Source organism: Nitrococcus mobilis Nb-231, assembly GCF_000153205.1.
GTDB classification, from domain to species: Bacteria; Pseudomonadota; Gammaproteobacteria; order Nitrococcales; family Nitrococcaceae; genus Nitrococcus; species Nitrococcus mobilis.
On the sequence record NZ_CH672427.1, the window covers coordinates 1,537,057 to 1,594,727 of the forward strand.

44 protein-coding genes and 2 pseudogenes (1 of these 46 running past the window's edge) are annotated in these 57,671 nt (G+C 61.5%); 22 read left to right on the top strand and 24 right to left on the bottom strand.

The annotated features are described in order from the left end of the window. The coding region (locus NB231_RS18465; RefSeq protein WP_005001031.1) for a patatin-like phospholipase family protein at positions 1 to 465 on the bottom strand (465 nt) is incomplete at its 3' end. Between the two features lie 589 nt (positions 466 to 1,054). Between NB231_RS18465 and NB231_RS07125 the strand changes: the two genes are divergently transcribed. Beyond that, positions 1,055 to 1,915, top strand: a complete 861-nt coding sequence (locus tag NB231_RS07125; RefSeq protein ID WP_005001033.1) for an invasion associated locus B family protein — start codon at positions 1,055 to 1,057, stop codon at positions 1,913 to 1,915. 89 nt (positions 1,916 to 2,004) lie between these two features. Here the strand turns inward: NB231_RS07125 and NB231_RS07130 are convergent, their stop codons facing one another. Further along, a complete protein-coding gene (locus NB231_RS07130) occupies positions 2,005 to 3,816 on the bottom strand; it encodes an ABC transporter transmembrane domain-containing protein (protein ID WP_005001039.1) in 1,812 nt (603 codons plus the stop codon). Between the two features lie 942 nt (positions 3,817 to 4,758). On the opposite strand from NB231_RS07130, the gene NB231_RS07135 reads away from it, so the two are divergent. Both NB231_RS07135 and NB231_RS07140 read left to right on the top strand, forming a co-directional pair. Further along, positions 4,759 to 5,697: a 2-dehydropantoate 2-reductase gene (locus NB231_RS07135; protein WP_050756067.1), complete on the top strand. Its 939-nt coding sequence runs from the start codon at positions 4,759 to 4,761 to the stop codon at positions 5,695 to 5,697. Further along, positions 5,633 to 7,903 (top strand): tRNA(Met) cytidine acetyltransferase TmcA, encoded by a 2,271-nt coding sequence (locus NB231_RS07140; RefSeq protein ID WP_084766262.1) that lies wholly within the window; start codon positions 5,633 to 5,635, stop codon positions 7,901 to 7,903. The genes NB231_RS07135 and NB231_RS07140 overlap by 65 nt, the downstream gene beginning before the upstream one ends. A 28-nt stretch (positions 7,904 to 7,931) precedes the next feature. Here the strand turns inward: NB231_RS07140 and orn are convergent, their stop codons facing one another. The 3 genes from orn to egtD form a co-directional block, all read right to left on the bottom strand. Beyond that, the gene (gene orn / locus NB231_RS07145; RefSeq protein ID WP_005001049.1) at positions 7,932 to 8,489 is read right to left on the bottom strand and encodes an oligoribonuclease; all 558 of its coding nucleotides are present in this window, start codon (positions 8,487 to 8,489) and stop codon (positions 7,932 to 7,934) included. Positions 8,490 to 8,716: 227 nt separating this feature from the next. Continuing rightward, on the bottom strand, positions 8,717 to 9,031 hold the full coding sequence (locus NB231_RS07150) for an EAL domain-containing protein (protein ID WP_040662023.1): 315 nt from the start codon (positions 9,029 to 9,031) through the stop codon (positions 8,717 to 8,719). A gap of 83 nt (positions 9,032 to 9,114) precedes the next feature. After that, on the bottom strand, positions 9,115 to 10,128 hold the full coding sequence (egtD, locus tag NB231_RS07155) for an L-histidine N(alpha)-methyltransferase (RefSeq protein WP_198007255.1): 1,014 nt from the start codon (positions 10,126 to 10,128) through the stop codon (positions 9,115 to 9,117). 84 nt (positions 10,129 to 10,212) lie between these two features. Between egtD and egtC the strand changes: the two genes are divergently transcribed. Both egtC and NB231_RS07165 read left to right on the top strand, forming a co-directional pair. Further along, complete coding sequence (gene egtC / locus NB231_RS07160) at positions 10,213 to 10,989, top strand: ergothioneine biosynthesis protein EgtC (protein ID WP_040662025.1); 777 nt, start codon at positions 10,213 to 10,215, stop codon at positions 10,987 to 10,989. Between the two features lie 4 nt (positions 10,990 to 10,993). Continuing rightward, positions 10,994 to 12,160, top strand: coding sequence for an SUMF1/EgtB/PvdO family nonheme iron enzyme (locus NB231_RS07165; RefSeq protein WP_005001056.1), 1,167 nt, complete (start codon positions 10,994 to 10,996; stop codon positions 12,158 to 12,160). A 91-nt stretch (positions 12,161 to 12,251) separates the two neighbouring features. Here the strand turns inward: NB231_RS07165 and NB231_RS07170 are convergent, their stop codons facing one another. After that, positions 12,252 to 14,498, bottom strand: coding sequence for a DUF1631 domain-containing protein (locus tag NB231_RS07170; protein WP_005001057.1), 2,247 nt, complete (start codon positions 14,496 to 14,498; stop codon positions 12,252 to 12,254). A 216-nt stretch (positions 14,499 to 14,714) separates the two neighbouring features. On the opposite strand from NB231_RS07170, the gene NB231_RS07175 reads away from it, so the two are divergent. The 3 genes from NB231_RS07175 to nadC all read left to right on the top strand — a co-directional run bounded on the left by NB231_RS07175 (position 14,715) and on the right by nadC (position 18,584). Continuing rightward, a complete protein-coding gene (locus NB231_RS07175) occupies positions 14,715 to 15,767 on the top strand; it encodes a class I fructose-bisphosphate aldolase (RefSeq protein ID WP_005001058.1) in 1,053 nt (350 codons plus the stop codon). Between the two features lie 364 nt (positions 15,768 to 16,131). After that, a complete protein-coding gene (nhaB, locus tag NB231_RS07180) occupies positions 16,132 to 17,658 on the top strand; it encodes a sodium/proton antiporter NhaB (protein ID WP_232210412.1) in 1,527 nt (508 codons plus the stop codon). A gap of 89 nt (positions 17,659 to 17,747) precedes the next feature. After that, positions 17,748 to 18,584, top strand: coding sequence for a carboxylating nicotinate-nucleotide diphosphorylase (gene nadC / locus NB231_RS07185; RefSeq protein ID WP_005001064.1), 837 nt, complete (start codon positions 17,748 to 17,750; stop codon positions 18,582 to 18,584). 30 nt (positions 18,585 to 18,614) lie between these two features. On the opposite strand, the gene NB231_RS07190 is transcribed toward nadC, so the two are convergent. The 3 genes from NB231_RS07190 to hutU all read right to left on the bottom strand — a co-directional run bounded on the left by NB231_RS07190 (position 18,615) and on the right by hutU (position 22,058). Further along, complete coding sequence (locus tag NB231_RS07190; RefSeq protein ID WP_005001066.1) at positions 18,615 to 18,995, bottom strand: VOC family protein; 381 nt, start codon at positions 18,993 to 18,995, stop codon at positions 18,615 to 18,617. An 87-nt stretch (positions 18,996 to 19,082) separates the two neighbouring features. Then, positions 19,083 to 20,333 (bottom strand): imidazolonepropionase, encoded by a 1,251-nt coding sequence (gene hutI, locus NB231_RS07195; protein ID WP_005001068.1) that lies wholly within the window; start codon positions 20,331 to 20,333, stop codon positions 19,083 to 19,085. A gap of 15 nt (positions 20,334 to 20,348) precedes the next feature. Further along, a complete protein-coding gene (hutU, locus tag NB231_RS07200; RefSeq protein WP_005001069.1) occupies positions 20,349 to 22,058 on the bottom strand; it encodes a urocanate hydratase in 1,710 nt (569 codons plus the stop codon). Between the two features lie 176 nt (positions 22,059 to 22,234). Here hutU and NB231_RS07205 point away from each other — a divergent pair, with 176 nt between their 5' ends. Beyond that, positions 22,235 to 23,599 carry a formimidoylglutamate deiminase gene (locus NB231_RS07205; RefSeq protein ID WP_005001070.1) on the top strand — a complete coding sequence of 455 codons (1,365 nt, stop codon included), beginning with the start codon at positions 22,235 to 22,237 and terminating at the stop codon, positions 23,597 to 23,599. Positions 23,600 to 23,878: 279 nt separating this feature from the next. On the opposite strand, the pseudogene NB231_RS20425 reads toward NB231_RS07205, so the two are convergent. After that, positions 23,879 to 25,715: pseudogene (locus NB231_RS20425) on the bottom strand (IS1634 family transposase). A gap of 446 nt (positions 25,716 to 26,161) precedes the next feature. Here NB231_RS20425 and NB231_RS07215 point away from each other — a divergent pair. Together NB231_RS07215 and NB231_RS07225 are read left to right on the top strand one after the other, a co-directional pair. Continuing rightward, positions 26,162 to 26,404: a helix-turn-helix domain-containing protein gene (locus NB231_RS07215; RefSeq protein ID WP_232210413.1), complete on the top strand. Its 243-nt coding sequence runs from the start codon at positions 26,162 to 26,164 to the stop codon at positions 26,402 to 26,404. A gap of 295 nt (positions 26,405 to 26,699) precedes the next feature. Continuing rightward, complete coding sequence (locus tag NB231_RS07225; protein WP_005001078.1) at positions 26,700 to 27,305, top strand: CDP-alcohol phosphatidyltransferase family protein; 606 nt, start codon at positions 26,700 to 26,702, stop codon at positions 27,303 to 27,305. A 105-nt stretch (positions 27,306 to 27,410) separates the two neighbouring features. Here NB231_RS07225 and NB231_RS07230 read toward each other — a convergent pair whose 3' ends face one another. After that, the gene (locus tag NB231_RS07230; RefSeq protein WP_005001080.1) at positions 27,411 to 28,415 is read right to left on the bottom strand and encodes a flippase-like domain-containing protein; all 1,005 of its coding nucleotides are present in this window, start codon (positions 28,413 to 28,415) and stop codon (positions 27,411 to 27,413) included. Between the two features lie 50 nt (positions 28,416 to 28,465). On the opposite strand from NB231_RS07230, the gene NB231_RS07235 reads away from it, so the two are divergent. Genes NB231_RS07235 through NB231_RS07255 form a run of 5 tightly spaced genes read left to right on the top strand, consistent with a single transcriptional unit; the run spans position 28,466 to position 33,807 of the window. After that, a complete protein-coding gene (locus tag NB231_RS07235; protein WP_005001082.1) occupies positions 28,466 to 29,206 on the top strand; it encodes a 2OG-Fe(II) oxygenase family protein in 741 nt (246 codons plus the stop codon). A 1-nt stretch (position 29,207) separates the two neighbouring features. After that, positions 29,208 to 29,954, top strand: a complete 747-nt coding sequence (locus NB231_RS07240; RefSeq protein WP_005001088.1) for a phosphocholine cytidylyltransferase family protein — start codon at positions 29,208 to 29,210, stop codon at positions 29,952 to 29,954. Between the two features lie 46 nt (positions 29,955 to 30,000). Next, positions 30,001 to 31,596, top strand: a complete 1,596-nt coding sequence (gene aepX, locus NB231_RS07245) for a phosphoenolpyruvate mutase (protein ID WP_408634400.1) — start codon at positions 30,001 to 30,003, stop codon at positions 31,594 to 31,596. 11 nt (positions 31,597 to 31,607) lie between these two features. Then, entirely contained in the window at positions 31,608 to 32,756 is a 1,149-nt protein-coding gene (aepY, locus tag NB231_RS07250; RefSeq protein ID WP_005001092.1) for a phosphonopyruvate decarboxylase, read from the top strand. Between the two features lie 13 nt (positions 32,757 to 32,769). Continuing rightward, the gene (locus tag NB231_RS07255; protein ID WP_005001093.1) at positions 32,770 to 33,807 is read left to right on the top strand and encodes a 2-aminoethylphosphonate aminotransferase; all 1,038 of its coding nucleotides are present in this window, start codon (positions 32,770 to 32,772) and stop codon (positions 33,805 to 33,807) included. A gap of 145 nt (positions 33,808 to 33,952) precedes the next feature. Here the strand turns inward: NB231_RS07255 and NB231_RS07260 are convergent, their stop codons facing one another. Beyond that, positions 33,953 to 34,429 carry a transporter gene (locus NB231_RS07260; protein WP_005001095.1) on the bottom strand — a complete coding sequence of 159 codons (477 nt, stop codon included), beginning with the start codon at positions 34,427 to 34,429 and terminating at the stop codon, positions 33,953 to 33,955. 176 nt (positions 34,430 to 34,605) lie between these two features. Here NB231_RS07260 and hpnR point away from each other — a divergent pair, with 176 nt between their 5' ends. Continuing rightward, positions 34,606 to 36,126 (top strand): hopanoid C-3 methylase HpnR, encoded by a 1,521-nt coding sequence (gene hpnR / locus NB231_RS07265; RefSeq protein ID WP_005001096.1) that lies wholly within the window; start codon positions 34,606 to 34,608, stop codon positions 36,124 to 36,126. Positions 36,127 to 36,238: 112 nt separating this feature from the next. Here hpnR and NB231_RS07270 read toward each other — a convergent pair whose 3' ends face one another. From NB231_RS07270 to pdhA, 5 genes are all read right to left on the bottom strand, one after another. Then, positions 36,239 to 36,871, bottom strand: coding sequence for a hypothetical protein (locus NB231_RS07270; RefSeq protein ID WP_005001097.1), 633 nt, complete (start codon positions 36,869 to 36,871; stop codon positions 36,239 to 36,241). Positions 36,872 to 36,917: 46 nt separating this feature from the next. Continuing rightward, the gene (locus NB231_RS07275) at positions 36,918 to 38,315 is read right to left on the bottom strand and encodes a selenium-binding family protein (RefSeq protein ID WP_040662027.1); all 1,398 of its coding nucleotides are present in this window, start codon (positions 38,313 to 38,315) and stop codon (positions 36,918 to 36,920) included. A 197-nt stretch (positions 38,316 to 38,512) separates the two neighbouring features. Then, on the bottom strand, positions 38,513 to 39,661 hold the full coding sequence (locus NB231_RS07280) for a dihydrolipoamide acetyltransferase family protein (RefSeq protein WP_005001099.1): 1,149 nt from the start codon (positions 39,659 to 39,661) through the stop codon (positions 38,513 to 38,515). After that, complete coding sequence (locus NB231_RS07285) at positions 39,658 to 40,638, bottom strand: alpha-ketoacid dehydrogenase subunit beta (RefSeq protein WP_005001101.1); 981 nt, start codon at positions 40,636 to 40,638, stop codon at positions 39,658 to 39,660. The genes NB231_RS07280 and NB231_RS07285 overlap by 4 nt, the downstream gene beginning before the upstream one ends. Positions 40,639 to 40,730: 92 nt before the next feature. Further along, positions 40,731 to 41,801, bottom strand: coding sequence for a pyruvate dehydrogenase (acetyl-transferring) E1 component subunit alpha (pdhA, locus tag NB231_RS07290; RefSeq protein WP_040663502.1), 1,071 nt, complete (start codon positions 41,799 to 41,801; stop codon positions 40,731 to 40,733). 288 nt (positions 41,802 to 42,089) lie between these two features. Here pdhA and htpX point away from each other — a divergent pair, with 288 nt between their 5' ends. The 3 genes from htpX (at position 42,090) to NB231_RS07305 (ending at position 44,946) form a co-directional block, all read left to right on the top strand. After that, positions 42,090 to 42,950, top strand: coding sequence for a zinc metalloprotease HtpX (gene htpX / locus NB231_RS07295; protein WP_005001104.1), 861 nt, complete (start codon positions 42,090 to 42,092; stop codon positions 42,948 to 42,950). Between the two features lie 44 nt (positions 42,951 to 42,994). Then, complete coding sequence (locus NB231_RS07300; RefSeq protein ID WP_005001106.1) at positions 42,995 to 43,348, top strand: hypothetical protein; 354 nt, start codon at positions 42,995 to 42,997, stop codon at positions 43,346 to 43,348. 257 nt (positions 43,349 to 43,605) lie between these two features. Beyond that, complete coding sequence (locus NB231_RS07305) at positions 43,606 to 44,946, top strand: ArgE/DapE family deacylase (RefSeq protein ID WP_005001108.1); 1,341 nt, start codon at positions 43,606 to 43,608, stop codon at positions 44,944 to 44,946. Positions 44,947 to 44,961: 15 nt separating this feature from the next. On the opposite strand, the gene NB231_RS07310 is transcribed toward NB231_RS07305, so the two are convergent. The 6 genes and pseudogenes from NB231_RS07310 to NB231_RS07330 form a co-directional block, all read right to left on the bottom strand. Next, complete coding sequence (locus NB231_RS07310; RefSeq protein WP_005001111.1) at positions 44,962 to 46,989, bottom strand: CocE/NonD family hydrolase; 2,028 nt, start codon at positions 46,987 to 46,989, stop codon at positions 44,962 to 44,964. A 338-nt stretch (positions 46,990 to 47,327) separates the two neighbouring features. Beyond that, complete coding sequence (locus NB231_RS07315) at positions 47,328 to 47,654, bottom strand: DUF883 family protein (protein WP_005001113.1); 327 nt, start codon at positions 47,652 to 47,654, stop codon at positions 47,328 to 47,330. A 187-nt stretch (positions 47,655 to 47,841) separates the two neighbouring features. Then, a pseudogene (locus tag NB231_RS19530) lies at positions 47,842 to 48,459 on the bottom strand (SDR family oxidoreductase). 177 nt (positions 48,460 to 48,636) lie between these two features. Then, on the bottom strand, positions 48,637 to 48,810 hold the full coding sequence (locus tag NB231_RS18470; protein WP_005001119.1) for a hypothetical protein: 174 nt from the start codon (positions 48,808 to 48,810) through the stop codon (positions 48,637 to 48,639). 37 nt (positions 48,811 to 48,847) lie between these two features. Further along, positions 48,848 to 50,611, bottom strand: a complete 1,764-nt coding sequence (locus NB231_RS07325; RefSeq protein WP_005001120.1) for a recombinase family protein — start codon at positions 50,609 to 50,611, stop codon at positions 48,848 to 48,850. Between the two features lie 146 nt (positions 50,612 to 50,757). Then, positions 50,758 to 51,087: a ribbon-helix-helix protein, CopG family gene (locus NB231_RS07330; RefSeq protein ID WP_005001121.1), complete on the bottom strand. Its 330-nt coding sequence runs from the start codon at positions 51,085 to 51,087 to the stop codon at positions 50,758 to 50,760. A 483-nt stretch (positions 51,088 to 51,570) separates the two neighbouring features. Here NB231_RS07330 and NB231_RS16755 point away from each other — a divergent pair, with 483 nt between their 5' ends. Continuing rightward, positions 51,571 to 56,541 carry a PAS domain S-box protein gene (locus tag NB231_RS16755; RefSeq protein WP_005001124.1) on the top strand — a complete coding sequence of 1,657 codons (4,971 nt, stop codon included), beginning with the start codon at positions 51,571 to 51,573 and terminating at the stop codon, positions 56,539 to 56,541. 34 nt (positions 56,542 to 56,575) lie between these two features. Further along, positions 56,576 to 56,815: a hypothetical protein gene (locus NB231_RS07340; RefSeq protein WP_005001127.1), complete on the top strand. Its 240-nt coding sequence runs from the start codon at positions 56,576 to 56,578 to the stop codon at positions 56,813 to 56,815. Positions 56,816 to 56,838: 23 nt separating this feature from the next. Here NB231_RS07340 and NB231_RS07345 read toward each other — a convergent pair whose 3' ends face one another. Beyond that, on the bottom strand, positions 56,839 to 57,671 hold the 3' portion of the coding sequence (locus NB231_RS07345; protein ID WP_005001130.1) for a hypothetical protein. 4 nt of this gene lie beyond the right edge of the window; only the last 833 of its 837 coding nucleotides appear in the window; its start codon lies off the right edge, out of view — the gene reads right to left on this strand; the stop codon is at positions 56,839 to 56,841.

Below are 57,671 nucleotides of genomic sequence, written 5' to 3' on the forward strand. Positions count from 1 at the left end.
CTGCTGCGCGAGAAAATCCTTGAGAGGGTTCAGATTCGAGGGATTGAGCTCATAAGGCGAAGCTAGACGGCTTAGCAAATCGAGCAGCATGTACCCTGGTGAGCGATTAAGGCTCCAATTTCCCATGGCCCGATCCCAAAGGGTTCGCTGAATCGGGCTCAAACGCCCGGTGCGGCTAACCGCTTTCCAAAACCCGTGCAAAGCCTCCAGGGCACCTGCCCGGCCGCCTTTCTCAAAGCCGTCGGCAAGCACCACGGCGTTCATTGCCCCCGCGCTGGTGCCGCTGATCGCCTCGATCGCGATCCGTTCGTCCTCCAACAACCTGTCCAATACACCCCAGGTGAATGCGCCGTGGGCGCCACCGCCCTGCAGCGCCAGGTTGATTGGTCTGGCCTGGTGCCGAACCCTGCCTTTGCCTTTTCGTCGTTGGCCTGGAGTCGCGCACTCCCGCGAGTTATCGCTCATTGCATCGCCCCCACCAACGGCGGCCCCTGATCATGGCGCTGCTCGCACCGGAAAGCCGAGGCATCGCAGTGTCCGCCCCATCGAGCGCACCGATTGTCACCGCCGTATTGGCTTTTAGCATAAAGCCTCCCTTGCACTGGCCGCCGTCCAGCCCGACCGGTCTCTTTGCGCCGATGGTAGATCAGATTACGTGGCGGGCTTCCGGACAAATAAACACGCCTTACACCGTTGGATCGGGCTCCCGGGGTGGCCCCACAGGTCATCTTCTATGAAGACACGCCCTTCTTAAAAGGTTTGGCTGCTCTTTTTGCAAATCCGTTGGCCAGTACCATCCTCATCGGCCGCGCGTAGACCCCGCCGGACAGAGCACTCGATCACATATCAATCCGCCTTGGCCGGTTATTTTGCAAGGCAAATTCAGCCGTAACCGACCGTGCGCGGCCAAGGCGCGCCACCGCAGTCGCCACGCCGATAGCAAAGTGCTTAGTAGAAAAGCAATATGCGGTAGGCTTAGGGGCAAATTGAACAACGCCGAACATGGAATTTTCGGAAAGCAAAGGGGAACAGCGTGGTACATTCTCGGATAATCATGACAACAGCGCTGGCTGCCGTCGTTGCATTGGGCGTGACTGATGCGCCCGCCGAGAACGGGACCAGCCAAGCGCAAAACCGTACCCTCAGCCAGCACCAGGCGTTCGTAGTAGTCAAGCAGCCTGGCAAAGGTATTTGCCGCATCGAACAGGCGCACAGTAATAGCCCAAGCAACCTGGCGCTCCGCTTCGACGGTACAACCCTAATCATTGTTGCGCCATATGAGCGCGGCCTAGAGGGGTCTATCCGATATTGGATCGATAACACCCCCAAGCATGTAATACCAAAAGCAAACATCCGCGCAGGCAACACGTTCGCGCTAGCAAGTGATGTGATCGATCTGATGAAGACCGGGCGCACCCTTTATGTCCAGACCACACCGCGCGGGAAACCGCCTAGAACAGAGAAATTTAGCCTCATGGGGTTCACGGCCGCCACCCGTGCGCTCGCCAGCTCTAAGTGCCACGACGGCAAGACCACACCGGCCCCAACCAACCTCGAAGTCAAACTGACGCGCAATTCGAGCGGCGCTGCCGTCGTATCCGGGCGTACCGTTCTACCCGACGGGATGACCCTCCGAATCTCACTGCACACTGAAATCAACGGCTACTACGCGCAAGATACCGTTCGCGTGCATTCCGGCTTCTACGAATCCGCGGCATTCACTGACCGGGGCCGCACGCTTCCCTCAGGGCGCTACACAGTGTCGATTTCATCGCCGCTGATGTATCTCCAACCGCTGCGCGTGCAACGCGCGCTCGGCGGATCGGGTAATGCAATACCCGATGGTATTCGCCAGCGCTCGTCCTATGACGAGAGCTATACCGTAAGCCATTCTGTTTCCCGGCAATTAAACTAACTATCGGAGCTTGATCATTGGGCAACGGACAACACCCGAGGCATCTCCAGGCAGATAAAGTTCATCATTGCATCCACAGCGGCGAGGAGCTACTCGTTCGCCGCCTGGATCCGTGTCTCGGGCGCATCCCGAAACTGCAGTGCCGCGAGCCGCGCATAGAGTCCGTGCTCGTTGATCAGCTTGTCGTGACGGCCACGGGCGACGATGTACCCACGATCCATAACCAGGATTTCATCCACCTTACGCACGGTGGCGAGACGGTGCGCGATGATGAGCGTCGAGCGCCCGCGCATCAGCTGCTCCAACCCGTCCTGAACGAATCGCTCGCTCTCGGCATCCAAGGAGCTGGTCGCCTCATCGAGCAACAACAATGCCGGATCGCGCAGGATGGCGCGGGCGATGGCGATACGCTGGCGTTGTCCACCCGAGAGGCGGATCCCACGCTCGCCGAGAAAGGTATCAAAGCCCTGGGGCAATTGGTCGAGGAATTCGGCCGCGTGCGCCGCCTCCGCAGCTCGCCGGATTTGCGCAGCGGAAACATTGGCGTGTCCGTAGCGGATGTTCTCCCAAGCATCCGCCCCGAATATAACCGGATCCTGCGGCACCAAGGCCACGCGCTTGCGCAATTGCTGCGGATCGGCGGCACGCAGGTCGACACCATCGAAGCGAATGACGCCTTCATCGGGATCGTAGAAACGCAGCAGCAGCTGCAATACGGTCGACTTACCGGCACCGGACGGCCCCACCAACGCAACTTTTCTCCCCGGTCTTAAGTTAAGCGAGAGTTTGCGCAGCGCGGCAGTCTCGGGACGAGAAGGATAATGAAAGGTCACATTGCGCAACTCCACCTCGCCACGGGCCGGCTCAGGCAACGCGACCGGATGCACGGGCAAGGCTATTTTCGGTTTGGTATCGAGCAGCTCCAACAACCGCTCGGTGGCGCCTGCGGCCCGCAGCAAGTTGCCGGCCACCTCGCTCAGCGCACCAATCGAGCCCGCGACCAGCACCGCGTAGAAAACAAAGGCCGAGAGCTGTCCTCCGGTAATCCGCCCAACCAGCACGTCATGACCACCCACCCAAAGCACTAGGCTAATGGCGGTGAAGGTGAGTAACATGACCAGGCCGGTGAGTAGAGCGCTCACCCGAGTACGCTGGATGGCGGTATGGAAAGCCGCTTCTACCTGATTACCGTAGCGCGCCTCATCGATGCGTTCATGGCAAAAGGCCTGAACGGTGCGAATACCGTATAAAACCTCGCCTACGTAGGCGCCGACATCAGCAATTCGGTCCTGGCTTTGGCGCGACAAGCCCCGCACTCGATGTCCGAGCAGCCAAAGCGGTACGATGACCAGCGGGACACCGAGCAGCACCAGCAGAGCAAGCTTAGCGCTGGTGATTGCGAGCATCACCAAGCCGCCCGCGATCAACAACACATTGCGCACGGCGATCGCCAGTGTCGAACCGACCACCACCTGCAGCAGCGAGGTATCCGTGGTAAGACGCGAGATGACCTCCCCGGTTCGGGTTACTTCGAAGAAGGCGGGCTCCAGTTTCAGCACCTGGGCAAAAACAGCCCTGCGAATGTCGGCTACCACCCGCTCACCGAGCCAGGTCACCAGGTAAAGGCGGGCGGCAACCGAAACAGCCATAATGATGACGACGAGCAAAAAGAGTAGCAAAGCCTGATTCAACGCCATGACTGAACCATTACTCAGGCCATAATCCACCATGTGCCGCAGGACTACGCCGAAACCGAGCACCGCGCCGGCGGCGATCAGCAACGCAATTACTGCGCAAAACAGTGCACCCCGGTAAGGACGCACGAATACGAGCAGTTGCGTGAGAACTCGCAGATTGCTGCTGGTAGGACGCTGCTCTGTAACCGGTTGGCTTCTGGGCATAGCCGGATTCAACTCCTCAAGTTATACTTCGCGGCGCTAATTAGTAGAATGCCCCAGCCGAAGCGCGGCGGGTATTCGAGTTTGGCGTGTAGTGTGTACGGGCGGATTCTACCTGAGTGGGGAACGGTTATCTCGCTGTGTTCCACGCGCCTTAATCCTGACCTTATTGCATTACAATCCGGAAGGGCCACACCGGCTTTAATAAGAATGCGGAAAATGCCGTTTCATGCGGAAATGCCTCGGTGAGATATTAAGTGTTCGCGCCAACTGCCCGCTGCACATAAAACCAGCCCTTATGAGCACGGAGCGACAGATTTCCGACAAACAGTGCTTGAAAATAGCATGCCGCGGCCCCATTGGAATGCATCGGTGACAATCACCGCAACTCCGCATATTGGCGTTCTCATGCACGCAATCCCCAACAAACGTTTGGACTTACCGCCCAGGGGCGTGTTTTGGTCATGTCGGACCCGTCCCAGCCTATCGTATATTTTTGCTTGCCTAACAAGGAGTTAAAAATGGATACCTGTAAAGGAAACACGCAGAGAATTACGAACGTCGCACGGGCTGCCGCCGATTCGATCGACCCCGGGCAACACGGTGAAGAGAACGGGTCGAACGCTCGACTACGCCACCTTTATCTCAAGCGGGTATCGGGTAGAGCCGGGAGGCGGTTGCGCGCACTGATGACGCGACGCCTGAGCCCGACCGGCTAACCCGACCCTAGGTCATCCACTCGGTTATGTATCCGCACGGCAAGCCCTCGGGGTGGTAGGTGGTGCGAGCGCAAGCCACCACCTCCACCCTGCTCAAAACCCAAACTGAACATCTTCGCATCGATCCGGCTTGTTACGCCCGCACGCGGACCATCGCACGGGCCTGGCTTTCCCATAGCATAATCCCACCGCTTAACAGCGTTAATTTTAGACTCGGGAGGTGAACGTGCGCATAGCGATCTTCGGTGCGGGCGGAGTCGGAGGGTATTTTGGGGGTCGCCTTGCCCAGGCCGGTCAAGACGTCATATTTATTGCCCGGGGTGCCCACCTGCAAGCAATACGGCGCAACGGACTGCGGGTGGAGAGCATTAAGGGCGACTTCTGCGTCGAACAGGTTCAGGCGACCGACGACCCGCGCGAAGTCGGCACTGTGGATGCCATCTTGGTCTGCGTCAAATCCTGGCAAGTTGTGGAGGCCGCCCGAGCAATGCACCCTATACTGGGTCCTGCGACTTTTGTCGTACCCATGCAGAATGGAATCGAGGCGCCCAACCAGCTCGCCACTGAGCTCGGCCACACACGCGTGCTGGGCGGACTCTGCGGAATCATCGCCTATCGTAGCGAGCCCGGCCACATTCGGCATATCGGGGTCGATCCGTTCGTCAGCTTCAACGAGCTCGACAACTCTCCGAGCGAACGCACCGAGCGGCTGCGCCAGGCCTTCGAACGCAGCCGGGGCTTGAGCGTTACGGTGCCGTTGAACATCGAAGCCGCGATGTGGGAGAAATTCTTGTTCATCACCGCCATCAGCGGCCTCGGGGCAGTCACGCGCATGCCCGTAGGCGTTGTACGCAGACAACCGGGCACGCGCCGTCTGCTGGAGTGCGCCATGGAGGAAATCCATACGGTAGCCCGGGCACATCGGATAAGCTTGCCAAGCGATATAGTCACCACCACCATGGGCTTCATCGATGCGCTCCCAGAAGATGCTACAGCGTCTATGCAGCGCGACGTGCTGGAGAGGCGTGCTTCCGAACTGGAAGCGCAGAACGGTGCCGTCGTCCGCCTCGGCGCGCAAGCCGGTATAGCGACCCCTGTCAATGGCTTCATTTACCATTGCCTGCTCGCCCTGGAGCGCCGGGCTCGAGGCGAGGAAACCGGCTAGTGCAGTGCAAGCGCTCAGGGAATTTGCAACCGCTTTGATCGGCGTCGGTCGTGCTGCGCACCACCGCCAGATAGTCGTTATAGCAGGCAAGCACGACTGGTGCCTGGAACAAGCCGACCTATTGCTGGAACAATCACAGCTCGCGACGATTGCCTGGCTCGGTGATCGACCACCGACAGCCGCGATTACACCACTCAATATAGGCCGCACCCAACTGGTGCTCGGTAAGGAGATCGATGCCCTGGTTGTCGATGCCTGGGACGGCTTCGACCCGGATGCCTTTGGTGCGACCATCGGAGCCGTTCATGGTGGCGGCCTCGTGTTGCTGCTCGCCCCACCGCTTGCCAAATGGCCGGATTACGCCGATCCCGCAACGGATCGAATTGCGACCTATCCGTATACCCGTAGACAGCTTACCGGACGTTATCTAAAGCGTTTGGTTCGGGTTATCCGCTCGTCTACGCACGCCCTAGTGCTCGAACCGAACCAACCCTTACCCAGAGTAGCTGCACCAACGCTCGCTCAAAGTGGTACGGTAGTAGCGAGCTCTCGCACCCTGCCCACGCCCGATCAGCAACGCGCCATAGCGGCAATCGAGCGCTGCGCGCGCGGCCATCGCCACCGCCCGGTAGTACTCACTTCGGACCGCGGTCGCGGCAAGTCGGCAGCGCTGGGGATCGCTGCGGCCCGGCTGCTTCGCGCGGGTTACACACAGATTATCGTCACGGCACCAAGCCTGGCATCGGCGGCGACGGTGTTCACGCATGCTCGGTGCCTAATGCCGGATGCGCACGCCGCCCGCGGATACCTCTCGGATGGTCGCGGAAGATTGGAGTTCATGGCACCGGACGCGTTGCTGCGCCGTCCGCAGGCGGCCGAGTTGCTGCTCGTCGACGAGGCGGCCGCCATTTCGACGGCCATATTGAGCGCTCTGCTCGGGCGCTATGCCCGGATCGTATTCGCCAGTACGGTGCATGGTTATGAAGGAACTGGACGCGGTTTTGCTCTGCGCTTCCGTCAAGTGCTCGACCGGCATACACCGGATTGGCGAGAATACTGGCTCGAGACCCCGATCCGCTGGGCCGCCGATGACCCGGCCGAGCGATTTGCATTTCAAGCGCTGCTGCTGAACGCGCTTCCTGCACCGCAGGCAGCGCTGGTCGATGCAACCGCCGGGCGCTGCCAGTTAGAGAGGCTGGACCGCGATGTCTTGGTCGACGACGAGCCTACCTTAAGCGAGCTATTTGGGCTGCTGGTGCTGGCCCATTACCGCACCACGCCAGGGGATCTGCGCCAACTCCTCGATGCCCCAGGCTTATCGGTGTGGGTGCTTCGCGATCAGCGCCATATCGCTGCAGCCGCTCTGGTCATCGATGAAGGCGGCTTCCCACCGGCGCTCGCCCGGGCGATCTGGCTCGGGCTACGGCGGCCACAGGGGCATCTCGTGGCCCAGTCACTCGCGGCGCACGCCGGCTTGGCACAGGCGCCCACACTACACGGCCGGCGGGTGTTGCGCATCGCGGTCCACCCCGCTTGTCGGCGGCGCGGTCTGGGAACGCGACTGCTGGGCGGGATCTTCGGCGACGCCCGCGGCCACGGGATCGATTATCTGGCCGCCGCCTTCGGCGTCACGAACGAATTGCTCGGCTTCTGGACTCGCTTCGGTATGCAGATCGTACGCCTGGGCAATCACCGCGAAGCCTCCAGTGGCAACTGCTCAGCCATCGTACTCCGAGCCTTGAGCCAAACGGGCGAACAGTTTATAAAAGCCGCTGCGGCACGCTTCGCCGATCGGCTCCCGGCTCTGCTCAACGAGCCTCTACGCGATCTGGATCCCGCACTCGCACTCACGCTGCTCCAGCAATTCGAAAGGCCGGGCGCCCCCGCACCCGAAGAATGGGATGATCTGCTCGCCTTTGGCTTCGGACGGCGGCAATACATGGATACGCTGCCGGCTTTGCAGCGGCTTACCCACTACGCTTTGACTGACCCGCGGCTCACCGCCGCACTCAGCCGTTCCGAACAACTTACCTTGCTCGCCCGAACCTTGCAGCGCCGCGAGTGGAGTGAGCTTGCCGGCTACCTCGCTGTTCCTGGTCGCCGGCAGGTCGTGGCGGCGTTGCGGACCAGCGTTCGCCGTCTGGCGCTAATCAGCACCGAACCGCAGGTGCGCCACCGCGCGCGTGAGTTACTGCAGGCGCGCTGAACCTGCGCCGCACCTTACAGAGCCGCGCTCAAGTGCAATCCGGCGCCTTGAGAAAGTGCCGACGATAGTATCTTAGCTCCGCAATCGATTCGCGCACATCGTCCATGGCCAAGTGCGCGCCCCGCTTTGAGAAGTTCTGCAAAATTTCGGGCACCCAGCGTCGAGCCAATTCCTTGAGCGTGCTTACGTCCAAATTGCGATAGTGGAAATACTGCTCAAGCTTCGGCATACACCGGTGCAGAAAGCGCCGGTCCTGGCAAATGCTGTTTCCGCACATGGGCGATGCATTGGGGGGCACCCACTGCTGCAGGAATTGCAAGGTGCGTTGCTCCGCCTGCGCCTCATCAATCCGGCTTTGCCGCACCCGCTCCACCAAACCCGAACTGCCGTGCTGCTCGGTATTCCACTTATCCATTGCCGCAAGCACGGTCTCGCTCTGGTGAATCGCAACCGTCGGACCTTCTGCCAGAATATTAAGTTCTTTGTCGGTAACAGCGGTCGCAATCTCGATGATGCAGTCGCGATCCGTGTCCAACCCCGTCATCTCCAAGTCAATCCAGATGAGATTCCCTGTCGACTGCGGCATGGTTTCGACTCGTTAGTGTGGGCTATTCCAGGCAATTCTAGCAAAACTAGACTGTAGCTGTTGGTGCGACAACGCTCGGCATGCGAAGCGGCGCCACCCAAAAACGGTTCATCAGCCGTCAAAGTGACCGAAGTGTGCCTAACGGATCGCTCAACGCGGGTGGCAATCCATCCATCCGTGTTACGTCAGCAGGCCCCGCAACGTGTCGGCCGGCATTGGCCGGCCACCTAATAGAACCCCTGCACGTAATCACAGCCGAGGCGCTTGAGAGAAATCGCCTGTGCGGGCATCTCAACACCCTCGGCAATGACCTTCAGGCCCACCAGCCCGTGCGAGAGCGAGAGAATCCCCTCGACGAGACGTGCATCTTCGGCATGGATCTCAGCGATAAAGGATCGATCGATTTTGATCAAATCGATGGGGAAACGCTTCAGATATGTCAACGACGCATAGCCGGTCCCAAAATCATCCAGCACCAGGCGTAAACCGAGATTCTTTAGCGACCTAAGCTTGACCACGCCGTGACTGATCTGCGTCATCATCACCTGTTCCATCGCGCTCGGCGATGAGCGGAGGCACTACCCATTGCGCTTACCGACGGCTTTGCGCTGCTAAAATTGGGCGCTCAGCTCGGTTGGGCCAGCACCAAAGAGAAGTATTGATCCTCTGTTTGATAATGACGGATGGGATTCAGCCGAGCCGCGCGCAGTTCGGCGGTGAGCGACTCCGCGGTGAACTTGCGGCTGATCTCGGTGAGAATGCGCTCCCCATGGAGAAAACCGTAACGGCGTTCGAGCGCCATAAGATGCACCTCCTGGTCGTGCCGGGCGACAAGATACATCTCTATCCGCTGCAAAGCCTCGTTGTAGAGGGCCAGGTGGTCAAAAGCATGCGGATTGAAATCCCCCCTAAGGGCTCGGTTGATGACGTTGAGCACATTGCGGTTGAACTCAGCAGTGAGCCCACTTGCGTCATCGTAGGCCGCCTGCAAAAGCCGGGGGGCTTTAGTACGATCCGCACCCAACAAAAAAGCATCGCCCTCGCGCATCAGGCCGCGCAACTCACTGAGAAAGGCAATCGATTCCTCCGGCGTCAGATTGCCGATCGTGCCGCCTAGAAAGACGAACAGCCGCCGACCGGCGGGCTGTGGAAGATGCGCCAGGCCCGCCGAGTAGTCGCCGATCAGCGCCTGCACGCTAAGCCATGGATGCGCCTCGAGGAGCGCCTCGGCGGCGGCGTGCAAAACCTCCTCACAGACATCAAAGGGCCAATAGCTCGGTTCCAACCCGTTCGCCTCGCAAGCCTCGAACAGATGGGCCGTTTTGCGAGAGGTGCCGCTGCCGAGCTCGATGATATGCTCCGGCTTCACCTGGCAGATGATGCTGTGCGCCGATTGATCAAGCAGCCGTGCCTCGGTCCGGGTCGGATAGTATTCGGGCGTATCGCAGATCTGGTCGAATAGTTCGGAACCCAAGGCATCATAGAAATACTTCGGCGGTAGGACGCGTGGCCGTCTGGCGAATCCCTGCAAAACATCTTCGGCAAGAGTGGGCACGACCCGCGCCGCCGGCACCGCCTGGCATTTGAAGCGTTCGAGCTTACGGCTGCGAACGGATGCACCTTCCAAAGGAATGTTCATAAAAAAGCGCTCTTTTAGTAAGGTCTTTTCCTCATACGCTACCATCCTACTGTGAGGAACGCACAACCCTTACGGAGAATAGACGTGTGCCGACTAGCCGCTTACTTGGGCAAACCCGTCTACCTGGAACGCTTCCTGCTCGCTCCGGAGCATAACCTGATTCACCAGGCCTGGTCGCCTCGGGAGATGCGCTCGGCCGCCCTGAACGCCGATGGTTTCGGGTTCGGTTGGTATGACGATACCGGCTGCCCGGTCGCTTATCGGAATATTCAGCCCGCCTGGGCAGACCCTAACCTGGCGGCATTAGGCCACACACTGAGGCGCGAATTATGGCTTGCCAACGTGCGCAGCGCCACCGAAGGGTTCGCCAGTGGCTACGCCAATACCCAGCCGTTTACGGACGGTCGCCTGCTCTTTCTGCACAATGGTTTCGTCAACGAATTCGCCGAAGATCTGCGACCTCGGCTGCGAGGCTGGCTACAATCGGATATCGAAGCCACCATTCATGGCAATACCGATTCCGAATATCTGTTCGCGGTGATCCGCCAACTCGCCGCCGAAGGCCCACAGTCGCCCAGCTTGCTGTTGCGTCGCTTGATGGACACCCTCGGCAGTTGGGTTTCCGCGGGGCGAGCACTACTCAACATCGCCCTCACTGACGGCACCGAGATCGCAGCTACTCGACACGCCATCGGCGCTGAGTGCCCGACCCTGTATGCAACCGACTCCGAACCGCTTTACTCGCAGGGCGCAGTGATCGCATCGGAGCCGCTCACCGCCGGCGCGCACTGGGAGGCAGTCCCTGCTCACCATCTCGTGACACTGAACGGCGCTCGCCCGCCGCGCATAACCGCTCTATGACGCCATGAAAGAACACGAGCTAGGGAAGGCGCGGCGAATCGCCGAACTGGCAGCAATGCATCGCCGGGGCCAGGACATCATCGGTCGGCTTCCGGTTGAGGACATCCGTATCCAATACCATGAGGACCTCAGTCCACTCGGTTGGCATCTGGGCCACTGTGCCTTCATCGAGACCTACTGGCTGCGCGAAATCGTCCTCGGCGACAATGCGACCACCGCAACCCTGCATGGAGTCTATTTCCCCGATTTATGTGAGAAAGCGGCACGCCCCGAGTTCGTTCTCGGGCGGGACCAGCTGCTCGAATGGACGGGCGCGGTGCATAGCGAGAATTTAGCGTTGCTCGCCGACCCGCCGGCACACATGCGTCAGCATCGACTGATGCGCGCAGACTACCTGCTCGATTTCCTGGTTCAGCACTACGCCCAGCATCTTGAGATCATGCATTACGTACTGGCGCAGCGCGAGCTGCGCATCAGCGGCCCATGGACACCCGGCCGAACGCTCACCCCGGCAAACCCACTCGGAGAAGCGCTTCGACTGCCGAGACAACCGGTCATGATTGGTTGCGACGCGCCTTGCGCCTACGACAACGAACAGCCCCGCCACGCGTTTCGGCGCCGCGGCAAATACATCGCCCAGTACCCGGTAACCAATGCCGAATACCTCGCCTTCATGGAAAACGATGGTTATCGGCACCGCGAATTATGGAGCAGGGTCGGTTGGGCGTGGCTGGATAATACGCGGGTCGATTGCCCGGCTCTATGGCGTCGCGCGGAGCACAGCTGGTACGAGCTGAGCGCCGCCGGTCCCCGTGATTTGAAACCGGATGCTGCGGTACGCGGAGTATGCTTCTACGAGGCCGAGGCCTTCAGCCGCTGGGCGGGCGCCAGACTACCACACGAATTCGAATGGGAGGCCGCCGCCCGAGCGGGTCTACTGCAAGGCCTCGGGCAGGTGTGGGAATGGTGCGCCAATCGCTTTCACCCCTATCCCGGCTTTCGGCCGTTTCCATACGAAGGCTATTCTACCCCTTGGTTCGACGACCGACATGGCGTCCTGCGCGGCGGCAGCGAGCACACGCTACCGCCCGTTCGACGCACAAGCTTCCGCAATTTTTACACGCTGGACAAACGCCATATTTGCGCCGGGCTTCGGCTCGCCTGGGATTGAAAGTCTATCGCATAGAGCCTGTTTCGCTCGGACATATCGGACGACCCCACCGAACTCATGAAACCCGAGGGCCATCCAAAGCCAGAAGGATTCACAACGCCTGTTCGACGCGCAGATCGCGCAAATTGGTAATCACCTGCTCGAGCGCTTTGTCGAAGAGCATATTATGGTCGAGGATAAAGGCTTTTCCGCTGCTCAAATCCGCGGCCACCTCCTCTGTTTTTTTGTCTGCCAGCTTGAAGCCGGCGCGATTGACAAAAATCAGGCGGCGGCCGCCGTTCAGTCGGGCCGAGAGTTTGGCACGTAGCTGGCGCCCGGCATCGGTGGAAAACTCAAACCACGTTCCGAGGTCCACCCTGACTAAGCGCTGCAAACACTCCTCCCGCAGACACTGCTCTTCAGTAAGCTGGGGGGGCTCAGCCGCGACCGAAGGCTCATCGCAATCATACGAACTCCCTTCCTGCGCAAATGCTGACTCGTCTTCACTACCCTGCTCGACGTTGACGGTGTTGTCACTTAGATCAGCCGGAGGTGCCGAGAGACAGCGAATGTGTTCGGCCTCCAATTCCTCGAATAAGCGCGTCATCTCGAAGGGATTGTAAAGAATCGCATTCAGCCCTTCACGCAGATCGTTCAACAACGCGGGTATGCGCGCCAACACGTCTTGACGCCGCTCGGGATCCGCGTTCGGTTGAACGCTCCAGATCAAGCGGTCCATCAGTTCGAGCTGCGATTCCCAAACCGCCCCCTGCGGCCCATCCTTGACGCAGGTAATAAAAAGCACCTTGAACCAAGGGCCTTCCAGGATCTGGTGTACGACGCTCGGCACCGATCCACCCCGCAAGCGCCGCTCGATTTCGGCTTGTACCCGCTCTCGGGCGTCCTCGACCTTAGCCTTACCTTCGGCCGCTTGACAGGTACGCGCCTCGACCGTCTGCGCTCGCTCCCGCTCCTGCTCGAGAAACAGCCTGAAATCCTGCAGCACCTGCTCGAACAAGACGATGTCTTCCTCAAACCCCTCTAGAATTCGATTCATGACCTCATTCATCTTGCGATAAAGTGGGTCGGCACTCGGATTCTCCGGCTCGACCCATCCCATGGCGGCATGGGCCAACTCGTTGATCAATGCCCGCGCGGGATGCTGGCGGCTGTTGAAAAAGCTGCGATCGAGCATCGCCACCTTGAGCACCGGTATCTGCAACCGAGCGATAACAGCCTTTATCGAGGGGGCGAGCCGGGAATCATCCAAGATGATATCGAAGAGCATACTGACGATATCGATGGTATCGTCCGCAGCCCGCTCGATGGGCTGCGGTAAACCACCGGGGGCAACGAATAGCGCGCTCCCCAAAAGGGCTTTTAGCTCCTCGGCAGCGAATGGCTGTGCGCCGCCTGTTTCATTATTTGCAAATCTGGGCTGCTGTTGCAGCGCGGAGAGCGCCTGGACCAGGTCCGAATGGCTCGCCCCGCCCGCGCAACGTGCAGTCGACGGGACCGGCTGGTTGCCACCACGGGCCTGAGCGAGCAACCCCTGCAGCAGCTCGAGCGTTGCACTGCCGTTCCCGGTAAGGGTATCAGCTTCCGAATCCACACTGGTCTGATGCCCGCTCTCCGGAGCTTGAACTCGATCCTCATTGGCTACCAACGGTTCGCCCGTAGCGCGCAACTTCGGCATGATCCCAGCATCGATGAGTAACCGGTTGGCTGCCTCATAGAGCGCGGGCAATTGCCGCAACGCCTGCTTCTCAAAGAGTTTGAATATGATCAGCTTAGGCTGGATTTCGATATTGAGCCGCTCCATCGCGACGGCAAAGGCATCGACGACCTGACGAGGATCCAATGGGTTATTGCGCTCGTCGACTTTGCGCTCGACGACGAGGTAGTCCAACCGCGACTGGAGTTGGGCCAGGGGAAAGACGCTGCGGGTGCGCAGCTTGCCGACGACTGTCTCGGCGGCTACACGCTCCTCCACCACGGTCTCATCCATCAATTCCAGCGAATAGTCCTCCCGCGCCGTCGCCGCGGGTTCCTGGGTTTGCGAGGAATGTGGCTGCGTCAATCGGCTGAAGGCGCTCTCCATCTCCTGGGTGAACGTCTGCACCACCATCCGGCGGCTCATCCGAACCTGCCGCATGGTCGCGAAAAACAGCGCTTGGTCGGCATTGTTGGCGGCCCGTTCCGCCCGATCGAATAGCGCGTCGTCGACCTGATCAAGGGCTTGCCGCAGCATGGTTTCAAGACCCGGCTCAGCCAAGCGACAAAGTTCGTTTAAAGTCTCGACGCCTGCGCTCGACGTACTATGGGTGTTTAAATAAACGACCTTGCTTTGCCCAACCATGAGTCACACTCGATAAGTTTTAAGGAAAACGCATTGCGCCTTATGGCACCCTTTTGTAGAGGAAGGCTTGATTTTTTAATGTGACACAATTCACATTGTTTGTCTTGTTAACTGGATAGCAACATCCTTGCAGCAAGGGTCGCCCGCATGGGTCGCGACTGAGTATAATCCCACCCGGGATAGCTACTGATCACACATCCGCACGGAGAGACCATGATGATCGATGTATGCGCGCTGCTTGCCGATGAGGCGGAGAACCTCCTCTCCTACCGTTGCCGCGGTATTCCAACGCAGATGCTGCACCTTCCGGGACCCGATTACGTCGACCGAGTGGTTGTTCAGAAAAATCGCAAAGCGAGTGTTTTGCGCAATCTACAAGCCATCTTCAATCAAGGTCGACTGGCCGGCACCGGCTATCTATCCATACTGCCCGTCGATCAGGGTGTGGAGCACTCCGCCGGAGCCTCCTTCGCGCCTAACCCAGAGTATTTCGACCCGGAGAACATCGCCCGCCTCGCCATCGAGGGCGGCTGTAACGCACTCGCCTCCACCCTGGGCGTTCTCGCGGCGGTCTCGCGGCGGTACGCCCATCGCATTCCATTCATCGTCAAGCTCAATCACAATGAACTGCTCACTTATCCGGAACAGCATGATCAGACGCTGTTTGCCTCGGTGGAGCAAGCTTTCGACCTCGGCGCCGTGGCGGTTGGCGCGACCGTCTACTTCGGCTCGCCGGAATCCCGGCGCCAGATCCAGGAAATCAGTGAGGCCTTTGCGCACGCCCACGATTTGGGGCTGGTCACTATTCTCTGGGCTTATCTGCGCAACCCCGCATTCAAAAAAGACGGCGTCGACTACCATGCCGCCGCCGACCTGACTGGGCAAGCCAATCACTTGGCGGCAACCATCGATGCGGATATCGTCAAGCAGAAGCAGCCCGAGAACAACGGCGGTTTCAACACCCTCCAATTCGGCAAAACCCACCGTAAAGTCTACGAGGAACTCACTAGCGATCACCCCATCGATCTCACCCGCTACCAGCTCGCCAACTGCTACATGGGGCGCGCTGGACTGATCAACTCGGGGGGCGCATCGGGCGGGCACGACCTGCAGCAAGCGGTGCGTACGGCCGTCATCAACAAGCGTGCGGGGGGTATGGGTCTGATCAGCGGCCGCAAGGCTTTCCAGCGTCCGATGCCGGAGGGCGTCGAACTGCTGCATGCCATTCAGGATGTCTACCTAGACAATGAACAGGTCACGGTGGCCTGAAGGCATGGATGCAGCTCAGGCGACCGACCCAGATTCCGGTTAAACTCGCCGCCGCACCTCAAGCTGTCGGCGGCAAAAACGTAGCGCAACCGGCAAGACCAGCGCTGGATACTTCCGCTTTCCTAGCGACGACATCGACTCGCAGCCGGTATGCCTCAGTAATAACTGCGCCGCTCCAATTCGAGAACCATTACCTACCGCATTCTCCTCAGAGCGGTAAAATCGCATCCGCCAAAGCACGAGCCGGTGAAGTGTGTAGCATCTCGCCGAACCCGCGTTTGCAGCCAAAGGCTTTTTCATGCGCGGCTTGCGCGCCCACAGAGGCAACGATCACGCCGCCATTTCGGCGGATTGGGGAACAGCAATGTCACAAGCGCTGGCACAGGCTTTGCCAATGACGCTGGCACAAGCTTTCGTGCGCAACTTTCTCGGCCAAGCGCCGAACTGGTACAAACTCACCATCATCGGCTTTCTGATCACAAACCCCGTTTTGCTAAGCGCAACGGGTCCCTACGTGACCGGTTGGGCGTTGGTGCTGGAGTTCATCTTCACGCTGGCGATGGCCCTGAAGTGCTACCCACTGCAGCCGGGCGGGCTGTTACTGCTGGAGGCCACCGGCATTGGCCTGACGAGTCCGGAGCAGATTTACCATGAGGCGCTGCAGAACTTTCCGGTGATCCTGTTGTTGATGTTCATGGTGGCCGGCATCTATTTTCTGCGTGACCTATTGCTGATCACCTTTACTCGCATCCTGCTCGGCGTGCGTTCGAAATCCCAGCTCGCGTTATTATTTTGCGGCGTATCGGCGATCCTCTCGGCATTTTTGGATGCACTGACGGTAACCGCCGTAATCATCACGGTGGCCGGCGGATTCTACGCCGTCTATCACCGCGCCGTCTCCGGCCAGCGCTACGCCCACGAGCATGATCGCGCCGATGATACAGCGGTCGACGGCGAGCATAGAATCGATCTCGAGCGGTTTCGGGCGTTTCTGCGCAGCCTTATGATGCACGGAGCCATCGGCACGGCGTTAGGCGGCGTCATGACCTTGGTGGGCGAGCCTCAAAACCTGCTCATCGGCCATATCATGGGCTGGCAGTTCATCGATTTCTTCTTACGGATGGCGCCGGTGGCCATCCCGGTGTTCATCAGTGGGCTGATCATGTGCATCGCCCTGGAGCGGTGCGGTTGGTTCGGCTATGGTGCGACGCTGCCACCCGCGGTGCGGCGGATTCTCGAGGAGTTCGAGGCCACCGAGCACGCGCGGCGCGGCCACCTGGAGCTCGCCATGCTGATCGTCCAGGCCCTGGCCGCGTTACTGCTGGTGCTGGCACTGAGCCTGCAGCTCGCCGAGGTCGGTCTGATCGGACTGGCGGTGATCATCTTGGCCACCGCCTTCAACGGCATCACCGAAGAACACCGACTCGGTCATGCCTTCGAGGAAGCGCTGCCCTTCACCGCGCTGCTGGTGGTTTTCTTCGGCGTGGTCGCGGTTATCCATCAGCAGCATCTGTTTACCCCGATTCTGCACTGGGCGCTCGCCTTCCAAGGAAACCTCCAACAGGTGGTCTTGTTTCTCGCGAGTGGCCTGCTCTCGATGATCAGCGATAATGTTTTCGTCGCCACCATCTACATCGACGAGATCAAAGCCGCGTTCGATGCGGGCCAGCTGAGCGTCGAGCAGTTCAACCACCTGGCGGTGGCGATCAATACCGGCACCAACATTCCCAGCATAGCGACGCCCAACGGCCAAGCCGCTTTCCTATTCCTGCTCACCTCTACGCTGGCACCGTTGATTCGGCTCTCTTATGGGCGGATGTTATGGATGGCGCTACCCTATACAATTGTTCTGGGCACGACTGCATTAGCCTGTGCTGGGGTTTTCATCTAGCTGAGAGCCGACAGCACTTCGCATCAGGCACGCCATGAGCGCCCCCTGGAGCGCGACGGGCCCCGCGGATCCTAACCGAGGAGTCGACTATGTGCTCCGCCGATCAGATTGCTGCCGATGTCGCACGGGCGTTGGCTGAAGACCTCGGCAGCGGCGATCTCACCGCCGCACTGATACCCGAAGCCGCCGCCGGCACGGCTACGGTCATTTGTAGGGAGGCGGCTGTAATCTGCGGCACCGCCTGGTTCAACACTGTATTCGCACAACTCGATCCGACGGTGCAAATCGAGTGGACCGTGCAAGACGGTGCGCGCGTGCCTGCAAAGCACATCCTTTGCCGCCTCACTGGCTCCGCCCGAGCCCTGCTGAGCGGAGAGCGTACCGCGCTCAACTTCCTGCAACTGCTCTGCGGCACGGCAAGCATCGCCCGCGCTTACGCCGATGCGCTCGCCGGCACGAATACCCGCATTCTGGATACGCGCAAAACATTGCCGGGGCTACGCGCCGCCCAAAAGTTCGCGACCCGCTGCGGCGGTTGCGTCAATCACCGCATGGGACTCTACGATGCCATTCTGATCAAGGAAAACCATATCACGGCGGCCGGTTCGCTCACCGCTGCGGTACACGCAAGCCGACAACACCACCCGGACACCGCGATCGAAGTCGAGGTGGAGAACCTTGCGCAGCTCGAAGAAGCACTCGATGTGGGCGTAGACCATTTGCTTTTGGACAACTTCCCCCTGCCCGAACTGGCAACAGCCGTCCTTCGCACCGCAGGCCGGGCCCAACTGGAAGCATCCGGCAACGTGGCAATCGCGGACCTGCCGGCCATCGCAGCCACTGGGGTGGACTTCATCTCCGTCGGCGCGCTGACCAAACATGTACAAGCCATCGACCTGTCGATGCGCTTCGAGCCTCTGAGCTAACCTCTACCGGATTACGGTTACGTTTTGGAATCACGGATAGCGTAGATAGGGACCACTCTCGGCTTGCGCCAATACCCAACCGTTGCCGTCGGGATCACTGAAGCTGGCAAATTGGCCCCACGGAAATGTATAGATCTCGGACATATCCAACCCCCGCGAGCGCAGGATGTCATAATCCGTTTCGATATCCTCCGTACCGAGGACCAAACCCTGCTGGCAGCCCGGCCGCAGCTGCTCGTGCCACGTCACAAGGCTGATGCAAGTGAACGATCCCGGCGGGGCCAGCTGAAGCCAGCGTGCGCCCGAGCGCAGCGGGCAATCTCGAACGACGCGAAAACCCAGCACCTCTTCGTAGAACATTTTTGCTCGGAACTGATCCGCAACAGGGATGGACACCGTATCGATATGCATAAGCGCTTGTCTCGATCCCACTCGATACTTCTACTTCTGCCTAAGCAGTCTAGTACATTTCGTATAACTCGGCAGACACTGAGATCTCTAATTTCGCGCCTCACCGGAGGCCGCCGACCGAGGATCGCCCAACAGCTTGCCGTGCCGAACCCGGCCCATGACCGCAGCACCACCGATCCAATAGGCGAGCTCGGCCGGATCATCGATGTCCCAGCTCACCAGATCGGCGAATTTGCCACACTCCAAGGTACCGTAATTCTGCTGTAGCCCCAGTGCTCGAGCCGCTACCCGAGTCGCACCGGCGAGCGCCTCTTCGGGCGTGAGCCGAAACAGCGTGCAAGCCATATTCAGCGTGAGCCGCAGCGATCGTACCGGCGAGGTACCCGGGTTGAGATCACTGGCAATCGCAATCGGTACCCGGTACTTTCGAAACAACGCGACCGGCGGCGGCTGCGTCTCGCGCAGGCTGTAGAAGGCACCGGGCAACAGCACCGCCACACAGCCGGCGCCCGCCATGGCGCACACATCCGCCTCCGAAACATGCTCCAGGTGATCGACGGAAAGCGCGCCATAGCGCGCGGCGAGCCCTGCTCCACCCAAATCGGAGAGCTGCCCGGCATGCAGCTTCACCGCCAGGCCGTAATCACGGGCTGCCCGCAGGATCCGTTCCGCTTGAACCGGAGTAAAAGCAATACCCTCGCAAAAGACATCCACCGCATCCACCAATCCCGAGTCGATCGCCCGCGGCAAAATCGTATCCAGGATTAAATCGATGTAATCGTCCGCAGCCTGGCTATATTCCAACGGCAATGTATGAGCCGCCAGACAGGTCGTACGCACTGTCATCGGCAGTCGCTCACCAAGGTCGCGGGCCAGGCGCAGCATGCGCAGTTCGGTCTCCACATCGAGCCCATAGCCCGATTTGATCTCCAGCACAGTGACCCCCTCCGCGAGTCGCTCCCGCGCGCGTGCTTCGGCCGCGCGCAGCAGCGCGTCCGCACTCGCCGCACGGGTGGCTTCGACGGTGCTCAGAATACCGCCTCCGGCACGGGCGATCGTCTCGTAGCGGGCGCCCTCGAGGCGTAGCGTGAACTCCTGAGCCCGGTGGCCACCGAAGATCAGGTGCGTGTGGCAGTCGATCAGCCCTGGAGTCACCCAACATCCAGCGAGGTCAACGATCTCGGCGGCGCAGTGCTCCGGCGGCAGATCATGCCGCCGTCCGACCCACGCGATACGGCCGTCACGCGCGGCGATGGCGGCGTCACGGATCGCCCCGTAGGGCGATCCGGGTACCATGGTAGCGGCTTGGCAATTCAACCACAGGGTATCCCAATCCATGGCGTACTCCGTTGCTCATCCAGCCGGACCAGCGCTGTCCTGCGCGTCCAGCATGGGTAGATCGAGTCCTTGCTCTCGGGCACAGGCGATAGCCTGCACATAGCCTGCGTCGGCATGGCGCATGACGCCACTGCCCGGATCGTTGGTAAGCACCCGTTCGATTCGGCGCGCGGCGGCCCGCGTTCCATCGCAGACAATCACCTGACCGGCATGCTGGGCGAAGCCCATACCGACACCACCGCCGTGGTGAAAGCTCACCCAGGTCGCGCCGCTCGCCGTATTGAGCAGCGCATTCAAGATCGGCCAGTCGGAGACGGCATCGGAGCCATCTCGCATCGCTTCGGTCTCGCGGTTGGGGCTCGCCACCGAACCGCTGTCCAAGTGATCGCGGCCGATCACCACGGGCGCCTGCAGTTCGCCGCGGGCCACCATGTCATTGAATGCCAAACCCAGACGCGCGCGCTCCCCGAGCCCAACCCAACAAATCCGTGCCGGCAGCCCCTGAAAGCGAATCCGCTGCCGCGCCATGTCGAGCCAGCGATGCAGCGGCGGCTGTTCGGGCAGCAGCATTTTGACCTTCTCGTCGGTCCGATGGATGTCTTGGGCCTCGCCGGAGAGCGCAACCCAACGAAACGGCCCGATACCGCGACAAAACCGCGGGCGCAAATAAGCCGTAACGAAACCGGGGAAATTGAAGGCCTCCCCGACCCCCGCCTCTTGGGCCATCTGGCGGATATTGTTGCCGTAGTCAAAGGTCGGAACGCCCCCGTGGTAGAGATCGAGCATGGCACGCACTTGCACCGCAATGGAGGCCTTGGCCTCACGCACCACCCGCTGCGGGTCGCTGCGGCGGCTTCGCTCCGCCTGCTGCCAGCTCCATCCGATCGGCAGATAGCCGTGCAAGGGATCGTGAGCGCTGGTCTGGTCGGTGACCAAATCAGGCCTAACGCCGCGGCGCACCAGCTCCGGAAACACCTCGGCGGCATTGCCGTGCAGCCCGACCGAAATGGCCTTGCCTTGCCGCCGCGCCCGATCGATTATTTCCAGCGCCACCTCCAAGCAATCGCTGCGCTCATCGAGAAAACCGGTCTCCAGACGCCGCTCGATGCGGCTGGACTGGCACTCCACGGCAAGCAGACAGGCCCCGGCCATGGTGGCGGCAAGCGGCTGGGCACCGCCCATGCCGCCGAGCCCAGCGGTGAGAATCCAGCGACCTTCAAGGGTGCCGCCATAGTGTTGGCGACCCGCCTCGGTGAAGGTTTCATAGGTACCCTGCACGATGCCCTGGCTGCCGATATAGATCCACGAACCCGCCGTCATCTGGCCGAACATCATCAGCCCCTTGCGGTCGAGCTCATGGAAGTGCTCCCAGTTTGCCCAGCGTGGCACCAGGTTGGAGTTGGCGATCAGCACCCGCGGTGCATCCGGGTGGGTCTTGAATACGCCCACGGGCTTGCCGGACTGGACCAGTAACGTCTCGTCCCCCTCGAGCCGGCGCAGGGTCTCGACGATCCGGTCGTAACACTCCCAGTTACGCGCCGCCTTGCCGATACCACCATAGACGACCAGCTCGGCCGGATTCTCGGCATTGTCCGGATCCAGATTGTTCATCAGCATGCGCAGCGGCGCTTCGGTCAGCCACGACTTGGCCGTGCGGATTGTGCCGCGCGGTGCGCGAATACGGCGTGAATCATCCCGGCGGGTGCCGGGGGTAACGTTCATCATGTAGCTCCTGGAGCCGGCTGGCTCTATCGCACTCTCCTCGCTGTCTTTATAGTCATGGAATGCTCGATTCGCCTCAGTCGGAGCTGATAAACGGAGTGTGTACCAGCCGCTGTCCAAGGGGCGAATGCCGTTGCATATTGCACTTCTGTCGGACGGAATAGCGCACCGAGGTGCCGATGCAGCCGCTTTACGCAGAACAGGCCCTGTTGCCGGACGGTTGGGCGCGGCGCGTGCGTCTGACCTTGGATTGCAGCGGCATCATTCGGCAGATCGAGCGCAACGCAGCACCGCACGGCGCCCGGCGGCTGCCGGGTCCGGCGATTCCAGGCATGGCAAACGCTCACTCCCATGCCTTCCAGCGCCTGCTCGCCGGGCTGACCGAGGTGGCCGACTGCCCCGATGACAATTTCTGGACTTGGCGTGAGGCCCTGTACCGAGTGGCCAACCGCCTGTCCCCCGAGCAACTCGAAACCGTCACCCGCTACGCCTATTTGGAAATGCTACGCGGTGGCTATACTAGCGTGGCCGAGTTCCACTACCTGCACCATCAACCGGACGGACACGCCTACGCCAATCGGGAGGAGCTCGGTGAATGCATCCTGGCCGCCGCGGATGTCGGCATTAGGCTGACACTATTGCCGGTGCTCTACACTTACTCCGACTTCGGCGGCCAAGCGCCAGCGCCGGCTCAGCGGCGTTTCATAAACGATGTGGCGGGCTACCTGAGCCTTTACGATGCGCTGAACCGGGCCATCGGGGAGCACTCACTCGTGGTCCTTGGACCCGCCTTTCACTCGCTGCGTGCCGTCACGCAAATCCAGGTCCGCAGCGTTTTGGAAGCGCTGCCACAGACCGAGATCATTCATATGCACATCGCCGAGCAACGCCGGGAGGTCGAAGCCTGCCGTGCCTGGTCGGGTCAGCGACCGGTGGAATGGCTGCTCGAGCGCTTTGCGCTCGACGAGCGCTGGTGCCTCATCCATGCCACCCATGTGAACGCCGCCGAGTGCACGCGGCTTGCGTGGCAGGGAACGATCGTCGGCCTGTGTCCGACCACAGAGGCCAATCTCGGCGACGGCGTGTTTCCAGCCGAAGCCTTCCTGCAGGCCGGCGGACGCTTCGGCATCGGCTCCGACAGCCAGGTTTCGATCAGCGTCACCGAAGAGCTACGCTGGCTGGAATACGGCCAGCGCCTGCGTGCGGAACGGCGCAACCGGCTATGGAGTCCTGCTCAACGCTCGGTGGGTGAGAACCTCTACGCGCGTGCGGCCGACGGCGGCAGCCGCGCCATCGGCCAACCCGTGGGCACCATCGCCTTGGGGCGAGGAGCGGATCTAATTGTCCTGGATGCCGATCACCCCATGCTGGCCGGCTGTCCACCTGAACATCTGCTCAACCGCTGGCTGTTCGCTGGCGACAAGCAACTGATCCGCGAGGTTTGGGTAGCTGGAACACGCGCGCTGAGCGACGGTCATCACCCCCGCGAGCGCGAGATCACGGCGGCGTTCCGGCGCGTGGCCCGCCAGCTCCTGAACGGTTGAGCCGATTGACATGGCCCAGGTGAGTTGCCCCACCCAGGCGCCTGGGATAGCAGGCAGACGATTATAAAAGTTAACGTGAGCAACCGGAAAGGTTCGGACTGTCCGTCCTCCTCGGGCGATCAAGGGGCATTTGGAACGGACATTCCGTGGACTCATCGCGCGTTCTACACTTAGCCCAAGTTTAACGTCCCCAAAAATAACTTCCCGATACTCAGAGAGTTAAGATCGGCCGCGGCGGCGAGTGGCACTACATTACGTTCATTTTATAAATCAGCGGGCTCACACGATTGTTTTCTGCACGCCGCCCGGGGCGGGATCGGCCCCGAGGGCCTGATAGATTCGCGCCTGATCGGGCTCGGCGCGGGTGGCCTTGCGCACGTGCAGGGTGCGGCCATCGCCGCGGTTGAACGTGGCGGTGACCCGGCACTGGCCGGCGAGGGTATCGCGTAGCGTGCTCCAACGCTCGCAGATGCCGTGGGCGGCGAGGCGGTGGCGGATGAGCTGGACGAACTGATAGGCGAGCACGGTGATGAACAGGTGCCCCTCGGCGCGCTCTTCCTTGTGATGGAAGATCGGGCGCAGGCCGAGCTCCGATTTCAGGCTTCGGAAGACCGCCTCAAGGTCGGTGAGCATGATGTAGGTGCGCCACATTGTCTTCTCGTCCCAGCCGGTCTCGTTGCTGCGCAGGCAATAGACGCCCGGCTCGGTGACCAGAGAGCCTTTCACGGGCAGGCGCTGCCAGTGGATCGCACGGGCGCGCTCGCCGCTGTCACCGGCGATCACTTCAATGTGGTAGTGCTGGCCGAGGCCGCGGCTTTTCTCCTTGAGCCGCCCGATGCGCTCCCAGAGCTTGTCGATGCGCTTGGTGGTGCCCCGCCGGCTGAGTCCGGTCGCAAGCTTGTCGAGCCCAGCCTCGAAGCGGTCCATCAGGCGTCCGGCGATCGCTTGCTCCTTGCGCACGCGGCCCTCGGAGCGACAATACAGGCGCACCTCCTGGCCATCGGCCGAGGGCACTTTGAGTAGCTCCACGGCCTGCCCGCCGGCGTTGTCGAGGGTGATGGCCTCTTTAAAATCGACCGCGCGGCGGCGCTCGCGGCTGACCACCAGATAGCGGTAGCCCTGCTCGGCCAGCCAGGCGAGGTTGGCCTCGGTGGCCACCCCGCGGTCCATGACCACAAGCGCGCCGGCGGGCGCCGCGAGGCCGGTGAGCATCCCCTGGAGGGTCTGCCCTCGGCCGCATTGCCAGCGAAGACCCGCGAGCGGCGCACAAAGCCGCAGCATCGAGCACCAGCGCCAGGGTGAGCAGCGGGCAGTCGCTGCGCCGCTCCTTGGAGTGGCCGTGGCGCGCGGCCGGATTGACCGGTGCCTCGCCCTCGAAGTAAGTGTTGGTCAGATCGTAGAGCGTGATTGTCGGGGCGAGCGCGAACAGATCGCTCACCCGGGCGAACAGATGCCCTTCGAGGGCCGCGCGGTGGCGCAGCAGGATATCGGAGGTACGGTAGAGCTGCATCGGGCTCATCGCCTCGAAGTCCACCTCCAGCAGCTCGCCGAGGCCGCTGCGCCGGGCGAGCCACTGATACGTCGCCCGCTCCGAGCCCGGGGCGGCCATGCGGGCAACGATCAGCCCCAGCGCCGCCGCACGTTGCGGGCCGGTCAGCCCCAGCGCTTGGAGCTGCTCCTCCAAGCCCGCCTGGCGCAGCGCCCACAGGGCGAGCTGCTCGACGCCCACCGAGCGCGGGCGCACCAGTGAGAGCGAGTCCACGTCCACCGACTGCACGTCACCCCCACCGCCGGGTACACCGCCAGCATCGGCCGGTGCCGGCGTACCGCCCTGCTCGGCGAGCAGCCGCGCCGCAATACGCTCGGCCTGGCGCTCGACGGCGAGCGGGAGGCCCTTCCCCTCCTCGTCGAACAGCGCCGCCTGGCCGCTGAGCCGTTGCTCGATGCGCGCACACAACGCCGACCAGTGTGCCTGCGCCACTGGGAAGTGCCGCCCCAGGTTCAACAGGGTGCGCTGGCGGACCTTACCGGCGCGCTGCTCGGAGCGCACCAGACGATACGTGACATACGACTCGCCGGTGGCCGTGCTGCGGGTCTGGGTGCGGCGGATGAACATGCCCGCGAGGCTAGCGTGGGCGGGCGCTCCGCACAAGGGATAACAACAAATATTATGGCACTACATCCAGCGCGCCACCCTCGCCACTATACGAATCAATAACTTCTCTTCGCATACACGCCCAAATCAGCCCGAAATCAGGCAGAGAGCGTTAAAGATGGGTTAGGTCCGGCGGGGAGCTCGATGGCCACACGGCGGCAGGCGCGTATGGCTGGACGTCGCTGATCATCCCTTCTGACTGGATCGAATCGATTGCCCGAACGACGCGGCGCGCCGAGGGACTACAGATGCGCAGCGCCCTCGGCGCGATGCTGACGGCTGGTGACGGGCAGCAGCCCAAGGTGCTCACGCGCAACCTGTGCTGTTTAGGTGTTGCCCGGCGCGCCGAGCACTATATGCGTGAATGAATCGCGGCGCCCTTCTGTGTCGATGACGTAAGCACTGCGGTGCACGTGAGCCGTCGTTATCTGAATTACATCTTTGCCGACGCTTTCAATACCAACCCACCGCGCTACCTGCGCCTGTTGCGGCTCCACGAAGTGCGTCGTCCGGCGAAAGTCCGGGCGAAACTCTCGCCAAAGCAGCGCATCGTTCGGAACGTTGCGGCGCCCCTGACAGGAGACAACGACACTTGGAGGGTTCAGTATCGCGTGCTCCCGATGGTCGTGCAGAGTGTCGATAGCCGGTAAACCGGGGTCGACTCATAATTTGCAGTCCTTTGATAACGCTCTGTCACGGTGGGTTCCGCGGACCAGGATGACGGCGCGCGACCTGCCGCCGCGGTACAGAGGCGAGTGCGCGCACCATACAAAATAGCTGAGAACACTCGTGAGGCGCTACGGAACCAACCAAAAAACCGGCGCAAAGTGGAAGAAGCGGAAAGCGTCATGCTAACGATTGCTCTGGTAAGGGTGTTGTTGTATGCCCCGCTCGTGCAGCCGGTATTCCCAAAATTGTCTCTCTTGTATCCGCGCCAGATCACCGATGCCCGCTGATCGACGCCCCTGGGATGCGCGGGTGGCGGCCTGGCTGGTCACACCTCTGCGTGGGACCGCGCTGACGCCGAACCATCTGACGACGATCCGTCTCATCGTCGGACTGTTCGGCGCCATCGTCTTCGCCTTGGGCCGGCAGCCGCTGTTGGCGGCCCTACTTGTCGTGTTGTCGAACTTTCTCGATCACACGGACGGTGAGTTTGCGCGCATGACCGACCAGTACTCGACCTTCGGTCATTATTACGATCTGGCAGCGGACGCGATCGTGACGGTCGGCCTGTTCATCGGCATCGGCATTGGCTTGCGTGGCGGGGAGTTGGGCGTGCTGGCAATTCTCTATGGGCTCATCGCCGGTGCGGCAGTGGCGACCATCTTTCAAATTCGCAACGTGCTGGAGAACCGCCTGGGCAAGGTCGCAACACGCCAGGTAAGCGCAGCTGGCTTCGAGGCCGAGGACGTGTTGTACCTGCTGCCGTTGGTAATCGTGTTCGACGTGCTCGATGGCTTCCTGGTTGCCGCTGCCATCGGTGCGCCGCTCGCGCTCGCACTCGTCGCTTTCGATTTCCAGCGCCGGATGCGAACCCCGGTCCCATGACGATACTGATTTCCGGCGTAAGTGGATCCATCGACCGACACTCTCATCCACCTCGGCTGACTCATACCAAGCTAGGGCCGCCACATAGGCGAGTATGGGGTCGCGTCAGTCGGATACCTCGGCGTGGCGCACTTCCGACAACGACACATGATAACGCGAAGCCAGCAGTAAGCCGCCGATAATCCAGACGAGCTCCCGGCTGCGGCGTACCAACGCGAAGGCGAGACCGACGGTAGCATCACCGGTCAGTGTCTGACACACCAGCAGCAACATGCCTTCTTGGGTACCCAGACCGGCCGGAATGAAAAAGGTACCCGTGCGCACGGTCTGCACCAACGCCTCCACGATCCAGGCCTCGGACCAACTGATCGGGTATCCAAGGAGTCCCATCACAAAGTAGATCTCGACCACGCCCAGCAACCAACTGGCGAGTGCAAAGCCAATCGAGATGGCGATCCGCAACCGGTGTTTGGTGTAAAACCGCGCGAACAGCGCGTCCATATTTTCGGCGAAGGCGATCAGCCCGGTCAGCCGCTGACCGATGCGTGTATCACCCAACAATCGGGCCGCGCGCGTCGACAAGCGTAGCCATTGCATCAGGAAGAATATAGTCGCGAACAGCACCATCATGCCGGCGCCGAAGCCGGCCGCAAGCCGATACTCCGGTCCAAACTTGCCATTGCCCACGAGCGCGAAGAAGCCAATCGTAACGAAGATCGCCAAGCTCATGAGGAGCGTCTGCTTGGCAAGGACCAGCGTTGCGCTGACCTCGCTGAAGCGCAGACCGTAATTCACCTTCAACAGCCAAGCCTTGACCGGCTCGCCGCCGACCGAGCCCAGCGGGGTGATGTTATTGTAGGCCTCACCCACCATCCGAATGGCGTACAGCCGGCGCGCCCAGCGCCAGTCGATCGGCACCGCATCGAGAATGACGTGCCAACTCGTGGCGTCGGTCCAGAACGATATGGCGAACAACACCAACACGAAGGCTACGCCTTGCATCCCAATGCGGTTCGCTTCAAACCAGATCTCGGCCAGATCGGCCTGCGCGAGCAGGATGACCAGCAGCACCAGCCCTGACAGCAGGAACGCCAACCGGGCAAACTTCACTATAGATCAGCCCATTACAATGAATATATGAATCATATTATAATGTTGAAATGGAGGCATTCGTAACCGACACTCTAACCGACGCCCTCGCCGCGCTCGACGTGCCGGCACTGACACAGCTTTTTCGCAATCAGGACGAATTCATCGTCGTCGAAGGCTTTCTGCCACAACCGCTGCTCGACGCCTGCCTCAACGCCCTCGATACGGTGGCACCGGCGATCAACCGCAACTACATTCCCTGGCACAAAAAAGGCGGCAGTGTCAGCCGCTTCGATCTCGACCGGCTGGCGCCGGTATTCGGGAAACTTTACCGCAATACGGCGCTTGTCGAGCTGCTGCGGACACTGACCGGGCAGGATCTCGAGTACTGTCCGCCGAACGATCCGCACACCTATGCGCTCTACTGCTACACAGAGCCTGGCGATCACATCGGTTTTCACTACGATACGTCCTACTATCGCGGCACGCGCTACACCGTCCTGCTCGGGCTGGTTGACGAGTCGAGTTGCCGGCTCGAATGCGAGCTGTACCGCACCCGCAGCGACCGCGCAACCGAATCGCTCTCACTGCGTCTCGCCCCCGGCACGCTCGTCGCCTTTAACGGTGATAAACTCCGGCACCGCATTACCCCGGCCGGAGCCAACGAGCGACGTATCGCCCTTACCCTGGAATATGTTACGGATGTCGCCATGCACCCGCTGCTACGATTCGTATCCAACATGAAAGATTCCATCGCCTACTTCGGTTTCCGGCAGGTCTTCGCCCGCAGCGGTAAGCGGGCCGCCGACTGAGATGCGTGCACTCATCCTTGCCGCCGGTGTGGGCCGGCGACTCGCCGCTGCCAGCCACGACGGCCCGAAATGCCTGCTTGAGTTCGGCGGTGAAACGCTGCTCGCACGACACCTGCGTACGCTCGATACGCTGGGCGTGGCGGACATCCGGCTTTGCACCGGCTTTGCGGCGGACCGCATCGAGGCCGCGCTGGCTGAATCGATCTACTCCGAGCACGTTACAACGACCTTCAATCCCGACTATCGGGCCGGCAGCATCGTAAGTCTCTGGTGTCTGCGGAAGGCTCTGCGTGATAGCGAAAACGTCCTGCTGATGGATGCCGATGTGCTCTACGCGCCAGCCATGCTGGAGCGACTCGCGAGCAGCGAGCGGCGCAACTGCCTGCTGCTCGATCGTGACTTCGAGTCCGGTGAAGAGCCGGTCAAGATCTGCCTCGCCGGCGCTACCATCGTCGAATTCGGCAAACGTCTACCGCCGGCATTGGAGTATACTAACTGCGGAGAATCGATTGGGTTTTTCCACTTCACTCCGGCAATGGCGGCGGCGTTGGCGGATCGTGCCGAGCAATACATCGACGCTGGAAACCGCGCTGCACCGTATGAGGACGCACTGCGCGAGCTCATACTCGAGCGCCCCTCTGAGTTCGGTGTAGAGGATGTTACCGGCATTCCCTGGATTGAAATCGATTTCCCCGCAGATATTGAACGCGCCAGAGACGAGGTACTGCCCCGAATTCATGGTTGCTAAAATCCATTTCGATGGCCGCTCCAGCAAAGCTGCGCAATTGCGGCAGATGATCACCTCACCAGAGCTCGAATTCCTGCTCGAAGCGCACAACGGCATCAGTGCGCGGATCGCCGAAGAGGCCGGGTTCAAGGGGATCTGGGCCAGCGGCCTCGCCCTATCCGCCCAGTTCGGGGTCCGCGACAACAACGAGGCAAGCTGGACTCAGGTCGTGGATATGCTGGAGTTCATGGCCGACATCACGCATATTCCAATACTGCTCGACGGTGATACCGGCTACGGCAATTTCAACAACATGCGGCGGCTGGTTCACAAGCTCGAACAGCGCGGCATCGCCGGGGTCTGTATCGAAGACAAGCTGTTCCCGAAAACCAACAGTTTCATCGGCGGCGAACGCCAGCCACTGGCCGAGATCGACGAGTTCTGCGGCAAGATCAAAGCGGGTAAAGATTGCCAGCGTGATGAGGATTTCTGCATCATCGCGCGCGTCGAGGCGCTGATCGCCGGCTGGGAAGTCGACGAAGCGGTGCGTCGCGCGGGCGCCTATCATGAGGCGGGCGCCGATGCCATTTTGATTCATTCCAAACGCTCGCAACCGGACGAAATCCTGGCGTTCATCGATCGCTGGGAAAACCGCGCGCCGGTCGTGATTGCTCCAACCAAATATTACAGTACGCCGACCGATGTCTTCCGCAGAGCGGGGGTCAGCATGGTGATTTGGGCTAACCACCAGATCCGCAGTGCGGTGCAGGCTATGCAGGCGAGCGCGCGACGGATTTATCGCGACCAGTCGCTACTCGAAGTCGAGGACACCATTGCACCGATGGATGAGATCTTCCGACTGCAGGGTGCGGAGGAGCTGCGTGCAGCTGAGCGCCGCTACTCCAAAAGCCCACGCGCCGAAACCGCGGCGATCGTGCTCGGTGCAACCCGCGGCAAGGGTCTTGGCGATCTGACCGCGGACCGGCCGAAGATGATGGTCAATGTCGCCGGCCGGCCGTTGTTGCGGCGGCTGGTCGATGAATTCAGGCGCCAACGGATCCGCCGCATCGTCGCGGTCGTCGGCTACCATTCCGAAACCGTCGACGTCCCCGGTATCAATCGGATCGAAAACCCGGCCTTCGAGACCAGTGGCGAACTGGCTTCGCTGGCCTGCGCGCTGCCAGCGTTCACCGACAAACTGGTGATTTGCTACGGCGACCTGCTGTTCCGGCGCTATATCCTGCAGGATCTGCTGGACAGTGACGGCGAATTATCCATCGTGGTCGACGCGGCTTACGAGCATTTGCCGATCAGCGGCACCCCGGATTACGTCGTTTGTTCCCGGCCGGACGATCTCGAAATCTGGCGCAAGGACGTTTCCCTGCGCCGGATGTCAAACGATGCCATGATCGCTGGTGAGCGTGCGCATGGCCGCTGGATCGGCCTGCTGCATGCGCGCGGTCGCGGTGTCGAACTGCTCCGGCAGGCGATTGAAGAACTGCGCTCGCACGCGCGGTTCAAAGACTACACACTGCCGAATATGCTGAATCACCTGATAGACCGAGGACACAAGATTCAGGTCAATTACTGTCACGGCCATTGGCTCGACGTAAATTCATTACATGATCTCGAGCACGCCGATCGTTTCGCCACTTCAGATTAGCCAATATTCGCATGATTAACGCCGAATCCTTTGTCGAGGCGGGCCGGCGCCGCGGTTTCAATCGGTACATCGGGGTGCCCTGCTCCTTTATTACGCCGTTCATCAACTATGTCATCGGTGCTGAGGGCCTACAGTATATTTCGCACGCCAACGAGGGCGATGCGGTTGCCACCGCCGCCGGGCTGGAAATCGCCGGACAGCGTACGGTTGTGATGATGCAGAATTCCGGCCTCGGTAACGCGGTCAGTCCGCTGACCTCCCTGAGCAACATCTTCCGCCTGCCCGTGCTGCTGATCTGCACCCATCGCGGCGCCGCCGGCGTCGAGGACGAACCGCAGCACAGCAAGATGGGCGCGATCACCGGCGCGCTGTTCGAGACCATGGGCATCCCGTGGCGGGCGTTTCCGGCCGAGCTGGACCGGATCGAGGCGGCGCTGGATGAGGCCGACAACTACTTGCAGCGCGAGCAGCAACCGTTTGCGCTGGTGATGCAAAAAGACACGGTCGCGAAGTTCGCACTCAGCAGTGCGAGCGTACCCATCGTCGCGCACGCCGCCGTACCGGTCCAGCACGGTTTTGATCGCCGGGTCACCGAGCGGGCCTCGCGCAGCGAGGTGCTGGCTCATGTCATTGCCCGCACGCCAATCGAGCGCTCGGTCGTCATCGCAACCACGGGCTATACCGGCCGCGAACTCTACGCCCAACAAGACCGGGACAACCAAGCCTACATCGTCGGTTCAATGGGCTGCGCGTCATCGTTCGCACTGGGCATCGCGCTCGCGAAGCCGGACCGCGAGGTTGTGATCATTGATGGGGATGGCGCCGCCCTGATGCGGATGGGCAATTTCGCGATCATCGGTACTTACGGCGGCGAGAATTTCACACACTTGCTACTTGACAACGAGGTGCACGATTCTACCGGTGCGCAGGCGACCGTCAGCGGTAACGTGTGCTTCGGTGAGATCGCCGCCGCCTGCGGCTACCGGACAGTGATGAGCGGTGACGACGTTACTCTGATCGACGAGACGGTCGGGAATCCCGATCTTCCCGGTCCGCGCCTGCTGCATCTGAAGATCCGGCCGGGAACGATCGACAAGCTGCCGCGGCCGAAGGTCTCGCCGGCGGCGGTAACAGCGCGCCTACGCAAGTTGTTACGCTGATCCCGTGGCGCCGATGAAGCTGCTCAACCCGGGTCCGGTGACGCTCAGCGAGCGCGTTCGGCAGGCTTTACTGCGTGAGGACCTTTGCCATCGCGAACCGGAGTTCGCCAGGTTGCAGCAACGGATCCGCGCCGCGCTGCTCGGCGTTTACGATCTCGACCCGGCCGAATGGGCCGCCATCCTGCTCACCGGCTCGGGGACCGCGGCCGTCGAGGCCATGCTAAGCTCGCTGGTGCCGGCAAACGGCCGTCTCGCAGTCGTTGCAAACGGCGTCTACGGTGAACGCATGGCGCGCATCGCCGAGACTTATGGCATCGACACCGCTCGTGCGGCACATGCTTGGGTCGAGGCGATCGACGTCTCGCGCCTAGACGCCAATGCGAGACAGATCGCGGTAGTCCACCATGAAACAACAACCGGCCGTTTGAACGATCTCAGCGCCGTTGCGGCCACCCACGACGCGCGGCTGCTGGTCGATGCGGTCAGCAGCTTTGGTGCGGAAGCCATTGACTTCGAGGGCTGGCGTATCGATGCGCTGGCAGGCACGGCGAACAAGTGTCTGCACGGCGTGCCGGGTACGTCCTTCGTGATCGCCCGCCGCCCCGTCATCGAACGCGCCACAGCGCGCACCGTTTACCTGAACCTGGCGACCTACCTGGCCGCTCAAGATACCGGTAGTACGCCGTTCACCCAGTCGGTGCAAACTTTCTACGCGCTCGACGAAGCCCTGGCCGAACTGGCCGGGGCCGGTGGATGGCAGCGACGCCGGGAGCGTTACCGTAGCCTGATGCACCGCGTGCGCGCCGGCCTTCTCGGCTTGGGTATCGAGCCGTTGCTGCTCGACGGCGAATCCTCCTGCGTACTGAACGCCTTCCGCTTACCCAAGGGTCTCGACTATGCGACCCTGCACGATCATCTCAAGCGTGCCGGCTACGTGATTTACGCCGGCCAGGGCGAGTTCGCGCAATCGATCTTCCGCATCGCCGTCATGGGCGCGCTCGCCGATGACGATATCGAGCACCTGTTACGGGCGATACGCTCGATCGTATAACGACGGTGTTGTATCCGTTGTGTGAGGCCGCGCTGATACAGGCCCCGCACTGGCACGTCGTGGATCAACTGCTCGTAACCATAGCTGGAGGAAAATCGAATAGATTGCGACCAGCACCAGCCCGGCAATGCGCCACCGCCATGCGTCACAGCCCGCCGCCCCACCGATACTGCAGGCGACGCCCAGCAAATCGTAGCCATTGCCGGTGCGGGACGACACGCCGCTGCTGCCGAAGATCTTGACCGAATTGTGTCGGTCTATGGGAAACGCTAGCGGGCCGCCCACACGCCGGTTCTGCTGAAGGTCGGCCTTCTCCACGCCGCCGACGGTCGTGCGGCCACCGGTTGGTGCTGATGTTGACGGCGCGGCTGGGGTCGTACTGCCCCCACGGCGCGTTCACCCGCAGGCTCACGCCGACGATCAGGTTCTGCTGGTAGTCCTTGAATTCCTTCAGCGTCAGCGCCGGCACCCCATAGAGATTGACCGGCATCCGGAACGTGGGGTTGCCGAAGCCGCTTACCTCACGCTCGACCGTATCACCCATCAGTTCCGCAGATCCGGAAAGCCAAGTGTAGGGCAAAATCGCCATGATGATGCCCGACTTGCCCCAGAAATCTACCACTCGTGAGAGCGCGAGCAGGTGGTTCCGGCTTACGAAAAGAGGGTTAATTATTGCCTATACTCATACTCGGATCGACACAGTTCGTCCCCGAGTGCGTGCTCAGCTCCGATGGCTACGTATAATCCCCTCGCCTCTCGGGTTCGCCGGACATCGGAATCGACGGTCAGGAGTGGGCTATGAAGGTTTTGCTCGTGCATCCAAGTGCTTTGATGTACTCGGAGATCTATCTGCGCCTCGAACCGCTCGGGCTGGAGCGCGTGGGAGGGGCGATCCGCCGGGCGGGCCATGAGGTGCGGCTCGTCGACCTGCAGATTTTCAAGCACCGTGACTACTTCAAGGAGCTTGAATCCTTTCAGCCCGACTTCGTCGGCATCTCGCTCAACTATCTGGCCAATATCCCCGAGGCGCTGGATTTGGCGAAGGAGACGAAGCGAGACCGGCCCGGCGTATTCATCTTCGCCGGCGGGCACAGCGTGAGCTTCGTCGCCGAGGAGGTACTCGAACACGCCGACGGGGCGATTGACTGCATTATCCGCGGCGAAGGCGAGGAATCGGCGGCGCTGTTGATCGAAGCGGCCAGAGACGGTGGGGCTCTGAGCGTTCCGGGCGTCGTGACGCGTGAGGCGGCGGGTCCGGCGCCCCGATTGCTCGAGAATCTTTCGCTCCATCCGCCGGCGCGCGATCTGTGTCGAAAACGTCGGAAGTACTTCATCGGCCATCTCGATCCGTGCGCCTCGATCGAGTTCACGCGCGGCTGCCCGTGGGATTGCTCCTTTTGCAGCGCATGGACATTCTATGGGCGGAGCTATCGCCGGCTCGAGCCCGAGGCCGCGGCGGAGGATCTGGCCTCGATCAAGGAGCCGAGCGCTTTCATCGTCGACGATGTCGCCTTCATCAAGGCGGACTACGGGATGGATCTCGCCGATGCGGTCGAGCGGCGCGGTGTCAGAAAGCAATACTATCTCGAGACACGCCCGAACGTGCTCTTGCGCAATCGGGAGGTTTTCGAACGCTGGACACGGCTCGGGCTCCAGTACATGTTCCTCGGCCTCGAGGCGCTCGACGAAGAAGGTCTGCGGGCGTTTCGCAAGCGCGCGACACCCGATCAGAACTTCGAGGCGCTCGAGGTGGCGCGCCAACTCGGCATTCGAGTGGCGATCAACATCATCGCCGATCCGGCCTGGGACGTGAAGCGATTCGAGCAGCTGCGCGAGTGGGCTTTGAGTGTTCCCGAGATCGTCCATGTCACCGTGCAGACGCCCTACCCCGGCACAGAAATTTGGCATACCGAGTCGAGGAAGCTAACGACGCTCGACTACCGTCTCTTCGACGTGCAGCACGCTGTGCTGCCGACCACCCTGCCGCTCGAGCGATTCTATGAGGAGCTGGTGAAGACGCAAGCCGTGCTCAATCGCAGGCACCTCGGATGGAGCGCGTTGCAAACGATGGCAGGAGTTGCGGCGAATCGCCTCGCGCATGGCCAGACGAACTTCGTCAAGATGTTATGGAAGTTCTCAAGTGTGTACAACTCGAAACGTCAACTAACCGACCACCAACGCCCAGTTCGATATCAGATGCGCCCGCCGGCCGAGCGCTCTACGCCGCAGCAAAAAGTGCTCTTCGTCCACCCTCCGACGGTCCGCCGCCCGCCGGCCCGGGCCTTCACGGCTGCGGAGTCTTTGCCAATTCAGAGATGAGAACGCGCTCCATTTGCCCAATAGCGAGGCCTTGATCGCGGATGAAGGTAAATTACGTTCGGCTTACCTCCATCCGTAAAACACGCCCAGCGAGGCAACCGACGGGTGACACTCAAAATATGACGAGCAGGATTACTCCCACCCCCACCAATGCGGCCGACCACAGCCAATCCAAATTGACCCAGCCATGTCGCAATACCGCGAGCCCGACCCACTCGTAGGCCGCAACCGCACTCATCCCGGCGACGGTGAACATAGCCAGCGTGTGCACGGCAACGCCAGCCACCGCCAAAAGGAGCGCTGGGGGGCTCGCCGCGCTCAAATGGCCATGTTGGCTATCCAACCAAGCGAAAAAAACGGGCAGGAGCATCAAACCGGCACCATGCGCCGTGGCCATGACGAACGACCAAAGCAGCAAACCCACCATGCCGGTCTGCATGCCCACCCGCAGGCGATAACGATGCCCGCGCACCGCGTGATACAGTCCCCAGCCGATCAGCAATGCGCCCGCGCCGCCCCCCAAGATTCCGGGATCCAGCATCCGGCCCACTAGCGCCACCAAGACAAGGGTGACCCCAATCGCCAAGGCATGCCCCAGGGCCAGCGGAATCAGGGACAACAACACGACTTGGCGCTGGCCGCGGTGCAGCCCCAGGGCTACCGCGAACAGCCAACCCATCGCCGGGTTGATGCCGTGGAAAGCGCCCAGGCCGAGCATTGCGATCCACGGCCACAGCTCATCCATGGCCGCGATCCAGCGCGCTCATGAACTCAGAACCGCATGCGTCGTGCTAGGGATAGCAGAAGGAATCCGACGAGGCGTCTCCTCCTTCAAGGCGAACCTGGTGCGGTCGCAACGAAGGGTCGAAGGACAAAAAGAAGTTCGGATCCGGCTGCATGCCCCCCGCCGGTGCCACATCCAGCTTGACCATCCAACCCGCGATCCCCTCCGGATAAAATTGCTCGTCCCAGGCCCGGTACAGGGAGTTGGTGAGATAAACCCGGCGCCCATCACGACTGAGCTCGACCATCTGTGGACCACCGTTGAGCGGGCCCGAGGCGGGATGCGCCGCGCGCGCGACAATGCCGCCGAGACGGCAGGAGCCGGTTTGCACGGGCTGAAAAGGATCGGAGACATCGTATTGCCGCAACTCGCCCGTTCCCCAGCACGAAACATACAAAAATCGATCGTCGAGCGAGAGATCGATGTCGGTCACCAGTGGTGGTACAGCCTTGAACGCCTTGAGCAGCGGCGGCAGCGATTCTTCTGCGGCCGGCTCGGCTGGGATCTCGATGACCTTGCGTGCCTTCCAATCTTCGCTGTCGCCCGATTTGTGCCAAAGCCACACTGAGGCCGAGAGATCCTCCAGACTGAGCACAACCCCAGCGAACCCATAAGCCTTGGTAGGATCGTGCGCCGGGCGCAGTTCCAATACCATCTGCTGTTGCGCGCCCAAATCCACGGCCTGGCGGTGACGGCGCCGTTGCAGATCCCAAAAATGGAGGTGGTGACCGTACTTGCCCTCCAGCAACAGCTCCGGCACCAACCCCTCCTCGATCATCTCCGGCGTGCCCCATTCGCTGCTCACCAGAGTGTCATAACCCAGATGCCACCACGCATCGTAGGCAAACTGCTGTGGCCCCCGATCCACCTCCCAACGACCGCGAACCTCGAAGGTTTCATGGTCCATCAGAAAAATCCCGCCCGGCCCCTTACCTTCAGCATTGCCAAGCGCCGTAGCGTAGATGCCTTCCGGACCGCAGTGGATGGTGTGCGGGCGGGAATAGCCGGTGCGTGCCGCCAGCACATCAGGCTCGATGACCTTCACGAGACGCGGCTGGCGAGGATCCGGTTTGACGTCGAATACATGGATCCGCGAAGAACGCAGGCCCGGTACGACCAGATAGCGCCGCTCCATATGGGGGTGGGGCGCATAGGGGCACAGGCAGGAGCTGCAGGCATTCCAACCGAAGTGGTGCAACTCGTCTCCTACATTCGGCAGATCCACCTGGCCGATCAACTGGCCATAGCTCGTGGAGCCCGGCTCCACGTCCACCACGCCCAGGGCATCGGGGCGTTTCGCGCCCACGGCGTCCAGCAGCGCCACGTAGGCCAAGGTCTCAGCGGGAGCCTGCATCGCCAAACGCGGCGAGGGATAAAAAGTCGGATCAGGAGTCCACGTGGTCATCTCTGATCTCCTAAGCTACGTGGACGCAAGCCACCTCTTTGCCGGACCATCCGGCAGCGCACTCAACAATAAGTATGGCAGCCCGGTCGAAGATTGCAGTTACTCTCCCTCGTCGCGTGGTCTGCGCGAGTAAAATTGTGTTCACTACCCACTGCCGTTTCGGGGCATGAGTTGCGGCCAATCGGCTTGCCCCCGCTTCAGCTTGGCTCAGCCAAATCAGCCATCATCGCCGCTAAGAAACGTGCGGCCTCCCCCCCCGTGACGGCGCGATGATCGAAGGAGAGCGACAGCGGCAGAATCCGATGGACACTTGGTTTACCATCCACCGCGACCACTTGCGGGCGAATCTTACCGGCGCCAACGATCGCCACCGTCGGAGGAACGACCACGGGATCTGAATACCGCCCGGCGATGGTGCCGAAATTGGACAGCGTGATGGTGTAGCCGCGCATCTCCTCGCCCGGAATGCTGCGCGCCTTGACATCGGCCACTAGAGCGTCCAACCCGCGGCGCAGATCCTGCGCGTCACGATTACCCACGTCGCGCAAGACCGGGACGAACAGCCCGTCCTCGCTGTCAACGGCGATTCCCAAGTCGACCTTCTCCAGCAATCGACGGCCCATCGCGTGGCCGTCGTACCAGGCATTGAGGCTCGGCTCGGCTCGACAGCCGGCCACAATGCTGCGGATAAGGCGCAGCGTGATATCAGTGCCCGGCGCCCAACACTCCACGTCCACATCGTCGGAGACTGTGACCGGCACGACCTCCGAGTGGGCCCGCGTCATGGTCCGGGCCATGGCTCGCCGGACGCCGCGCAGCGGCTCTAGCGGACCGGCATCGGCCAGTGTCTGGGCCGCGCGCTGTACATCGTTCCGGGAAATGGAATCGCCCGGGCCGGTGGGGGTGACAGCCGCCAGATCGACATCCAACCGCCGCGCCAGCGCACGCACCGCCGGAGTCGCCCGAACCCCTCGACTCACCTCAGCCGCCTTCTCGGTGATGACCTCCTCACCGGCACGCACTTCACCGACGACGGTGGTGCTCTCCCGCGAGGATTCGTCGCGCTGTTTCGGCGTGGCCGCGGACGTTCGCTGTTCCTGGCCCCGTGCTTCATCCCCGCCAAACACCACCAATGGATCGCCGACATGCATCACGTCGCCAGCATCGCCCAACAGCTCCTCGATGCGCCCGGTTTGTGGACTCGGAATCTCCACGATCGCCTTGTCCGTCTCCACAGAGACCAGCGGCTGATCACGCTCGATCTGCTCGCCCACCCGGACGAACCACTCCACGATCTCCGCCTCGACAAGCCCCTCACCCAGATCCGGCAGCTTGAATGTGCTCATGCAAACTCCATCGTCTTGTGTACCGTGTCCATAATCCGCTCGACCGAGGGCAAAAAGTGCTGCTCCAGCTTGAGCAACGGCATAATGGTGTCATAGCCCGTAACCCGGGCTACCGGTGCCAACAGATTGAGCAGACCGTGCTCGGCGACGACGGCGGCGATTTCGGCACCAAAACCACCACTGCGGGGCGCTTCATGGATAATGACGCAACGCCCCGTTTTGGCCACCGACTCCAGGATCGTTTCGGTATCGAGGGGCCGCAACGTGGCGACATCGATCACCTCGGCGCTGATCCCCTCCTTAGCGAGCTGTTCGGCCGCCTGCAGCGTCTCGTGGATCATTGCCCCCCAAGTAACCAGTGTGATGTCGGTGCCGTCACGAACTACGAAGCACACATCCAACGGCATGGCCTCACCGTCATCCGCCACCTCTTGTTTGGTCAGCCGATAGATCCGCTTGGGCTCCAGAAAAACCACCGGATCGGGATCACGGATGGCGGCAAGCAACAGTCCATAGGCTCGAGCAGGCGAGGATGGAATCACCACCCGCAGCCCCGGAATGTGTGCATACAGCGCCTCAGTGCTCTCCGAATGGTGTTCAGGGGCGTGAATGCCACCCCCGAAAGGGGCCCGCAGCACCATCGGACAGGACAACCGACCGCGGGTGCGATTACGCAGCCGGCTGGCGTGGCTGATTAGCTGATCGAGCGTGGGGTAACTAAAACCCATGAACTGAATCTCGGCAACCGGGCGCAGTCCTTGCGCGGCAAGCCCCACGGCCATGCCGGCAATGAGCCCCTCCGCCAGCGGCGTATCGATCACCCGTTCGGGCCCGAAACGCTGCTGCAACCCCTCGGTGGCGCGAAAAACACCACCATTGACCCCGATGTCCTCGCCGAAGACCAGCACCCGGTCATCGGCGGCCATCTCGTAGGCCAGTGCGGCATTAACGCCGCCAACCAAGGTCATCTCAGGCATGTTTGCCATCTCCCCGCAACGACCGTTTTGCGCCTTATCCCGGCGCCGGCCGGGATCACGATATGGGATGAGGTGCTCGCGCTCGCCTCCTATCAAACATCATTCGGATCCGCCAAGGCCTTACGTTGCTCGGCATACGCGCGCGGCAGCCTCTCGTAGAGGTAGTCGAACATGCTCGCCGGTGGCTGCAGCGGCCGCTCCAGGTAAAGCTGCGCCGCCTGATCCGCCGCCTCCTGACATTCAACCTGCAGCGCCTCCTCGTCCGCCTCCGACCAAGCCCCGCTCTGCAGCAAATAGCCGCGCAAACGATCCAACGGATCACGGCGTTGCCACGCCTCGACCTCTTCGGCATCGCGATAGCGTCGCGAGTCATCCGCCGTCGTATGATCGCCCATCCGATAGGTAAGCGCCTCGATCAGACAGGGACCCTGGCCGCTGCGGGCACGTTGCAGGGCTTGATCCAGGCGATCACGCACCGCGATGTAGTCGTTACCGTCCACCTGCTCACCCTCGAAACCGGCCGCGATGGCTTTCTGTGCCAGAGTCTGCGCCCGGCTCTGAAGCGTGCGCGGCACAGAGATGGCCCACAGATTATTGGCTACCACGAAAACCACCGGCAGTTCCCAGACGCCCGCCGCATTAATGGCCTCGTAGAAATCCCCCTTGGACGTGGCGCCGTCGCCGAGCAGGCAGACCGCGACCCGCGGTTCTTTGCGATATTTGAACGCGTAACCGACGCCCACCGCATGTGGGGCCTGGGTCGCTATGGGCACGGCGACCGCGAAGTCCTCGCGCACGCTTTGGAAATCCATGCCGCGCTCGTCACCGCCCCAGTAAGCCAACAGCTCTGCCATACGCACGCCCCGGCTGAGATAAGCACCGTGGTGACGGTACATGGGCAACAAAACGTCTTCCGGGCGCATCGCCAAACCGACGGCAACGGCAATCGCCTCCTCGCCGAGGCAGGAGGCAAATGTTCCGAGTTGGCCAGTGCGTTGTAGGTTGATCGCTTTGCGGTCGAACGCACGCGCACTCGCCATGGCTCGATAGGCCGCAATCAACTGAACCGGCTCGCGGGCGAACTCGGGCAGAGGACCGGTTACCCGGAGCTCGTGGTCCAGATAGCCAGTGTAGCCAACCTCAAACTGAGCGACGCATCGCATGTTGCCCTCCTCCTCGCCGAGCATAGACATAATTTGAGTGTGACACGCTTCTTTAGACAAGCTTAGATGACGCAAGCTCCCTTGCCGATAATGATTCAAGAGAAAGCTCACGGCCAAAGTCTCCCCTCACCTGTCCCCGGCTTTGTTGATCGGGCCGCCGCATGCAGCGGGCCCTCCGCCTGGTAAACCGGGGGCTTGAGAACCGCAAGCACCGGCTCTATATAGAAATCGACATGAACAGGGTGGATCATAATAGTGCGAAGCCTAAGGTTCTCAGCAGGAGGATCAATGAACACACTGCGCACCACCGTTTTGCTTGCAAGTCTCACCGCGCTGCTGCTGATAGCCGGTAAGGCGCTGGGCGGCAACGGCGGTATGGTCGTGGCGCTGGTATTGGCCATGGTGATGAACTTCGGCAGCTACTGGTTCTCAGACAAGCTGGTGCTGCGCATGTACCGTGCCCAACCGGTGGGCCCGGGTACGGCCCCCGAGCTGTATTCGATAGTGGAGGATCTGGCCCGGCGGGCTCAAATGCCCATGCCAGCGGTTTACATCGTCGAGTCCGATACTCCCAATGCCTTCGCCACCGGGCGCAACCCGGAGCACGCCGCGGTGGCAGCGACAACAGGGCTGTTACGTATCATGAACCGTGAGGAGCTCATCGGGGTATTGGCGCATGAGCTCAGCCATGTCCGGCATCGCGATACGCTGGTGAGCGCTATTGCCGCAACGCTCGCCGGCGCCATCACCATGCTTGCGAACATGGCGCAGTGGATGCTGTTATTCGGTGGGCTGAGAGGTAACGACAACGAACAGGGCGGTGGCGGCGTGTTCGGGGCGCTGGTGATGATGATCCTGGCACCACTCGCCGCCATGCTGATCCAAATGGCGGTCTCGCGCTCCCGTGAATTCGGCGCGGATCAAGGCGGCGCGGAGCTCACCGGCAATCCGCTGTGGCTGGCGAGCGCACTGCGCAAGCTGGAGCAGGCCAACCAGCGCGCACCGATGCAGACGGCGGCCAATCACCCGGCCACGGCACATCTTTTTATCGTCAATCCGCTCAGCGGGCTGCGCCTTGCCCGGCTGTTCACCACCCACCCTTCCACCGAGGAGCGAATCCGCCGGCTGGAGGCCATGGCGCGAGGCTGATTGATAGCACTCCAGCAAAGCTGCCGTGTATAAATAGAATACGTATGGCGCTACCCAATACCGAGATCGCCAGCTTCTTCGAGAAGCTGGCGAGTCTGTTGGGGCTCCAAACGCAAACCCGCTCCGGATTCGTCCCTATAGCAACGCAGCCCGAGTCATTGCCGGCTACTCTCACACCATCGCCCATCAGCGGCGGCCGGCCTCAAGTTCAACGCCTCAAGCTCGACGAGTACGACATATTCCATGTTGGCCGAGGCGGCTGGTGGCAGCGAGGAGAAGGTCTTCGTGGCCATAGATCTGCCTTGGCGGATCTCGCCAAGATCTGCTTTGGCGTCGGTCAAATCAGGCCCGGCGCGGTTGGATCGAACCGCAAAATGTACTCAATACTCACCCGCTGAACGAATTCCTCAAGACCCTACAAAGCTAGCAAAGCCTAAAGGCGGCCAAGGCCGGCTTGATGATCGAGCCGCCCCATGCCACGCCGGACACTCGCTGATCGGAACTGACCCAGCAGGCGCGCGCTACAGCTACGTGCTCATACAGATCTATCCAGGCGCACCGGGCCTGCAGGCCTAACGCGACTGTAAGCGGAGGTTGCGCTTGGCAACGTCATACGCGAGGCTGACACTCTCCCGGCGAGAACAGGGAATCCATTATGAAGGACCGCTCAAAGCTCATCGACGCGCAGCGTATTGAAGATCGCTTGGTGGATCTCATCCGTCTGCCCTCCGTTACCGGCGACGAGGAACCCGCTGTACGACGGATCGCCGACTGGCTCAGCGCCGGGGGTGCCGAACTGGACTATTGGTATGACAGCATCGCCAAGCTGGTCAGCGACCCAGCCTACCCCGGGCACGAGGTCGAACGGGCGTGGGTGCCGGTGGTCGCGGGAATCATCCGCGGTGCCCGCCCCGGGCCCACGGTCTTGTTAACCGGCCACATTGATGTGGTCCCGGCCGGGGACTACAGCCAGTGGCGCCTGGAGCCTTTCTCCGGAGCCCGTGAGGGCGACCGCATCTACGGCCGCGGGGCCTCCGATATGAAGGCCGGAGTCATTGCGGCCTTGGAGGCGTTCGAAGCGTTCGCCAGTGGCCCACGCGATTTCCCCGGCCGGGTCGCCTTCGTCGCCGTACCGGCCGAGGAGGACAGCGGCCTGGGCACTTTGGCGGCCATCCGGCGCGGCTTGCAGGCCGATGCTGCCATCATCCCCGAGCCGACCTGCCGCGGTGGCCTACCGGAACTGGTAGTGGCTCATGCCGGAGCGATGTCCTGTGTCATCGAGATCCCAGGGCTGTCCGCTCACGCCAGCGACCGGCTGTCGGGAGAGAATGCGCTGGATCACTATCTCACCATCCATGAGCTGCTGCGCCGCGCTGAAAACGAGCTCAACGAGACCGAACAACACCCCTTGATGCGTAATCTCGCGCTACCTTATGCAACCAATATCGGCGTCATCCAAGGCGGCAATTGGTCATCGAGCGTTATGGATCGCCTTGAGGTTCAGCTACGCGTCGGGGTCGCACTGGGTGAGACCATCCCCGAAGCTCAGGCCCGCTTCGAGCGCACATTGCACGAGGGTGTCCAGGGAAACGAATGGCTACGCGCGCATCCGCCCATTCTCCACTGGAAGGCACTCGGCTTCGGCTCAGCCCAAACTCCTATCGAGCATCCGCTCGTCGACTGCCTAGCCGATGCCGGGGAGATAGCCTTCAACGAACGCCCCAAGATTGTCGCCGCACCTTACGGCTGCGATATGTCGGCCTGGATCCGGCTCGCCGAGACGCCGACGGTTTTGTATGGACCCGGCGATCTGGAACAAGCGCATGCGGCCAACGAGTGGGTGTCGCTCGACGCCACCGAACGGGTGGCCCGCGCTCTGGTCCGCGCCACCAGCGCATTGCTCGAAGCGGATCCGGAAACTCTGCGTCTGCAAGTGACTCGAGGGGTACCTGACGGGCCGAAATCGTCGCCGCGCCCAAACCCCGGCGACGATTGACCCTAACATGGCTGTCTATACAAGATTACGTGGAATGGTGTAATTCCAGGACCGGCTGTAGATTCGCCGTTCTCCTTCGAAGGCATCTAAATAGGCATGGAGGTGGAAGGCATCGGCCGTGGACGTAAGCAAAGTGTAGGTGACAGTGTGCACGGTCCAGTCTCGCCGGCGCAAACCGCGCTCCCAACGCGTCTCGCCCCGAATCGAGTCGAAATCATCTGCGCGCGAGGAATAGCGCTCTACTGCCTTGACTAGAACATCGAGCGCCAAGCTCTTGAGGCGGACGACTCCCTCGTCGTTGACTACCTCCAGCGTCGACACATCCTTGGCGAGGTCGCGGTGCACGTACCAGTTATGCAGCGGCGGCTCGACCATTGCACAAGCGATGGGCGGCGCCCCCTCAGCCTGGCCGAACGCCCGGAGCCGCTCGTCCTCTGGGCGGCGCGGCCGCACCGGTAGAATGAAGCGACTCGAACGATCGTAGAGTGTGAGCCGGACACGTTCCGGCGGCGGCCAAGCGAGTGGCCAATAGGAGGTGGAGATCGACAATCGCAACCGATGCCCGGCCGGAAAAACCTGCGCGACATCGTTCAGCTCCAGCCGAATCCGATAACGTTGTCCCGGTTCGAGCGGCGCCGGCTCTTTGTGGCTGTCCCGATGGCACAGATTGAGAAGGCCGTAAGTCGCGCGGGTTGCCTTGTCATCCGGCGCCACGTCCGAGAGTCGGGCGGCGATCATCGCCACGGGTTTATTGGCGGAGAGCTCCAGCTCCACGACGGGCGCCCCCAGGATTTCGACCTGCTCTTCGAGCGGCAGGCTATCAAAGGTCAACGCCCCCCCATCTTCCTCGCGTTGATCATGGGCGAGGTCAGGACCGGACGCATAGGAGCACCATTTACCCGCGAACAACCCGCACGTGAGCGGAGACTGAACGGTGAGACTGGATTCTTGTAGTGGTAAGTCGGTTTCGGCCGTAACCAATCGCCCCGGGGACAGGGGCAAATACCAGGCCCTGATCGTAGCCGACGGCCAGACCGGCTCAGCTACCCAGCGTCCCGGCCGGTGCGCGTAGCTCGTGGTCGGTGGTACGCTGTCCTGCATCCAGACTCGTAACATCGGCTCTTCGGTGAGGCCGGTATCCTTACCCAGAAGCCAGTGATCCCACCACCGCAGACACTCCTGCAGAAAGCCGATGGCCGGCCCCGGCTCAGCCAAATGGGGATACTTATGGCTCCAGGGCCCGATCAATCCTTGCCGTGGCACTTTCAGATTAGCAAGCAACCGCAGCACCGCGTTAGAGTAACCATCCGCCCAGCCGCTTGCCGCCAATATAGGCACCTCGATGGCAGTAAAGTCTTCACAGATGGAACCGTGTTCCCAATAAGGATCGCGGTGCGGATGTTCGAGCCAGGTCGCCAGCCACGGTTCGTTGGCCTCCAACCGCTCGAACCACATCGCGCGCCACCGCTCGCCCACCACCGCGGGATCCGGAGGCAGAGAGTTGTATGCGAACATGGTCGAGGCCCAAGAGAGATTATCCGCGAGCAGACACCCACCCATGTAATGCACATCATCGGCATAGCGATCATCGGTCGAGCATACGGTGACCACGGCCTTGAGCTGGGGCGGCCTCCGGGCCGCAAGCTGCAAGCCATTGAAGCCACCCCAGGAAATTCCGATCATCCCGACTGAGCCATTACACCAAGGCTGAGCTGCAATCCATTCCAGTATGGCCTCACCGTCACTCAGCTCTTGCTCTAGATACTCGTCTTTGAGCACACCGCCCGAGTCGCCGCTGCCGCGCAAGTCGACCCGCACACTGGCATAGCCGTGCCCGGCGAAATAAGGGTGCATGGTCGCATCCCGAAACGCGGTACCATCACGGCGACGATACGGGATGTACTCGAGTATGGCCGGCACGGGAGCCTTCTGCGCACCCTCGGGCAACCATAGGCGAGCCGCGAGCTCGACCCCGTCAGTCATGGGTATCCAAACCGGATCCTGCTTTTGAACCGTATACGGAAACTCTCGGACGCGCTTCATTGCTCTCCCTTCGATCCCGACCCACTATCACTGTGAATAAACATGCGAGCCAGAATGCGATGGTCACGGACTCGGCTTACACGAGGCAGGCGGTGGAAGACAGCCGTATATCGCCTCGAAACATCGGCAATCGGCTAACGGCTCGCGGTTGATCGAACCCTTCGCCCGGGAACAATACACAGCTATTTCCTAGGAACTCGGAGGTCTATTGCAAAAGCCACTCTGAACGCTTACCGGGGTCAATACAGGAGACACTCCCACGCACCGCCCCGGCCAGCGGCCGAGGCGGGTGCAATACGCTACGATCGACATCGGGTATGCGATGAAGCGGCTTTAGCTCAGCGGCGGGTAGCGATATCCAACAGCTTCGCCAAGACAAAGCCGGCCCCTACGGCCGCAAAGACACTGGCGTAGGGATGAGCGCCTATATCTTCCTCCACCTCCGCCAGGGCGCGGCGGCCACGCTCTCGTCCCGCTTCGACGCCGCGGCGCAGTATCCGGCGCCCACGCTGGAACTCCTCGTCCGCAGAACCGCGCACATCATCCAGCTTCTCGCTACCCAGCTCGCGCAACGTACGCGTAACGTCACTCGTATCCGCGCGCAAGCGCGCTAAATCCGCCTTTAGCTTGTCCAATTCCTTGCGAAGATCGTCCGTAGCGGCCATCTCAATCTCCTTCCGTTTACACGGCTTGTCAGAACAATCCCGAGCGCAGCGCTGTATTATTCGTCACATCGGTAAAGCCTGCCCAGCGCCCCGAGCCGGTCTCCGTTCTACTGGACTACGCAAACCCTCCCTGCTTCTTGTCCCTTCGGAGCGGCTTTCGGCAGTTCAAAAATCCGTTCCTACGGGTTTATTCGGCTAGCACCGGAATGAGAGAAGCGGTAGGCGCTTCTCTACAAACGCACCCCCCGCCCGCCTCGAGCACGCGGCCATTGAAATAGTCGTTCTCGAAAAGATAGACCACGGAATGCCCTATCTCGTTCGGATCGGCCAAGCGTCCGAGTGGGATTTTCGCCTTGATCTTGTCCAGCACTTTCGCCGGCATGGCCGCAACCATCCGAGTATTATAGAAACCAGGGGCAATAGCGGCCACCCAAATTCTATGACGGGCAAGTTCTTCGGCCCAAGTCACGGTCATGGCCGCCACACCGGCTTTAGCGGCAGTATAAGTTGGTCTGACCAATATTGCCGGCGCGAGAAATGCTGGAAATATTGATGATCACACCCCCCGTCCACCTTCGATCATTTTGACTGCCACCTCGCAGGCGCAAAGGAATACACCGCGCAGGTCCACCTTGATCACGGCCTTCCAGCTCTCCAGGGGCATCTTACCGACCACCTTACCGTCTTCGGCCTTGACCAAAAGCATGTCGCGATTGACTCCGGCGTTGTTGACCACACCATCGACGGCGCCAAACTCATCGGCAACAGTGGCGAAAAGCCGCTCGACCGCCGCCTCGTCGGTCACATAATAGGCGGGCTCGCCGCCAGCTTCGCTGGCACAACCGCACCGTCTGCTGTAACCACTCCTCCTTCAACCCTGCGGCGGCGACCCGTGCACCCTTGGCGGCGATTATCTGCGCCATTTTTTTCCCGCGCCCCCGGCCAATAGATGGATCTTGTAGACGGAGCGCCAAGGCGCGATTTAGTCCTTGCGGGTGCCGACCACAAATATCGACAGCTCGCTGTCGCTCAAGGCCGCAGGATAGCCATCGACCCGATAACGGACTTCGGCAAGCTGGTTGGCCAGATACAGGCGGCGCAAATACTCCGAGTGCATGCGAAACGGCATGCGCGTGCCGTTCGTGCTCCAGGCCATCAGATCGAGCGTGGGCGCGCTCGCCCATCAGATATTCCTACACCCGCTGCGACCAAATGAGATCGTTCGACTGCAAAAGCTGGAATACACCCTTCATCTGCCAGTCTCCAAGATAGCCTTGTTGCCACATGACGTCCTCTAGACACCCTGAACGCAAAAGGTAACTTTGGTCGGGGATCGTCACATTGCCATTGGAGGGTGGCGGTTGGGTGCTGGCCGAAGGCGTAGTTGGTTGCGCCGGGATCGAGTGGCGGATGGTGATAGTATCATCATCAACCAAGACCTCCTTAACCAGCAAGCGGACGATTCTCTGGCGGTCACTGATTTCCAAAGTCTCTGCCGATTCCCGCAGTCGCTGGAGGAAAGCGGTCAATGTTTCGGCCAAACGCAGGAACGACATGCGGTCGGCGGCCTGACTGAAGATTGCCTGCAGCTCGGATTTCAATCCCTGTTCGCGGGCCCGCAGTTCGGGCATGCGGCCTCGCAGTTCGTCCAAAGACACGAGGTCTTCCTGGTAGGCGGTCACCAGGCGGTCCATGCTTTTGCTCAGGCGCGTGAGGTCGCGTTCGACAGCGTCCTGGCGTTTCTTCGTCGGTTCACTCGCACGGGCCGCATCCAGGCGGCGGTCAAGCTCGGCGTTGATGAGCCCCGGATCGGCGATCAGCCGCATCACCTCCTGCCACACGATGTGGTCGAGCAGGTCCTGGCGGATCGGGCGACTGTCGCACACGGATCCGCCGAGATGACGCCAGCCATCCGAACCCAGGCAGCGGTAATAGTGGATTTTGCGTGCACTCGTGCGGGTCGACGCGCGGTAGAGCGCGTAGCCGCATTTGCGGCACGAGACCAAGCCCTGCACAAGGCTGGGCTCGATGGTCCGGCGCGGTGCGAAACGCTTGTTGTCGGCCAAGCGCTCGGCCGCCAAAGCGAAGGTTTCCTCGCTGACAAGGGCGGGGACCGGCACTTCGATCCATTCCTCGCGCGGCCGCTCATGTGCGCTGGTCTTTTCACCATGGACCGACCGACCCGACAGACGGAATGGCTTGGTCACCTTTTGCCTCGGCCCGACCTGTGTCTTGTTGAAGCAGGCGGTGCCCTTATAGGCGGGATTGCGCAACATCCCCCACACGACCGAACGCTCCCAACGGGTCACTCGCCGGCGTGTCGGAGGGCCCATCTCCCGCAACAGCCGGGCGATGGCGCCGATGCTCAGACCGTCGACGGTGTATTTCTCAAACACCAGCCGCACGACTGCCGCCTCGGCGGCATCGATCTCGTAACGCGCCGGCGTTTCGGGCATCTTGCGAATGTAGCGATAGCCGTAGGGCGCCCCGCCAAGCACAGAGATCTCGCCCGATTTGGCGCGGTGACGCTTGCCACGGCGGGAGCGTTCGAGAATCTGGGCGCGTTCGTACTCGGCGATCATCCCTTGGAATTGCAGCATGAGCTGATCTTCGGGCGTGGCGGAATGCGGCGCCTTGATGAAGATGGCTTCGACACCATGGCGGGCGAACTCTTCGGTCAGCAGAACCTGATAGGCATACTTTCTGCTCAGCCGATCCGGCGAGTGGATGAGCACTGCTTGGATTTGGCCCTCGGCCGCGAGGTCGCGCAGCCGCTCCAAGCCGGGCCGCAGCAGGCTGGCGCCGCTGAAACCTTCGTCCTCGATTATCCATTCATCGGGTACGGTGAACCCCTGCTCGCGGGCGAACTCGATCAATGCCGCGGTTTGGCTGGCGATCGTGTTCGCTCCCTTCTGTTGGTCGGAGGATACCCGGGCATAAATCGCGGCGATCTTCATCGCTCCCCTCCCTTACGCACGGTCCCACACCGGCGACACGGACCCGCTCCGGTACCAAAATCCCATAGACCTGTTCCAGTTTGACGGCGAGGAGACGGTCAAACGCATGCTCGAGACGGACGCTGCGATCACTGGCGCCGCGCCGGTCAGCCATTGCCGCCGGCTTCGTCGAGAAACGCGCGCAGCGCCCGACTGACCATGTCGCTGATCGTCGTCTCCTCGGCCGCAGCCCGCGTTCGAATCGCGTCGACCAAACTGGGCGGAAGCTTGAACGTCACGGCCGTCGTTGGCTCGGTCACTGGCACCGGCCGGCCGATTGCCTGGGCCGCCTCGATGTAGCGATAGGCCTGACGTCGGGACAGCGTGAATTGGCGCGACAACAACACGGCAGCCTCCGCCACCTTCAGCCCACGCGCGAGCAACCCATAGGCCGCATTGAGACGTTGCGCCTTCTGCGTATCGGTCGATCGCGACATATGACATACGTATATTACCTCCTGAGACGCAAATCAAGCACAGAACGGGAACGGTCGAGCGGGATTGTCCGATCGAAGCCGAAGTTACCCTTTGCGTTCAGGGCGTGTTGGAAACGAACCTGGCTGTCATCGCTGAACAGATCAGCTCACCCACCTCCTCGAAATCAGTCAACGTGGCAAACAAGGATAGGCTCGCCAACTAATCGTCTCTCCGTTGCGGGCCAGCGCCGCTACGGCGATCGAGAGCAGCATCCCGCCCAAACCATAGCCCACGGCGTGCACTTTAATGCGCTTACCCTTGCGCAAGCAGATACCGGCACGGAGTTATCCTCCGCCCGGTATCTAGAGCCTTTCTGTTCTAGCATACAGTATCGATGGGGCCTTACCGCCACCCTTACCAATGTTCAAAAACCGAATCACGTTCCCCAGGCCGGCGGCCAGGCTCTGGTCGCTAAACGAGCCGCAACTGAGGACAAACGCCGCATGATGAGCAATAGAAACTCTGAGGTGCCGCAGCCGGCGGGGGACATCCCGAAGAAGCGGTGCGCAGGCGGATCGTTGCCGATCGTCGGCATCGGCGCCTCGGCCGGCGGACTGGAAGCGCTCATGGCGCTACTCGAGCAGCTGCCGCCCGATACGGACATGGGATTCGTGCTGGTGCAGCATCTGGATCCACAGCACGACAGCACGCTCACCCAGCTTCTGAGCCGCGCCACGTCACTGCCGGTGCGCGCGGCCACGGATAACCTCCGGGTAGAAGCCGATCACGTTTATGTGATCACCCCTAACACCAGCCTCGGTATCACCGGGGGCGTGCTAAAGGTACAGCCACTCCCGCAGGGGCGCGTGTTGCACCGGCCGATCGACGCCTTTTTCGAGGCGCTGGCGCAAGATCAGCGCGAATGGGCCATCGGCGTAGTGCTCTCCGGTACGGCGAGCGACGGCAGGTTGGGCCTGGAAGCGATCAAGACCGCGGGTGGAGTCACTTTCGTGCAGGGTGATTCGGCCCGTTACGCCTCGATGCCCCGCAGCGCCGTGGCGGCCGGCTGCGTAGATTTCGTTCTTACGCCGGCGCGCATCGCCCAGGAGCTCGCCCGAATTGCGCGCCACCTTTATGCCGTGGAGCACCCCTGCGCACCAGACGCACCCGTGCAAGACGATGCAGCCGCGGCGGCGGCGCACGGGGACGAGCAGAGCACGCCGCTTTCGGACGCGCGGCCTGCTGGCCGGGAGCGGGCCGAGTCAAAGCGTGCGCAGGAGGATTATCGGAAAATCCTGCGGCTCCTGCGCGACCACGCCGGGATAGATTTCTCACTCTACCGCGCCAGTACCATTCAGAGGCGCATCTCCCGGCGCCTAGTGCTCAACACGCAGAACACGCTGGAGGAGTATGCCCGTTTCCTGCGTGGCAACGCCCAAGAGCTCGATGCGCTCTACTCGGACATGCTCGTCAGCGTGACCGGCTTCTTCCGCGACGCCAAAACCTTCGACACGCTGCAGCACGAGATTCTGCCAAAGCTCCTCAGGCAGCCGGGCGACGATCCGCTGCGCGTCTGGGTGCTCGGCTGCTCCACCGGGCAGGAAGCGTATTCGCTTGCCATCGCCTACGTGGAAGCGGCGGAGCAGGCCCCGCGCTTGCGCAAGCTCCAAATCTTCGCCACCGACCTCAACGACGCGCTGCTGGACAAGGCCCGCCAAGGCCTCTATGCCAGGAGTCTTACCCAGGACATCACCCCGGAGCGCCTACAGCGGTTCTTCGTCGAAGAAGAAAATGGCTATCGCATCAGCAAGGCGCTGCGCGAAATGGTGGTGTTCGCCCGGCAGAACCTCATCAGCGACCCACCGTTTTCACAAATGGACCTCATCAGCTGCCGCAACCTGCTGATCTATCTTGAGTCGAACCTGCAGAAGAAGGTATTGCTGACACTCCATTACGCGCTGAAACCGCAGCGCTTCCTGCTGCTGGGCGCCTCGGAATCCGGCGGCGGCTTCACCGATCTGTTCGAGCCGATCGACAAAAAGCACAAGATCTATATCAAGAAAGCCGGCCCAATGCCGGCCTTTCAGCGTTCGCTGCGCAAGGAGCGCAGCGAACGCTCCCTGCCCTTCCTGCCGACAGGGCAAGAGGCAGCAGCGGAGGATTTGCGCGGCGAACTCAACGCTCAACGTGAAGCGGACCGGATCGTGGTCAACCGGTTCGGCCCGCCCGGCGTGCTCGTCAACGACAAGCTGCAAGTCCTGCAATTCCGCGGTTCGACCGGCGCCTACCTCGCGCCGCCGAGCGGCAAGGCAAGCTTCGACGTGCTCAGGATAGCGCGTTATGACTTGAAGCTGGCGCTGCGCGCCGCGATCACGCAAGCGACGCTGGCAAATGACTCCGCCCGCAGGGACGGCGTGCAGATCGAGCAAAACGGCGAGATACGGCGAGTGAACGTGGAAGTCATTCCGCTCAAAAACCTGCGCGAGCGCTGCTTGCTGATTCTATTTGAGGACGCGGGTGCGGGGGAACGGCTACCGCTGCCCGATCGCCAATCGCCGCGCGGCGCCCGCTTGCCACGCGACGAGGCAGCCAAGCGCATCGCCGAGCTCGAAACCGAGCTCGCCGAGACGCGCGACTACCTGCAATCGATGCAGGAATGGCATGAGGCGGCCAACGAGGAAGTCCAATCCGCTAACGAAGAGCTGCAGAGCATCAACGAGGAGCTGGAGACCTCTAAAGAAGAACTTGAGTCTTCCAACGAAGAGCTCGCCACCGTCAACGAGGAAATGGCCAATCGCAACACCGAGCTCAACCGCCTCAACAACGACCTGGCCAATCTCCAAACCTCGACCGGGCTCGCCATCGTGCTGCTCGGTCGCGATCTGACCGTCCGCCGCTTTACCGAGCAGGCGGGAGAGCAGCTCGGCCTGCTGGCCAGCGACGTGGGCCGGCCCATCGACCACATCCGGCACAACCTGGTTCTGGACCCTGTCGCCGGCGAAGCCTCCTCGCTCGACCTGGAACGCCTCGCCGACGAGGCCATCGCCCATGTACGCGAGGTGGTTCGCGAGGTGCGGGACTCAGCCAGGCGCTGGTATTCCCTGCACATACGCCCCTATCTGACACTGGATAACAAGCTGGACGGCGCGGTGTTGGTGCTGTTGGACATCGACGCGCGCAAACGCAGCGAGTTGGCCATCGCCGAGGCACGCGACTACGCCGAAAACATCATCGATACCGTGCGCGAGCCTTTGCTCGTGCTCGACGAGCGGCTGCACGCCGAAAGGGCCAACCGTGCATTCTATCGCACCTTCGGCGTCAGACGCACCGAGACACTCGGCCGATGCCTCTACGAGCTCGGCAATCGTCAATGGGATATCCCGCGCCTGCGCGAGCTGATGGAGCAAATCCTACCGCAGAATGTTCCCGTGGAGGACTTCCAGGTCGAATACGGCTTCGAGCAGCTGGGCCGACGCATCATGTTGCTCAACGCCCGGCGCATCCGCGACCCGCAGCAACAGACTCAGCGGATTCTGCTTGCCATCGAGGATATAACCGAGCGCAGGCGGGCGGAAACAGCACTGCGCGAAAGCGAATTGCGTTATCGAACGCTCTTCGAGTCGATGGACCAAGGGTATTGCGTGATCGAAATGCTGTTCGACCGCAACGGCACGCCCACCGATTATCGCTTCGTCGAAATCAACGCGGCGTTCGAGAAGCAAACCGGCTTCTCCGCTGCGCTCGGCAAGCGAATGCGCGAGCTCGCCCCCGCTCACGAAGCCCACTGGTTTGAAATCTACGGCAAGGTCGCCCTCACAGGCGAACCCGTTCGCTTTACGAACGAAGCCAAGGCATTAGCTCGTTGGTTCGACGGCTATGCCTTCCGGCTCGGTGGATCGAAAAGCCGAAGAGTCGCCGTCCTGTTCACCGACATCACCGAGCGCAAGCGGGCAGAAGAGGAGAGCGCCCGAATTGCGGCTATCGTGGAATCCTCGCAGGATGCCATTGTTAGCAAAGACCTCAATGGCATCATTCAGACCTGGAACGCCGGAGCGCAGCACATCTTCGGATACACAGCCCAGGAAGCGATCGGCCAACCGATCGGCATAATCATTCCCCCCAATCACATGGATGAAGAACCAAATATTCTGGAGCGCATTCGCCGCGGTGAGCGCGTCGATCATTACGAAACGGTGCGCCAGCGCAAGGATGGCACATTGGTTGACATCTCGCTGACCGTGTCTCCGATTCTAGATGCTCGGGGCCGGGTTTCGCGTGCCTCTAAGATCGCGCGCGATATCACCGAGCGCAAGCGCATGGAGCGGCAGATCCAGGGGCAGGCCAAAGAATTAGCCGAAGTCAGCCGCCGTAAGGACGAGTTTCTGGCGATGCTTGCCCACGAGCTGCGCAACCCGTTGGCGCCGATCTTCAATGCCCTGCAACTCATAGGGCAGAAAGGGGAGAACGCCCTGCATGAGGAGGCTCGCGAAATCATCGAACGGCAGGTGCGACATATGGCCCGCTTGATCGATGATCTGCTGGACGTCTCGCGCATCACGAGCGGCCGTATCCGCCTGCGTCCCGAACGGGTGGATCTCAACACCATAGTCGAGCGGGCCGTGGAGCGAATGCGCCCTTTGATCGACCGCCGCGGGCAGCAATTGTCTATTGAACCGGCCCAACAGCCGATATGGCTGGACGCCGATCCCACCCGGCTGGAGCAGATCTTCGGAAACCTGCTTGACAACGCCTCGAAGTATAGCACCAATAATGGGCATATCGACCTGCGCATCGAACGCGACGACCACCGGGCCATCTCCCGGGTGCGCGACGACGGTGAGGGCATCGCGGCCGATACGCTTCCCCGCATCTTCGAGCTGTTCGGCCAGGCCGAGAGGTCGCTGGAGCGATCCGAGGGCGGCCTAGGCATCGGGTTGGCGCTGGTCAAAAGCTTAGTCGAGATGCACGGTGGAACCGTTGACGCCTATAGCGAGGGCCTTGGGCATGGCAGCGAGTTCGTTGTACGCCTGCCGGTGGCGTCCTCGCAAGCCCGGCCGGCGGACACCACGGGTCCGCGCACCGCGGCACCCCAGGATTGCCGGCCGCGGCGGATCCTGATCGTCGATGACAACGTGGATGCGGCCAAAATGTCGGCGCTGCTGCTACGCGCATGGGGTCATGAGGCGCGCGTGGTCCACGACGGCCCCAGCGCCTTGCAAGAAGCATCGGGGTTTCAACCGCATTTGATCCTGCTGGACATTGGGCTGCCCCACATGGACGGCTATGAAGTAGCCCGCCGCATCCGGCGGGACGCGCAATCAAAAAACGTGCGGATCGTGGCCGTCACCGGCTACGGCCAGGACACCGACCGACAACGCTCGCAAGAGGCGGGATTCGACGCTCATCTGGTCAAACCGGTCGCATCCACCGAGCTCAAAGAGCTGCTAGCCGGATTTTTGCTGCCGGCGGAGTGAGCCAACCTTTACCGGCTTACCGAAGGGACATGCTATGTCTGACCATGAAAAACAGTCCCAGGACGAACAACTGCGGCAACTCAGCCACGATGTCCGGGAGTGCCTGCACGCAATCGGCCTAGGCACGGAATTACTCAAAAACCTCCGCGAAGACGAGGCCCGCTTCGCAGAGATTTGCGAGGCGATCGACAATGAGCGAAAGACGGCGCAGAGGCTCATGCACGAGCTTATCCACGCCGCCACCCATGATAACAGTAACCGCCGAGCACAGTGACCCTATGATCTATCTGTGCCCGCTCATTTGATAAAATGCGAACCGGTCACGTTGTGCTGAAAACCGGCGTTGCTGCCGTGCGAGTTAGCACCATGCGGACTGGAAACGCCCTCGGCCTGCACCTGCACCCCTTTGGCACCGGAGGCGCCTCCTTGAAGCCCCTCTTCGGCGCCCTCGCGGGCCGCAGCGCCGGCTTCCCGGGCCCGGCGCACCGTCCAGTCCCGCGCCGGCCCCAGCCGCTCGTTCTCTATTCGAGTCGCGGGAAGCACTGCCGCCAAAGCGGCGCCGAGCGCTAACCCGGCGCCGGCCACGATCATCGGGTATTCACTAGCTAAACCATGGGCTTGCTCGATCGACCGCCGCGTCCACTCGGCCGCGTCACGACCGACCTCGCTTACCCGCTCTCGGACATCATCTACCGCTTCGCCGCCGCGTTCTCTCCATTCGCGACCCTGCGCTTTCGCCATCCTGAGTCGCTCCGCAGCCTCTTCGCTCGCTCGGCTAGCCGCGCTGGCGGTCTTGCGACGCATCTTGGAAAGCCCCCCAGCCGAGAGGCCGGCCGCTCGGCCATTATTGCTTTGAGAGCAGGCGGTCCAGGCGAGGCCAACGGCGGCTAGCGTAATCGGCAGCGGATTGTCGAGCGCGGAGTCACGTAGGCTGCGCAAGAACTCTGCACCACTGTCACCACGCAGACGATCCATCGCCACCTGCACCAGCCCCTCCATAGAAACCCGCTCCTCAAGCTCGGACAATGTCTTATCCAGTGCGGCCCGGTTAGCAGCGAGCATGGATTCAATGGTATCGATGTCGGCGTTCGCCTCGGCGCGCGCTGCATGCCGCTCAGTCGTTTCTCTAT

Bases quoted from the DNA above. Each gene is read 5' to 3' on its own strand.
- NB231_RS07125 (WP_005001033.1), top strand. From the start codon at position 1,055: ATGACAACAGCGCTGGCTGCCGTCGTTGCATTGGGCGTGACTGATGCG.
- NB231_RS07130 (WP_005001039.1), bottom strand. From the start codon at position 3,816: ATGCCCAGAAGCCAACCGGTTACAGAGCAGCGTCCTACCAGCAGCAAT.
- NB231_RS07140 (WP_084766262.1), top strand. From the start codon at position 5,633: ATGGCTTCATTTACCATTGCCTGCTCGCCCTGGAGCGCCGGGCTCGAG.
- orn (WP_005001049.1), bottom strand. From the start codon at position 8,489: ATGCCGCAGTCGACAGGGAATCTCATCTGGATTGACTTGGAGATGACG.
- NB231_RS07150 (WP_040662023.1), bottom strand. From the start codon at position 9,031: ATGATGACGCAGATCAGTCACGGCGTGGTCAAGCTTAGGTCGCTAAAG.
- egtD (WP_198007255.1), bottom strand. From the start codon at position 10,128: ATGAACATTCCTTTGGAAGGTGCATCCGTTCGCAGCCGTAAGCTCGAA.
- NB231_RS07165 (WP_005001056.1), top strand. From the start codon at position 10,994: ATGAAAGAACACGAGCTAGGGAAGGCGCGGCGAATCGCCGAACTGGCA.
- NB231_RS07170 (WP_005001057.1), bottom strand. From the start codon at position 14,498: ATGGTTGGGCAAAGCAAGGTCGTTTATTTAAACACCCATAGTACGTCG.
- NB231_RS07175 (WP_005001058.1), top strand. From the start codon at position 14,715: ATGATCGATGTATGCGCGCTGCTTGCCGATGAGGCGGAGAACCTCCTC.
- nhaB (WP_232210412.1), top strand. From the start codon at position 16,132: ATGTCACAAGCGCTGGCACAGGCTTTGCCAATGACGCTGGCACAAGCT.
- nadC (WP_005001064.1), top strand. From the start codon at position 17,748: ATGTGCTCCGCCGATCAGATTGCTGCCGATGTCGCACGGGCGTTGGCT.
- NB231_RS07190 (WP_005001066.1), bottom strand. From the start codon at position 18,995: ATGCATATCGATACGGTGTCCATCCCTGTTGCGGATCAGTTCCGAGCA.
- hutI (WP_005001068.1), bottom strand. From the start codon at position 20,333: ATGGATTGGGATACCCTGTGGTTGAATTGCCAAGCCGCTACCATGGTA.
- hutU (WP_005001069.1), bottom strand. From the start codon at position 22,058: ATGATGAACGTTACCCCCGGCACCCGCCGGGATGATTCACGCCGTATT.
- NB231_RS07205 (WP_005001070.1), top strand. From the start codon at position 22,235: ATGCAGCCGCTTTACGCAGAACAGGCCCTGTTGCCGGACGGTTGGGCG.
- NB231_RS07225 (WP_005001078.1), top strand. From the start codon at position 26,700: ATGCCCGCTGATCGACGCCCCTGGGATGCGCGGGTGGCGGCCTGGCTG.
- NB231_RS07235 (WP_005001082.1), top strand. From the start codon at position 28,466: ATGGAGGCATTCGTAACCGACACTCTAACCGACGCCCTCGCCGCGCTC.
- NB231_RS07240 (WP_005001088.1), top strand. From the start codon at position 29,208: ATGCGTGCACTCATCCTTGCCGCCGGTGTGGGCCGGCGACTCGCCGCT.
- aepX (WP_408634400.1), top strand. From the start codon at position 30,001: ATGATCACCTCACCAGAGCTCGAATTCCTGCTCGAAGCGCACAACGGC.
- aepY (WP_005001092.1), top strand. From the start codon at position 31,608: ATGATTAACGCCGAATCCTTTGTCGAGGCGGGCCGGCGCCGCGGTTTC.
- NB231_RS07255 (WP_005001093.1), top strand. From the start codon at position 32,770: ATGAAGCTGCTCAACCCGGGTCCGGTGACGCTCAGCGAGCGCGTTCGG.
- hpnR (WP_005001096.1), top strand. From the start codon at position 34,606: ATGAAGGTTTTGCTCGTGCATCCAAGTGCTTTGATGTACTCGGAGATC.
- NB231_RS07270 (WP_005001097.1), bottom strand. From the start codon at position 36,871: ATGGATGAGCTGTGGCCGTGGATCGCAATGCTCGGCCTGGGCGCTTTC.
- NB231_RS07275 (WP_040662027.1), bottom strand. From the start codon at position 38,315: ATGACCACGTGGACTCCTGATCCGACTTTTTATCCCTCGCCGCGTTTG.
- NB231_RS07280 (WP_005001099.1), bottom strand. From the start codon at position 39,661: ATGAGCACATTCAAGCTGCCGGATCTGGGTGAGGGGCTTGTCGAGGCG.
- NB231_RS07285 (WP_005001101.1), bottom strand. From the start codon at position 40,638: ATGCCTGAGATGACCTTGGTTGGCGGCGTTAATGCCGCACTGGCCTAC.
- pdhA (WP_040663502.1), bottom strand. From the start codon at position 41,801: ATGCGATGCGTCGCTCAGTTTGAGGTTGGCTACACTGGCTATCTGGAC.
- htpX (WP_005001104.1), top strand. From the start codon at position 42,090: ATGAACACACTGCGCACCACCGTTTTGCTTGCAAGTCTCACCGCGCTG.
- NB231_RS07300 (WP_005001106.1), top strand. From the start codon at position 42,995: ATGGCGCTACCCAATACCGAGATCGCCAGCTTCTTCGAGAAGCTGGCG.
- NB231_RS07305 (WP_005001108.1), top strand. From the start codon at position 43,606: ATGAAGGACCGCTCAAAGCTCATCGACGCGCAGCGTATTGAAGATCGC.
- NB231_RS07310 (WP_005001111.1), bottom strand. From the start codon at position 46,989: ATGAAGCGCGTCCGAGAGTTTCCGTATACGGTTCAAAAGCAGGATCCG.
- NB231_RS07315 (WP_005001113.1), bottom strand. From the start codon at position 47,654: ATGGCCGCTACGGACGATCTTCGCAAGGAATTGGACAAGCTAAAGGCG.
- NB231_RS18470 (WP_005001119.1), bottom strand. From the start codon at position 48,810: ATGGCCTGGAGCACGAACGGCACGCGCATGCCGTTTCGCATGCACTCG.
- NB231_RS07325 (WP_005001120.1), bottom strand. From the start codon at position 50,611: ATGAAGATCGCCGCGATTTATGCCCGGGTATCCTCCGACCAACAGAAG.
- NB231_RS07330 (WP_005001121.1), bottom strand. From the start codon at position 51,087: ATGTCGCGATCGACCGATACGCAGAAGGCGCAACGTCTCAATGCGGCC.
- NB231_RS16755 (WP_005001124.1), top strand. From the start codon at position 51,571: ATGATGAGCAATAGAAACTCTGAGGTGCCGCAGCCGGCGGGGGACATC.
- NB231_RS07340 (WP_005001127.1), top strand. From the start codon at position 56,576: ATGTCTGACCATGAAAAACAGTCCCAGGACGAACAACTGCGGCAACTC.